The sequence below is a fragment of the Chitinophaga sp. ARDCPP14 genome (assembly GCF_051362515.1).
In the GTDB taxonomy this organism is placed as follows: Bacteria; Bacteroidota; Bacteroidia; order Chitinophagales; family Chitinophagaceae; genus Chitinophaga.
Window position 1 is genome coordinate 115,344 of sequence record NZ_JBKIXB010000010.1, and the last position, 57,671, is coordinate 173,014.

The 57,671-nt window shown below is 47.7% G+C and carries 39 protein-coding genes (1 of these 39 only partly in view); 15 read left to right on the forward strand and 24 right to left on the reverse strand.

Annotation, left to right across the window (positions count from 1 at the left end; translation table 11 throughout):
- Together rfbC and rfbD are read left to right on the forward strand one after the other, a co-directional pair.
- On the forward strand, positions 1–317 hold the 3' portion of the coding sequence (rfbC, locus tag ACLHR0_RS24595; protein WP_436490180.1) for a dTDP-4-dehydrorhamnose 3,5-epimerase. 244 nt of this gene lie to the left of the window's left edge; the window shows 317 of its 561 coding nt (coding positions 245–561); its start codon lies beyond the left edge, outside the window; the stop codon is at positions 315–317.
- 9 nt (positions 318–326) lie between these two features.
- Positions 327–1,193, forward strand: a complete 867-nt coding sequence (gene rfbD, locus ACLHR0_RS24600) for a dTDP-4-dehydrorhamnose reductase (RefSeq protein ID WP_436490182.1) — start codon at positions 327–329, stop codon at positions 1,191–1,193.
- A gap of 450 nt (positions 1,194–1,643) precedes the next feature.
- Here rfbD and ACLHR0_RS24605 read toward each other — a convergent pair whose 3' ends face one another.
- The gene (locus ACLHR0_RS24605; RefSeq protein WP_429051394.1) at positions 1,644–2,339 is read right to left on the reverse strand and encodes a TapB family protein; all 696 of its coding nucleotides are present in this window, start codon (positions 2,337–2,339) and stop codon (positions 1,644–1,646) included.
- A gap of 160 nt (positions 2,340–2,499) precedes the next feature.
- Here ACLHR0_RS24605 and tyrS point away from each other — a divergent pair, with 160 nt between their 5' ends.
- On the forward strand, positions 2,500–3,780 hold the full coding sequence (gene tyrS / locus ACLHR0_RS24610; protein ID WP_436490184.1) for a tyrosine--tRNA ligase: 1,281 nt from the start codon (positions 2,500–2,502) through the stop codon (positions 3,778–3,780).
- A 102-nt stretch (positions 3,781–3,882) separates the two neighbouring features.
- Here tyrS and ACLHR0_RS24615 read toward each other — a convergent pair whose 3' ends face one another.
- Together ACLHR0_RS24615 and ACLHR0_RS24620 are read right to left on the reverse strand one after the other, a co-directional pair.
- Positions 3,883–5,169: an amidohydrolase family protein gene (locus ACLHR0_RS24615; protein ID WP_436490186.1), complete on the reverse strand. Its 1,287-nt coding sequence runs from the start codon at positions 5,167–5,169 to the stop codon at positions 3,883–3,885.
- Positions 5,170–5,209: 40 nt separating this feature from the next.
- Positions 5,210–8,257 (reverse strand): amidohydrolase family protein, encoded by a 3,048-nt coding sequence (locus tag ACLHR0_RS24620; RefSeq protein ID WP_436490188.1) that lies wholly within the window; start codon positions 8,255–8,257, stop codon positions 5,210–5,212.
- A 189-nt stretch (positions 8,258–8,446) separates the two neighbouring features.
- On the opposite strand from ACLHR0_RS24620, the gene ACLHR0_RS24625 reads away from it, so the two are divergent.
- The 4 genes from ACLHR0_RS24625 to ACLHR0_RS24640 all read left to right on the forward strand — a co-directional run bounded on the left by ACLHR0_RS24625 (position 8,447) and on the right by ACLHR0_RS24640 (position 12,326).
- Positions 8,447–8,890 carry a hypothetical protein gene (locus tag ACLHR0_RS24625; RefSeq protein ID WP_429051402.1) on the forward strand — a complete coding sequence of 148 codons (444 nt, stop codon included), beginning with the start codon at positions 8,447–8,449 and terminating at the stop codon, positions 8,888–8,890.
- Between the two features lie 63 nt (positions 8,891–8,953).
- Positions 8,954–10,288: a glycerate kinase type-2 family protein gene (locus ACLHR0_RS24630; RefSeq protein WP_436490190.1), complete on the forward strand. Its 1,335-nt coding sequence runs from the start codon at positions 8,954–8,956 to the stop codon at positions 10,286–10,288.
- Positions 10,289–10,372: 84 nt separating this feature from the next.
- The gene (uxuA, locus tag ACLHR0_RS24635) at positions 10,373–11,548 is read left to right on the forward strand and encodes a mannonate dehydratase (protein WP_429051406.1); all 1,176 of its coding nucleotides are present in this window, start codon (positions 10,373–10,375) and stop codon (positions 11,546–11,548) included.
- Between the two features lie 304 nt (positions 11,549–11,852).
- Positions 11,853–12,326 carry a MarR family winged helix-turn-helix transcriptional regulator gene (locus ACLHR0_RS24640; RefSeq protein ID WP_133256173.1) on the forward strand — a complete coding sequence of 158 codons (474 nt, stop codon included), beginning with the start codon at positions 11,853–11,855 and terminating at the stop codon, positions 12,324–12,326.
- 7 nt (positions 12,327–12,333) lie between these two features.
- Here ACLHR0_RS24640 and ACLHR0_RS24645 read toward each other — a convergent pair whose 3' ends face one another.
- The gene (locus ACLHR0_RS24645) at positions 12,334–13,293 is read right to left on the reverse strand and encodes a FecR family protein (RefSeq protein ID WP_436490191.1); all 960 of its coding nucleotides are present in this window, start codon (positions 13,291–13,293) and stop codon (positions 12,334–12,336) included.
- A 167-nt stretch (positions 13,294–13,460) separates the two neighbouring features.
- On the opposite strand from ACLHR0_RS24645, the gene ACLHR0_RS24650 reads away from it, so the two are divergent.
- On the forward strand, positions 13,461–14,759 hold the full coding sequence (locus tag ACLHR0_RS24650; RefSeq protein ID WP_436490193.1) for a tetratricopeptide repeat protein: 1,299 nt from the start codon (positions 13,461–13,463) through the stop codon (positions 14,757–14,759).
- Here ACLHR0_RS24650 and ACLHR0_RS24655 read toward each other — a convergent pair whose 3' ends face one another.
- The 5 genes from ACLHR0_RS24655 to ACLHR0_RS24675 all read right to left on the reverse strand — a co-directional run bounded on the left by ACLHR0_RS24655 (position 14,760) and on the right by ACLHR0_RS24675 (position 22,422).
- Positions 14,760–14,996 carry a hypothetical protein gene (locus tag ACLHR0_RS24655; protein WP_079470877.1) on the reverse strand — a complete coding sequence of 79 codons (237 nt, stop codon included), beginning with the start codon at positions 14,994–14,996 and terminating at the stop codon, positions 14,760–14,762.
- 101 nt (positions 14,997–15,097) lie between these two features.
- Positions 15,098–16,255 (reverse strand): alginate lyase family protein, encoded by a 1,158-nt coding sequence (locus tag ACLHR0_RS24660; RefSeq protein WP_436490195.1) that lies wholly within the window; start codon positions 16,253–16,255, stop codon positions 15,098–15,100.
- A 4-nt stretch (positions 16,256–16,259) separates the two neighbouring features.
- Positions 16,260–18,059, reverse strand: a complete 1,800-nt coding sequence (locus tag ACLHR0_RS24665) for a glycoside hydrolase family 36 protein (RefSeq protein WP_436490197.1) — start codon at positions 18,057–18,059, stop codon at positions 16,260–16,262.
- 8 nt (positions 18,060–18,067) lie between these two features.
- Positions 18,068–19,903, reverse strand: a complete 1,836-nt coding sequence (locus tag ACLHR0_RS24670; RefSeq protein WP_436490199.1) for an alpha-L-fucosidase — start codon at positions 19,901–19,903, stop codon at positions 18,068–18,070.
- Positions 19,900–22,422, reverse strand: coding sequence for a glycoside hydrolase family 95 protein (locus ACLHR0_RS24675; RefSeq protein ID WP_436490201.1), 2,523 nt, complete (start codon positions 22,420–22,422; stop codon positions 19,900–19,902). Before ACLHR0_RS24675 ends, ACLHR0_RS24670 begins: the two co-directional genes overlap by 4 nt.
- Positions 22,423–22,995: 573 nt before the next feature.
- Between ACLHR0_RS24675 and ACLHR0_RS24680 the strand changes: the two genes are divergently transcribed.
- Together ACLHR0_RS24680 and ACLHR0_RS24685 are read left to right on the forward strand one after the other, a co-directional pair.
- A complete protein-coding gene (locus tag ACLHR0_RS24680) occupies positions 22,996–23,877 on the forward strand; it encodes a helix-turn-helix domain-containing protein (RefSeq protein ID WP_436490203.1) in 882 nt (293 codons plus the stop codon).
- Between the two features lie 225 nt (positions 23,878–24,102).
- Entirely contained in the window at positions 24,103–24,768 is a 666-nt protein-coding gene (locus ACLHR0_RS24685) for a siderophore-interacting protein (protein ID WP_436490204.1), read from the forward strand.
- An 11-nt stretch (positions 24,769–24,779) separates the two neighbouring features.
- Here the strand turns inward: ACLHR0_RS24685 and ACLHR0_RS24690 are convergent, their stop codons facing one another.
- The 5 genes from ACLHR0_RS24690 to ACLHR0_RS24710 all read right to left on the reverse strand — a co-directional run bounded on the left by ACLHR0_RS24690 (position 24,780) and on the right by ACLHR0_RS24710 (position 32,956).
- The gene (locus ACLHR0_RS24690) at positions 24,780–25,382 is read right to left on the reverse strand and encodes a response regulator transcription factor (protein WP_436490206.1); all 603 of its coding nucleotides are present in this window, start codon (positions 25,380–25,382) and stop codon (positions 24,780–24,782) included.
- 342 nt (positions 25,383–25,724) lie between these two features.
- Positions 25,725–27,185: a sulfatase family protein gene (locus ACLHR0_RS24695; RefSeq protein ID WP_436490208.1), complete on the reverse strand. Its 1,461-nt coding sequence runs from the start codon at positions 27,183–27,185 to the stop codon at positions 25,725–25,727.
- A 414-nt stretch (positions 27,186–27,599) separates the two neighbouring features.
- Positions 27,600–28,943: an alpha-L-fucosidase gene (locus ACLHR0_RS24700; RefSeq protein ID WP_420990598.1), complete on the reverse strand. Its 1,344-nt coding sequence runs from the start codon at positions 28,941–28,943 to the stop codon at positions 27,600–27,602.
- A gap of 34 nt (positions 28,944–28,977) precedes the next feature.
- Positions 28,978–31,137 carry an alpha-galactosidase gene (locus tag ACLHR0_RS24705; RefSeq protein ID WP_436490210.1) on the reverse strand — a complete coding sequence of 720 codons (2,160 nt, stop codon included), beginning with the start codon at positions 31,135–31,137 and terminating at the stop codon, positions 28,978–28,980.
- Between the two features lie 22 nt (positions 31,138–31,159).
- Positions 31,160–32,956: an alpha-L-fucosidase gene (locus ACLHR0_RS24710; protein ID WP_436490212.1), complete on the reverse strand. Its 1,797-nt coding sequence runs from the start codon at positions 32,954–32,956 to the stop codon at positions 31,160–31,162.
- A 662-nt stretch (positions 32,957–33,618) separates the two neighbouring features.
- On the opposite strand from ACLHR0_RS24710, the gene ACLHR0_RS24715 reads away from it, so the two are divergent.
- From ACLHR0_RS24715 to ACLHR0_RS24730, 4 genes are all read left to right on the forward strand, one after another.
- On the forward strand, positions 33,619–34,191 hold the full coding sequence (locus tag ACLHR0_RS24715) for a TetR/AcrR family transcriptional regulator (RefSeq protein ID WP_370912572.1): 573 nt from the start codon (positions 33,619–33,621) through the stop codon (positions 34,189–34,191).
- Between the two features lie 40 nt (positions 34,192–34,231).
- A complete protein-coding gene (locus ACLHR0_RS24720; protein ID WP_370912573.1) occupies positions 34,232–34,672 on the forward strand; it encodes a universal stress protein in 441 nt (146 codons plus the stop codon).
- A 192-nt stretch (positions 34,673–34,864) separates the two neighbouring features.
- Positions 34,865–37,444 carry a phosphatidylglycerol lysyltransferase domain-containing protein gene (locus ACLHR0_RS24725; protein WP_436490215.1) on the forward strand — a complete coding sequence of 860 codons (2,580 nt, stop codon included), beginning with the start codon at positions 34,865–34,867 and terminating at the stop codon, positions 37,442–37,444.
- Positions 37,445–37,500: 56 nt separating this feature from the next.
- Entirely contained in the window at positions 37,501–38,211 is a 711-nt protein-coding gene (locus tag ACLHR0_RS24730; protein ID WP_429062817.1) for an AcvB/VirJ family lysyl-phosphatidylglycerol hydrolase, read from the forward strand.
- Here ACLHR0_RS24730 and ACLHR0_RS24735 read toward each other — a convergent pair.
- The 4 genes from ACLHR0_RS24735 to ACLHR0_RS24750 all read right to left on the reverse strand — a co-directional run bounded on the left by ACLHR0_RS24735 (position 38,201) and on the right by ACLHR0_RS24750 (position 46,399).
- On the reverse strand, positions 38,201–38,896 hold the full coding sequence (locus ACLHR0_RS24735) for a LytR/AlgR family response regulator transcription factor (RefSeq protein WP_436490217.1): 696 nt from the start codon (positions 38,894–38,896) through the stop codon (positions 38,201–38,203). The genes ACLHR0_RS24730 and ACLHR0_RS24735 overlap by 11 nt on opposite strands.
- Positions 38,897–39,833: 937 nt before the next feature.
- Entirely contained in the window at positions 39,834–41,204 is a 1,371-nt protein-coding gene (locus tag ACLHR0_RS24740) for a TlpA family protein disulfide reductase (RefSeq protein WP_436490219.1), read from the reverse strand.
- Positions 41,205–41,401: 197 nt separating this feature from the next.
- Entirely contained in the window at positions 41,402–43,585 is a 2,184-nt protein-coding gene (locus ACLHR0_RS24745; RefSeq protein WP_436490221.1) for a DUF5916 domain-containing protein, read from the reverse strand.
- 201 nt (positions 43,586–43,786) lie between these two features.
- Positions 43,787–46,399, reverse strand: coding sequence for a family 20 glycosylhydrolase (locus ACLHR0_RS24750; RefSeq protein WP_436490223.1), 2,613 nt, complete (start codon positions 46,397–46,399; stop codon positions 43,787–43,789).
- Between the two features lie 467 nt (positions 46,400–46,866).
- Between ACLHR0_RS24750 and ACLHR0_RS24755 the strand changes: the two genes are divergently transcribed.
- Positions 46,867–48,450 carry an FMN-binding glutamate synthase family protein gene (locus ACLHR0_RS24755; RefSeq protein WP_429051443.1) on the forward strand — a complete coding sequence of 528 codons (1,584 nt, stop codon included), beginning with the start codon at positions 46,867–46,869 and terminating at the stop codon, positions 48,448–48,450.
- 93 nt (positions 48,451–48,543) lie between these two features.
- Here the strand turns inward: ACLHR0_RS24755 and ACLHR0_RS24760 are convergent, their stop codons facing one another.
- The 6 genes from ACLHR0_RS24760 to ACLHR0_RS24785 all read right to left on the reverse strand — a co-directional run bounded on the left by ACLHR0_RS24760 (position 48,544) and on the right by ACLHR0_RS24785 (position 57,069).
- On the reverse strand, positions 48,544–49,320 hold the full coding sequence (locus ACLHR0_RS24760; RefSeq protein ID WP_436490226.1) for an amidohydrolase family protein: 777 nt from the start codon (positions 49,318–49,320) through the stop codon (positions 48,544–48,546).
- Positions 49,321–49,436: 116 nt separating this feature from the next.
- Positions 49,437–50,162 (reverse strand): 6-phosphogluconolactonase, encoded by a 726-nt coding sequence (gene pgl / locus ACLHR0_RS24765; RefSeq protein ID WP_429051447.1) that lies wholly within the window; start codon positions 50,160–50,162, stop codon positions 49,437–49,439.
- 45 nt (positions 50,163–50,207) lie between these two features.
- Positions 50,208–51,713 carry a glucose-6-phosphate dehydrogenase gene (gene zwf, locus ACLHR0_RS24770; RefSeq protein ID WP_436490228.1) on the reverse strand — a complete coding sequence of 502 codons (1,506 nt, stop codon included), beginning with the start codon at positions 51,711–51,713 and terminating at the stop codon, positions 50,208–50,210.
- 25 nt (positions 51,714–51,738) lie between these two features.
- Positions 51,739–53,157, reverse strand: coding sequence for an NADP-dependent phosphogluconate dehydrogenase (gndA, locus tag ACLHR0_RS24775; RefSeq protein WP_370912585.1), 1,419 nt, complete (start codon positions 53,155–53,157; stop codon positions 51,739–51,741).
- A 147-nt stretch (positions 53,158–53,304) separates the two neighbouring features.
- Positions 53,305–55,884 (reverse strand): phosphoenolpyruvate carboxylase, encoded by a 2,580-nt coding sequence (locus ACLHR0_RS24780; RefSeq protein ID WP_436490230.1) that lies wholly within the window; start codon positions 55,882–55,884, stop codon positions 53,305–53,307.
- Between the two features lie 345 nt (positions 55,885–56,229).
- Positions 56,230–57,069, reverse strand: coding sequence for an energy transducer TonB (locus tag ACLHR0_RS24785; protein WP_436490232.1), 840 nt, complete (start codon positions 57,067–57,069; stop codon positions 56,230–56,232).
- Positions 57,070–57,671: the final 602 nt, after the last annotated feature.

The window sequence follows — 57,671 nt, forward strand, 5'->3', positions numbered from 1 at the left end:
ATGCGGTGGTAGACATCCGCAAAGGCTCCCCCACTTACGGCAAATCTTTTGCAATTGAGTTAAGCGCCAGCAATAAACTGCAACTACTGGTGCCTAAAGGATTTGCGCATGGTTACGCAGTGATCAGTGAAACGGCAGAAGTAATGTATAAATGCGATAACTTCTACCATAAAGGCAGTGAAGGCGGCATCATCTACAATGACCCCGCCCTGGGCATCGACTGGGGTATCAACCTGAATGACGCGGTAGTTTCAGACAAAGACCTGATCCTGCCCACGCTTGCAGATATTCAACATAATTTTATTTTTAACAGCTGATCATTTGCCATGAAGAATATTCTTGTTACCGGCGGAAACGGACAACTAGGACAAGCCCTGCAAAAAGTAGCAGGCGATTATCCGCAATTCAACCTGTTATATACCGACTACCAGGACCTTGATATCACGGACGCGGATGCCCTGGCCGCTTATTTTGCTGCCCAACAGATCGATGCCTGTATTAACTGCGCTGCCTATACAGCAGTAGATAAAGCTGAAGAAGATGAAGACAAGGCATTCCTCCTGAATTTCCAGGCGGTACTGAGCCTGGCGGAAATATGCGCCCAATATAATGCCCAGCTGCTGCATATCTCCACGGATTATGTATTCAGCGGAAAACAGAATCTACCTTACACAGAAAGCGACGATACTGATCCTGAAAGCATTTACGGCGCCTCTAAAGTGCGCGGGGAAGCGGCGGCTGCCGGTTATAATCCCGACACCATTATACTCCGTACTTCCTGGCTCTACTCCGAATTCGCAGTTAACTTCGTTAAAAGAATGAAACAACTGATGCAGGAAAAACAGGAACTGAATGTTGTTTTTGATCAAACCGGCACCCCTACTTACGCAGGCGACCTGGCTAAAGCAATCCTGGACATCTTACAGTATAAATCAGCCAATCCGGATGCAGCCATCGGCGGCGTATATCATTACAGCAACGAAGGCGTAACCAGTTGGTTCGATTTTGCAGTAACCATTAAAGAAATGACGAACGCTACAACCGCCATATACCCGGTTACTTCCGACAAGTATAAAACGGCCGCTAAACGCCCGGCCTACAGCGTATTAAACAAGGAAAAAATTAAAAGCACTTTTGGGATTACTATTCCTTATTGGAGAGATAGTTTGGCCCAATGCCTGAAAAATATATAACCAGCGCGGAGGTTGTCTTTCTCAGGATTACACTGATTATGTTGATTACGCTGATTTTATTTTTTTGGATTTTAAAATGATTGGGGAGATATATGACGGGGATTGCTTGAGGATTGACTCGGGGATACTTCATTGATACCCAACAGATACTTAGCATATGCTTAATACATGCAGATAACCCGGAAGTGACGTGGAGGTGACGTGGACTTGATGCCAGGACCTTTTACCACAGGGCTTTATAGAGGAAAAGATACAGGACGTTTATGCGAGCGCTACCATATAAATGAAACGGCGTTCTTACATACTGGTGAAAATGGGTGAGCAGTATTTAAGACAGGAATTAGCATCTGACCGGTGTATTAATCTTCAAAAATCCCTCCAAAATCACAAAAAGCTAATCAGTAAAATCAGCGTAATCCTGAGAAAGACAACCTTCGCGTTAAAGCATTTTTATTTCTTCAGCGCCGTGATCATAGTTCCTCCCATGTCCTTCCCATCCTTACTGGAAGAAGTTTTCACCGGTCCGAAGTCAGGGGCAAACCATTCGATAGCACTGAATTTCATCGGAATTCCCTGCCCCATCATTTTCATCTGGAAATTAATATCATAAGCTATTTTGAAACAATCCCAGCTGCCTGCCGGTGTAGTTACTTTTTCTTTTCCCAATACTTTCCGGTTGCTGATTACATAACTGATCCCCATTTCCATGCCTTTCACATTACCGTTCATTTCAAAGGTGCCACCCGGTAAGTCTTGTCCGGCGTGCATTCCGGATGGATAATCCAGAAAAGAAGCATTGGTTTTGCCTTCCATCTTCATGTCTTTCATCTGCGGCATTACAGGAACGCTCATCTTCATATCAATGGCTACCCCGTTTCCGCTGCATTTAAAATGCCCGGTACCGGAAGTTACCTCCTTATTACTTTTGTCATAAAAGGTATTGGTAAAATCAGACACCGTTCCAGTCTCATCTTTGTGCACGTTCGTGATTTTGTAAATAGTTTTGCCACTGGCCACGCCTTTCGCATCCAGGATGGTCATCTCAATTTCCGCATTGTTGAGCAGGTAATAGTATCCTTTGCAATCCTGCGACAGTGCCGGTACCGTAAATATCAGCGCCAATAAAAGAAAGAGTGCTTTTTTCATAATATTTTATTTGGGGGTAAGAAATCTCAGACCGCGGCAGGTGCAAACAGCAGGTCTTCTTTATAAATTTACACCGATATTTGTTATACCAGCCCGGAATCCTTAAAATGGGCGAATCCTGCGAATTTTATGTAGGTTTGCAAAAATTGTTATTAAAATCATGAATCTGATAGAAGAGCTGCGCTGGCGGGGTATGCTACAGGATATGATGCCTGGCACGGAAGAGCAACTGAATAAAGAAATGACCACTGCTTATATTGGTTTTGATCCTACAGCAGAGTCGTTACACATCGGCAGCCTGGTACCCATCCTGTTACTGGTGCATCTGCAAAAGGCAGGACATAAGCCCCTGGCGCTGGTGGGCGGCGCTACCGGAATGGTAGGCGACCCCTCCTTTAAAGCGGAAGAACGGAAAATGCTGGACCTGGATACCCTGCAGAAAAATGTAGCCGGTATCAAAGCCCAGCTGGAACGCTTCCTCGACTTCAATGCTGCCAAACCCAATGCGGCTGAAATGGTGAATAACTTCGACTGGTTCCAACATATTTCCTTTCTCGATTTTATTCGCGATACCGGCAAGCACATCACCGTTAACTATATGATGGCCAAAGATTCCGTTAAGAAAAGAATCGAAGGCGACAACGGGATGTCATTCACTGAATTTACCTATCAGCTGATACAGGGTTACGATTTCTATCATTTGTATACTGCCAAAAACTGCAAATTGCAGATGGGTGGCTCAGATCAGTGGGGTAATATTGTTACCGGTACAGAATTGATCCGCCGTAAGGCACGGGGGGAAGCTTTTGCATTTACCTGTCCCCTGATCAAAAAAGCAGATGGTACCAAATTCGGTAAAACAGAACAAGGCACCGTATGGCTTGATCCTAAACGTACTTCTCCCTACTCCTTCTACCAGTTCTGGCTCAGAACAACCGATGTGGATGCAGAAAGTTATATCAAAATATTCACCTTCCTGGAACAACCGGAAGTGGACGCTTTGATAGAAGAACACAGAAAAGATCCGGGACAGCGGTTGTTACAGAAACGTCTTGCTAAAGAAGTAACCGTATTTATTCACGGGGAAGAAAACTATAATTTCGCGGTAGAAGCGGCGTCTATCCTGTATAATAAAAACACTGCCGAATTACTGGTGTCCCTTTCTGAATCCGATCTGATAGAAGTGATGGATGGTGTTCCGCAATACGAAGTACCAAGAGCCGACCTGGAAGCCGGTAAGGATATTGTAAGCCTGCTTGCTGAAACAGGCATTTTCCCCAGCAAAAGCGAAGCCCGTAAAACAGTACAGGGCGGGGGCGTAAGTGTAAATAAAATAAAAGTACCCGGCATTGATATGATTGTAAATACATCTTCATTGCTGAGAGATAAATATATTTTATTGCAGAAAGGCAAAAGCTATTTCCTGGTAAAGGCGGTGTAATTCTCCGGTTATACCTGGTAAGAAATATTTAAAAAGAAGAGGGAAGAAAAAGCAATTGTCCGCTTTCTCTTCCCTCTTCTTCTTTCAAAAAACCATCTGCTACTATTTCAACCCATACTTCTTTTCATATTTCTCATACAACTGCTTCTGTTTATTATCCAGGTTTATTTCCCTTCCCTGGATAAATGCCCGCGTTATCACGCTCGACTTCATATCCAGGATATCGCCGGTACTTATGGCAATATTTGCATCCTTGCCGGTTTCCAGTGAGCCGGTAGTTTTGTCGATCCCCAGGATTTTAGCGGCATTGAGCGTAATCGCCGACAGGGCCTCTTCTTTTGTTAAACCATAGGTGCTGGCGGTACCTGCTTCAAAACCCAGGTTACGCTGCTGCCAGAAGCCTTCGTTGCTCAGGCAAAACAGTACGCCGGCTTTCTGCAGTTGTGCAGCGGTTTTGTAAGGCTGATCCACATCGTCGTCCTGCATCACCGGCAAAGCATGCGGCTGTGCCAGTACTACCGGGATATTATTTTGTTTCAGGATGTCTGCAATGAGCCAGGAATCAGCCCCGCCAACAATCACCACATCGAGCTGGAACTCTTTGGCAAAGTCGATCGCTACCAGCATTTCCTTTACCAGGTCGCAGTGGATAAACAGTTTCTGCTCCCGGTTAAACAGCTTGCGCATCGACTCAAACTTCAGATTGGTAGCGGTGTGTTTGCCTTCCTTCTGATAAGCCTTTGCCTCGCGGAAAAATGTTCTTACCGTTTCTATTTGTTCCAGGGCTGCTTTCAGCCGGTCGTTGGGAACAGCCCCACGGCCTCCGCCCAGCGGCGCCAGCGGTGGCATAAAAAAGTGCAGGGCATTATCCGTTTTGTAAGCGGCATCTTCCCAGTTCCAGGCATCCAGCTGTACTACAGAAGAAACACCGCTGACAATACCTCCTTCCGGTGTTACCTGAGCCAGCAGGATGCCATTGGAACGCAGGGTGTTGATTACTTTGGAATCGGCATTATACGCAATGATGGAGCGTACGGAGGGGTTTATTTCTCCTACTTCACGCACATCGATGGTAGCCCGCACGCTTTCAAATTCCACCAGCCCCAGGTTGGATTCGGGCGCAATAATACCAGGGTATACATGCTGTCCTTTCATATCCAGAACCATAGCATCGCTGCTGGCAGCGGGGATATTACTACCTACTGCGGTAATTTTTCCATGGCTGAATGCAATGGTGCCATTTTCAATCACCTGCCCGTTGCCTACGTGAATAGTGGCATTGGTAAGGTATACAGGCTTGTTTTGCGGGCCTGCCGGAGATATCGTTTCCTGTGCCCGGACAGTATACATTCCCAGGGTAAGGCTTAATAAAATTAATTGTCTTTTCATCGCTTGTAGCATTTAGCGGTGCTTAAAAATTTCTAACAGATCAATAACCAATAGCTTGCTGATGTCCGCCCTGCAAATCTTCGCAGTGGTAGATTTCCTCCGGCGTCAGCGAAGCTTTACGGGTAGGCGTACCTTTTTTCTTTTCTGCCAGCAATAACTGGGTAAGCCGGTTACGCTCCGTTGCAATGCGCTTACGCAGCTGCAGATCGTTGTCGCGGTCAAATTCCACGATACCATCCACGATGGTCTTTTCGGCTTTGGCATAAATGCTTAGCGGATTATCGCTCCACAATACCACATCGGCATCTTTACCCACTTTGATGCTGCCCATGTGGTTGTCTACATGCAGCAGTTTAGCGGGGTTGATAGTCACCAGCTTAATGGCTTCTTCTTCCGTCATACCACCGTATTTGATGCTCTTGGCGGCTTCCTGGTTCAGGCGGCGCGCCATTTCCGCATCATCGGAGTTAATAGCGGTAAGCACTCCGGCGCCCTGCATGATGGCAGCGTTGTAAGGAATGGCGTCCTGTACTTCCATTTTATAAGCCCACCAATCGGCGAAAGTGCCTGCGCCTGCGCCATGTGCTTTCATTTTATCGGCTACTTTATATCCTTCCAGGATATGTGTGAACGTATTCACTTTGAAGTGAAAACTATCTGCTACGTGCATCAGCATATTGATTTCGCTCTGCACATAGGAGTGACAGGTAATAAAACGCTTCTGATGCAATATTTCCACAAGGGCGTCCAGTTCCAGGTCGCGGCGCTTGCCGGCGCCTTGTTTTTCATAGTCGAGCGCACGGGTAAATGCATCTGTATAAATTTGCTCTACGCCCATTCTTGTTTGCGGGAAACGTACGGTATTACGGTCGCCCCAGTTGGATTGCTTCACGTTCTCTCCCAATGCAAATTTGATGAAAGGATCCCAGTTGGTCACTTTCAGTGCTTCTGCATTTTGCCCCCAACGGAGTTTAATCAGCTGCGACTGCCCGCCGATGGCGTTGGCACTGCCATGCAATAAATGAGAAGCGGTTACGCCGCCGCTCAGCTGACGGTAGATATTCACATCATCGGGGTTGAGTACATCTGCAATCCTTACTTCAGAAGTAACTGACTGCGACGATTCGTTCACTCCCTTACTGATGGCAATATGCGAGTGTTCGTCGATGATGCCGGCACTCAGGTGTTTGCCGGTACCATCAATTACGCGGGCATTGCCGGCAGCCAGGTTTTTACCCACCTGTGCAATTTTGCCGTTGCGGATTAAAACATCTGTATTTTCCAGTTTCCCTTCTTTTTCGCTGGTCCACACAGTAGCATTTTTGATAAGCAGGTCCTGCTGCGATGGTAACTTCTCCCAGCCATATCCATTCAACGGATAATACAGTGGCCCAATGGCCAAAGGTGTTTCTTTCTTTACGGAATCTGCTTTTTCCGGGGCGGCCTTTACAAATACAGCATTCCATTTTACAAGATTTCCGCTGGTATCGGCGCCGGTGCCGTTCCAGCTGTTATCGCCGATGATACCGCTAAGACGTACATTGCTTTTACTGTTCTTTGCCAGTGTCAGCGACAGGGATACCAGTTTGCCGTTTACATCGATACGGCCGGGAAGGGTATCTTTCTGCAACACAGACAGTAACGGTGCAACAGCGGTACCTCTTACTTCCACGGAGTAGCTGCCGCCGGGGATAAGATTTACGGTATAGATGCCGCGTATATCATTCCAGCCGTCGGCCTTGATGGTATAACGGTTACCTTGTACCCAGTTCTGGTACAGGATGGTTTTTTCGTTGAAAACGGGACCGGAGGTAATGAGGAAATTGGCCAGTTTACCTGGTTCCAGGCTGCCCACTTTATCATAAGCCTTTATAAGTGTGGCCGGGGTTTTGGTCAGGGCTTCCAGGGCTTTCTGTTCGCTGAGGCCATAGCTGATGGCTTTCCGCACGTTGGCCAGAAATTGCTTTACATCTTTCAGGTCGGCAGCAGTTAGACAGAAGGGAATATTTGCTTTCTCAAAAGCAGCAGGCTCCGTAGGCGCCATTTCCCAGTGTTTCATTTCGGCCAGTGATACATAGCGTGCATCTGCGGGATCCTCCATATCGATGGCGCCCGGGAAGTTCAGCGGCAATGCGAACGTGGCTTTGGTGGCGGCCATTTCACTGATACGCTGGTATTCATTGCCACCGGCTTTAATAATATACTGTACCCCGAACTCGTCTCCTATCTTATCTGCGCGGAGCGCATCCCATTTATCGGTCACTTCAAACAGCTGAGGCAGCTGCTGACTGGCATTCCAGGCTTCCAGGCTGAGATTGACTCCTTCCCTGGCGGGCTGGGATTTATACCACTGGGCATCCAGGAACGTTTGTCGCAGGAGGGCGATGCAACCCATGAGGGAGTTAGGATAATTTTGCGTAGAGGTGCCTTTATCAAAAGAATAGGCCGCAGCGGCTTTCTCCCGGATAATGACTTTGTTTTCTTTTGCGGTGGCCAGGGTTACCAATGCGGCGGTACCACGGGCGATGCCATCGGGCTGTTGGGTAAGCACGGCGCCAAATCCGGCTTCCCGCAGGGGCGTTGCCTTTTCATCATCTGCAGAAAAAAGATCCACGGCATTTACTTCGCTTCTGATGGCCTGGTTCCAGCCATAGGCCCCTTTGGTGTTAGACAGGAACTGAGGAGGTGCATTCCATGCGGAACCGCCCCGTTTAGGCTCCGACAAACCATAATTGCTGAAGATATCCACAAAGGAAGGATAGATATATTTCCCTTTACAATCCACGATCACTGCATCTTTGGGGATGGCAGCCGATACGCCGGCAGACACTATTTTCCCGTCGCGGATCACCAGTGTGGCATTGTTCAGGGTGGTTTGCGGGTCTTTTACAATGGTGGTATGTGTAAAAGCAAAGCACCCTTCGCGGGGATCGGCGATCCCGTTGACCGGATAGGTTTCCTGTGCGCTGACTGCCTGGCCGGTTGCCAGCAGGGCCAGTAACAGCAGTTTACCGCGGTGCCGCTTCATAGCATAGGTAATACACCGCAACAGCAGGGCTGTCCCGGGTTTCTCAAAAGCTCTTTTCATGTAAATTTTTTATTTTTTCGGTTCAGATTCAGTTGATCCGCTAAATGTAATAAATCATTAAGGCGGGACTAAATAAAACGGCATATTTTTTATGAGTGGTAAGTGGATTTTGGATTCACATGAAAAAGGGATAATTTGAAAAGGGTTTACCGCTTAAGTTTGTTTAAATTCGTATAATACTTGCTGACTATGAAGTTTATTTCTGTTTATACATGGATGTTGCTCACCGTTTTTTTTGCAGCAACTACCTTTACTACCAGTGCCCAGGTAAAAGATAGTGCCAATGCAAAAGGCCGCTGGACAGCGGAAGGAAGAGCCGATAAAATCACGGACAAAATCTCCCATAAAGTAAATCTGAACAAAGACCAGGAAAAAAAGATCCTGGTAATCAATCAGGATATTGTGCGCCGGATGGATGCAGTGAAAAACAATCCTTCCCTCTCCAAAAAGGAGCGCATGACACAGTTTAAAGCCCTGGATACGGAGCGCAGCCAGCGTTTCAAAACCGTATTTACGCCCGCGCAGTATAAAAAGTGGAATGATTGGGAAATGACTAAAAAAGAACACCTGGAACAAAAAATGGAAAAAAAGCGGCAAAAGAAGGAAGCTAAAGACTCCACCCAACCGCAATAAATTTCTTAACTTGAAAGATATTGGCAGTGAGTAGTCTCACTGCTTTTTTTATGCCGCGAAAACATGAACAACACTACTGCCGATATAAAAGATATTTTCCTGCAGGGCGTTGCGGCAGTGCATCCGCAGCAGCTGATCAGGAAAAATGTGCAGGTAATACCTGCCACCCGTGTTATTAATATTTCGGGAGATAGCTACGTCCTCCCGGAGCATGCGGCTGTTTGGATACTGGGGGCAGGCAAAGCTGCCGCCGCGATGGCACAGGAGCTGGAAAACATACTCGCTGCGCATTTCCCGGTAAAGGGAATGGTGGTTACAAAATACGGGCATGCGTTACCATTACAGCAGGTGGAGCTTATGGAGGCCGGTCACCCGGTGCCCGATGAACAGAGTGTAGCCGCTTCCGTTAAACTGCTGGATATGGCTGCCAAGGTGCAGCCGCAGGACCTGGTTATCTTTTTACTTTCAGGCGGCGCCTCCGCATTGCTGGCAGATGTGCCGGCAGGCAGCAGTTTACCTGAAGTACAACAATTGTTTGAAACATTGCTGAAAAGCGGCGCCGACATCCGCGAAATGAACACCGTAAGAAAACATCTTTCCGGTATCAAAGGCGGTCAGCTGGCAAAAAGCATATATCCGGCTACGTTATGCACCCTTGTTCTCAGCGATGTGGTAGGCGATGACCTCAGCGTGATAGGGTCAGGGCCTACAGTGGCCGACCCGTCTACCTTTGCGGATACCATGAATGTACTCCGCAAATATCATCTCCCGGAAAAAATATCCGCGTTCCTCCTTCAACATATTGAAGACGGCCTCGCTGGCAGGATACGTGAAACACCCAAGCCAGGCGATCCATCCCTGCTGCATACACACAACTATCTCACCGGTACCAACCGTGTGGCATTGGAAGCGGCGGCTGCAAAGGCCCGGCAGCTGGGTTATCACCCGGTATTGTTATCTGATACTATAACGGGAGAAGTGCACGCTGTAGCTGCCAGCCTGGTACAAACGGCGCTACAGTACAACGGTCCTTTGCCGGCCTGTTTGCTGGCAGGCGGGGAAACTACCGTCGAGGTAACTGGGAACGGCCTTGGTGGCAGGAATCAGCAACTGGCGCTGGCAGCAGGCATTGCCCTTGCCGGTTATCCATCGCTTACTTTCCTGAGCGGCGGCACCGATGGCAGTGATGGTCCTACTAATGCTGCAGGAGCTATCGTAGATGCATCAACGATAAAAAATGCAGTAAAAATGCAGCTCGATCCAAATAGTTTTTTACAACAGAACGACGCGTGGCACTTCTTCTCAAAAGCAGGCGGGTTAATGATTACAGGCCCTACCCAAACAAATGTGATGGATCTCATGATCATCCTGATCGCCGCAGACGGCCCTAAAATTTGAAATCAAAGTTTGTATATGTGTGGATAGATTATATTTTTGGGGTTTGGAACTAGAAATTCTGGATTTACTAAACGTATTTGCATTATGCTGAGAATGGAACAGACATGGCGGTGGTACGGACCCAATGATCCGGTTAGCTTGTCTGATATTAAACAGGCAGGAGCTACCGGAATTGTAACCGCATTGCACCATGTGCCTAATGGAGTGGTATGGACGAAGGAGGAGATACAAAAGCGGAAAGCCATCATAGAAGCAGCAGGGCTTACCTGGTCTGTTGTGGAGAGCGTGCCGGTACATGAAGATATCAAAACGCAAAGCGGCCGTTTTAAGGATTATATCCACAACTACCAGCAAAGCTTGCGGAACCTGGCAGCATGCGGTATACGTACTGTTACGTACAACTTCATGCCGGTACTCGACTGGACCCGCACCGATCTGGCGTATACCGTAGAAGATGGTTCCAAAGCGCTGCGCTTTGAAAAAGCGGCGTTCATGGCATTCGACCTGTTCATGTTGCAAAGACCAGATGCAGAGAAAGATTACAGCGAGGAAGAAATAGCCCGTGCAAAGGAGCATTTCGACAGCATGACTGCGGCCGACAAAGAGCTGCTGCAAAAAAATATTATTGCCGGATTACCCGGATCTGAAGAAAGCTTTACGCTGCAACAGTTCCAGGCCGCATTGGATAAATATAAAGGCATTGATGCCACCCAGCTGAAACTGCACCTGTTTTATTTCCTTCAGCAAATAGCGCCTGTTGCAGAAGAAGCCGGTATTAAACTGGCTATCCACCCGGATGATCCTCCGTTCCCGATTTTGGGACTGCCGCGGGTGGTAAGCACCGAACAGGATGCCCGCGAACTGCTCATTGCGGCGCCATATGCCTCCAATGGACTGTGCTTTTGCACCGGCTCCTATGGCGTAAGGGCCGACAACGATCTTCCCGGCATGATAGAACGCCTGGGCGATCATATCCACTTCATCCACCTGCGCAGCACACAACGGGATGCATTGGGCAACTTCCACGAAGCCAACCACCTGGAAGGCGACGTAGACATGTTTGCCGTAGTAAAGAACATCCTGCTCACCATGAAACGCCGCAATGTTTCCATTCCTATGCGCCCGGATCATGGCCACCAGATGCTGGATGACCTGCACAAGAAAACAAATCCGGGATACAGCGCTATCGGCCGTTTACGCGGACTGGCAGAACTGCGTGGACTGGAAATGGGTATCGCCGGGGCTTTAGGCTCTGATTGACTGACGTCTACCAGCATCAGGTCTGCACAAAGAGTAAAGGTGGGGATAAGCAATACCATCGTCGGACTGAGATGCTACACCAGGGCAGAAAGCGTATTTGAACATATACCGTAATGGCTGATTACGTGTACAAATAACACTACTCTGAAAATATATTAAAGACCCGCCTTACCGGTGGGTCTTACTTTTTTTAGCACCGGCTAAGCACAAATTTTAAAAGCAGCGCGCAAAAAATCACTGCTTTTTTGTAGCATTGCATCAGGACAAGATTTTATCAACTGTACACTTTTACCAAACCTACAATATGATGAGCGCAACTATAGATGCGAGATATGAGGCATGCCTGGCCAAAAGACCTGACAGCCTCGCCCGCCTGATCAATTTGTTCAAAAAAGATATAGACCTGCGTATTACACAAAAACTACTGGAGCGCGGATACAAGAATTTTAAACTGGGCGATATGGTACTCCTGGTACACATCGATGCGCAGGGCACCATTAACAACGACCTGGCCAGGAAAGCGCGCATCAGTAAACAAGCCATGAGCAAAGTGGTAAAGAACCTGGAAGCAGATAACTACATCGGTACCCGCAAACACGATACCGACAACCGCGCCAGCATTATTTTCCTGACAGAGAAAGGAAAAGAGTTTATGATTAACGCCTACGAAGCGGTAGATGAAGTACAGGACCTGTATGCTGGTATTATAGGCGAAGAAGCTTTTACACAGCTGAAAACGATCCTTAAACAATTAACAGCGGGCTTAAACCTGAGCTGACCATTCTTTATTTCAACGTTATGTAATACCGGTTGGCACTGTCTTTCACCAAAGGTACCTTTAACATCTTTTGCAGTAATTCCAGTGTTTCTTCTGCAGATTTATTTTCAAAGTCAACAGTCAGGCTGCGTTTATTCACGCCTGCTGCGGATGGTGGCACCCGTATATCAAGGTGGAAGTAGCTGTTCACCGCATCAATGATTTCTTCCAGGGGAATATTCCGGAACTTCAGGCGGCCTGTTTTCCAGGCGAGCAACGACTGGCTTTTGACTGTTTTGAACTGCAGCGGCTGGTGCTGTTCCCGCTTTGCCTGCATATTTGCGGTGAGGTATACTTTGTTGCCCTGATCCTGCACCAGGGTTACCTTTCCCTTTATCACCAGTACTTTGAAGAGGTTATTGGTTTTATGCACTGCAAATACGGCCTTCAGCGTATACAGATCAGTGTGCTCATCCAGCTGCATCCGGGTGCGGGTTGGCAATGCCACATCAAACCAGGCATCGCCGGCAAGCATATGTAATTCCGGCGTTACATCAAGCTCTTTAGCATAGCTGAACGACGCGCCGTTGCCGGCAATCACGGTACAGCCCGGGGCAAGCAATAGGCTATCGGTATGGCCGGTATTGTTAACGTACCCCAATTGCTTAGCCGGAGCTGGCCAGCAATAGTAAACAATCACCGCTGTGACGAGCAGCATCACCGCAGCAGCCACCAGCCATTTACGGTTAAAGGCGCGTACCGGGGAGCGTTTGGATAAAGCGGGTGAAGATGACGGAACCGCGCTTTCCACATCATGGGGAACAGGTATCCCCTCTGCAAGCCAGGCGGTTAAGCGGCTTTCCACGTAAGCAGCCTGCTCAGGTCCCTCGCGGCATAAACCGGCCACATGTTCCTGTAAAAACGGATCCTGTGGAGCATGTATATATCTTGATATCAGATCATCGATATCCTGTTCCGGTTGATACATAGTGATTGGAATACACGTGGCTATAGCTGGTATGTTTGGCAAGATACTTAACTTCCCTGCAAGTTCCATCGCGCAGGCATTACATTTGTACAGACAGAATAAATAATTAGGTCACTTCCGCAAGGTTTAATATTTTTAGCACAGAGGAACCGGCAAAAACGATATGTATGTCACCTGAACAATTAATAAATAACGACCAGGAATATATTGAGGGATTGCTTCACCATACACCAGCAGTAATTGAAAATATTTATCAGCGCTTTGCTTCCAAAGAAAAGCGGTTCATCCTGCAAAAGAGCGGTCACGTAAAAGATGCGGCGCATATTTTTGAAGAGGCCCTGATGGACATTTATTACTTCGCCCGCCGTCACCCGCTGAAAGTCTCCGACTTTGAGCCCTTTCTGCAACTGCTGTGCAAGCGTATCTGGGAACAGGAACTGGAAAGAAGAGGACAACGGATTCCCGGCCTGGAAGCAGAGGAGCTCTCTACCATGAGCAGAGACGATATCCAGGATGTGGAAGATGTGCTGAAAGAAGGAGAAAAAAGAAGACTCGCCTATCACTATTACCTCGCCCTCTCGGACGACTGCAAAGAATTACTCCGCTGGTCACTCACAGATGGCTGCCTCCAGGAAGATATTGCCGCAGAAACCAACATCCCTATTAGTGAACTGCCTGGCAGACGAGCCGATTGTTTCCGCAGCCTGTTCAGGGATATCGACATAAAACTAAAAGCCAACAGCCTTTCAGAAAAAGACCTGCTGGAAACAGACCGTTTCCTCAGCGGGCAAATGAGTGAGGCAGAGCGCAAAGCTTTCTCCGAACGACTTCAAACCGACCCCCTGCTTACACAACAGGTAAAACGCTTTGATGCTGTCCGGCAACTGCTGGGCCAGAAAATCTGTAACGACGCCAACCGGGATGAGTTGCAACATTTGCTGTTTACCCACCGCAACGCCTGGTACACGCTGAAAGACAGTTCGCCCATACCCATCCGCAATTATGTAATCCTTACTGCATTGATAGCAGCAGGACTGGCTATCCTGCTGTATGTAAGCCCCTGGAGAAAAAATATCTACCGGCAATTCGCTTCCACTGAAATGCAGATTCCGGATATCGACAGCCTGCGGCTTCCGGAAGAAGCGATCGAACAGTTCAATCGCGGCCATTTCAACGAAGCTGTATTGCTATTGAATAAAGCACTGGCAGCCAACCCGGGCAACCTATACGCCCGCTATTACCGCGGCGTAGCCCTGATCGACCAAAACCAGATGGAAAGCGCACGACAGGACCTCACTACTGTTTTTAACAACAGCAGCGAACTCCGGTACGAAGCAGCCTTTTATATGGCGTTGAGCTACCTGCGGGAAGGACGTAAGCAGCAATGCCTCGAATGGTTATTAAAAATCCCATCCGGCGCGCCGAATTACCTCAAAGTGCAGAAACTGATAGAAGAATTAAAATAATTAACTCAGGTATTGTCCCTTACTGTAGTGGATAATATTTTCTACTTCTCCCTTAATTAACTCATAAACAGGCGCCTTACCTGTTTTGATCTGTACCAGTTGTTGTAATACCAGGAAATAGATCTCTCCGCGGTTACAGCCATCAATCTGGGCTTTTAAAATGTCATGTTTTACCTCTTCACAACCGGTGGCATCCAGTTTCTGGTAAATAACATACAAGTCATCCATCCAACTCATTTCTCTAAAGTTTAAACATAGTGTATAGTCTCCTAAAGTTAAGGATTTATATTAAGAAAATAAAACATCTGAATCTTAAATAATTGTAAATTCTAAAGCGCTCATAACCAGATCAGAGGATTCCTCACGGGAAGGTTTCTAAGCACTTCTTCCTCCTCCGGATCCTGGTTAAGCGACAGCCATAGCCGGTAGTATTCCGGCCGCTGAAAAGCAGCCGCACCGAAAATGAGGAAGGGCTGCGCCACCGGCCAGCTGTTCCAGTACATCACATCATGTGCATAAGGCCAGCTGTTTTTATTATTTACATATGGATAAAGGAAAGCGATTCCTCTCTCCATATTTTTACTACTGTCGGCTGTAAAGCGCCACAGATCATTATCCGGCGTACTCAGCAACTGGCAGATGGTGCTCATGGCATCCAGGTTAAACAGCGAGTAGCCGTAAGGTTTAGTACGTTTCAATTCCAGTGGAAAACTGCCGTCAGCAGCCATCTGGTGAGGCAGCAATACCGTTTTATAACGATTGCTGCAAAATTCCAACAGCTCTTTATCATCCACAAAACGCGCAAAAGCGGCCACCTGCATCACCCAGCACGTGCCGTGATTATTGGCAGCATTCATTTCATCCTTCCCAAAAGGATGTGTGGTCAGCCATTGCAGGTATTCACTGAACCAGCTTTTAAACGCTGTAAGATCCGCCGGCGGAATGGCGCCGGCTTTCTCCATAACACTTAAAGCCTGCACCACTTCCATCAAATGGATCGTATCAATAATGCCGATACCCCTGCCGGTTACCTTTCCTTTGATGGCCTGCGCATACAGCAGCGAAGGATTCATCCGGGTAGCCGCTGTTTCAAACCAGGCCTTCGCATGCAGCAATGCCTGCTGTAGATAAGTGTTGTCTTTGGTGGCAATATATCCTGCCGCCAGTGCGCCCATCACCCGGCTGAAACGGATCATGGCCAGCCGGTGCGCTACAAAATTTTCAGGGTTGGTTTGGCCATCCCGCTGGATATAAGCTCCGTTTGGATTTGCCGGATCGGGCCACCAGTAATCCCCTTCTGAATAAAAGTCATGTATGCCTCCGGCGCTGCGGTCGCAACGGAAGGCGGTAATCGTTTGTGGTGGCTGCTGCATGGCCCATGCGGCCCGTTTGATCACCGCCACCCGTGTATCTTTAAGCAGCTGCTGCTGATAGGGTGATTGCGCCTGCATTATGCAGGAAATACTGATGAATAAAGCTGCCAGGAACGTACGCATGGAATTATTTTTTTGGTGTTAATAGTAATACCCGGCCGTCATGTCCTGCCAGCTCCATCACAAAAGAACCGGTGTGTAAACCTAAACCAGCGCCTGTCCAGTAATCTGATATTTGGTATGGCTGATCAAGTTTCACCGTTATTTTTTTTGAAGATGACTGCCAGTTGAGCAAAATCACCTGTTTGCCTGCCGCGGTAGTAACCCTTCCTATTTCAAAATCAGTGCCTTCAAAAGCTGCTGCCTTTGCGGTGGGAGGCAATGCCTTCTTCAAAACGTTGAGCCGTTCCCGTGATATCTTCGTTAAGTCATCGCCACTTAGTAACATACCACCGGTAGCGTACAGCAAAGCTGCATGGAAATTAAATTCGTTGTCAGGCATGTTGCCGGTGAGTACCAGGCAATCAGGATCGTTCCACCATAAACGGCCATTTTGCCAGGCACGGTAAAGGTTTTCACGACCGGAACGCTCAAATACCGGCCAGGTACGTTTAATATCCATTGAGCTGCGGCTGCCATGCACCAATCCTAATGATGGCCACAGCGGATGATTACAGCCAAGTATAAAAGCATCCCTGCTGCCTTTGAGAATGGCTTCCATGCCACGCCGGTATGCTTCTACCCTTGTAGCTTTAGCATCATAAAATTTGCCGCCATGAATAGCGCCCCAGAAATTAGCATCCAGTTTAAAATAAGTAACGCCCCAGTCGTTGCGCATGGTCCGGAATAGTTGCTCCAGGTGTTGCTGCACCGCAGGGTTTGTGCCATCCAGCACAAACCAGGGCTTCATCCGCCAGCCCCCAAATGTAACCAGGTCGCTGCGCAAAGGTGCACCAGACGCGTCTTTCACCAGCCAGTCCTTATGATTTTTATAAATAGTGGAGTTGCTGTCGCAAATAAACGGCGCTACCCAAATAGCCGGCTCAAAGCCTTTTTCCCGGATGGCTTTCAGCACCTGTTGCACATTACCGCCAAAAGAATTACCCGACTCCAGCCAGTCGCCCATATGCGGCTGATAACCGTCGTCTACCTGTATATATTTTAGCGCCGGAATGTTACTTTTTATGTAATCAAGGTTATCGTAAATATTCTGTGCGGTTACCTTCGGACCGAAACAATACCAGGAGCACCACCCGGTTGGTGGCTGCTTAAACTCAAGCCGTGGATGATGCTCCTGGATCCTGCCGGCGAAACGGTCCAGCAAAGCGTTGCCATCCTTACCCGTGATCACCATTAATTCCTCCAGCTTAAAATCAGCTCCGGGAGCAAGTTCCAGGTTCTCCAGGTCGGTTACTGTTTTGATGGTATCCGCAGAAATATAAAATTTGCCCACAAAACGCCTGCTGGAAGTATATCCCAATAATATCTGTTCCTCATTTGCAGGGTACAAACGCAGCAGGTTGTATACTGCCAGGTAACCCTCCGGTTGCGGAATTTTATAATGCCCGGCATCCGTATAATTCCCTAATGTTTCAGGATGAGCAAGCGTACCGGCTGTTTGCGTCAGCATCTGGAAACCCTCCGCATAAAAGGGCGTGGTGGGCAACAATATCTTACCTGTCGCACCGGTAATCACTTCCTTCAATCGCACCGCGGTACTACCGGTGTTGACTATACGTATTTCACAGTGATCATTTTTCCAGTTGCGGACTACTTTAATATAATCCGGCGCTATACTGCCATTGGCAGCATACACTACAGCTGCACTGCCTTTCAGCGCCTGTACAAATGCTGCGGGGGTTCCTGCCATGGCGGTGAGGGCACACCACAGTAAACCGGCAGTTAAAAGCCAACTATTTTTTTTCATCGTGGATATTATTTTGGTGGCATCGTGAGTTCAAATAGTTTCATCAATTCTTTTCCCGTTATCCCGTTTGCCTTAATTGTTATGTCATATTCGCCTGCCGGCAGATAAATATCTTTCAGTGACTTTACGGTTGTTTTAACCGGTTGCACAGTTTCCTTTATAACATGATCGCCTATACGCAGTATGAAACTGCCACCGGCATCTGCACCATACTTAATACTAAGCCTGTACGCTGCATCGTGTACGGTACGCACCTTCCAGCTGATGTACTGCGCAGTGTCTTTCCAGTTATGTACGTCATAATTATTCTTCTTTCCGTCGCTGTACTGCCAGCCGTTGCCATGCAGGGTGGCATCAAACGCCCTGAGTACATTCGTAATGTTATAAGTATCCAATACTCTTACGCTATCTGTTTTAAGCTGGTCTGTTTCAAGTACAATAACGCTGTTAATGCTATCGGGCGCGTGTGCAGGCAATGCAATCAGCCAATCTTTGGACTGCTGCCGCTTTAACGGCAGCGGCTTTTTACTTTTGTCGCCCAGCAGGTACGCCTTGCGGATATTGCTTTCCAGTCCGCCTACATATAAGGTAGATTGCCAATTAAAAACGTGCAGGTATAATTTGTTGTCCTTCCGCGTGCTTTCACCCCAGGGCTGCACCGTTAGTGGACTTGCAGTAGTGCCGTAAATGCTTTCGCCGTATTGTTGCATCCACGCTCCAATGGTATGCAGTATTACCGTATCACGCGGGTCAATGCTGCCGTTGCCTTCCGGGCCGATGTTCATGAGCAGGTTGCCGCCTTTGCCGGCCGCTTTGGCCAGCAGCCGGATAAAAAAGCCCGGCGGCTTATGACTGCTGTCGTACTTCGAATATCCGTACGACTCGTTGGTGGTGGGAATGGCTTCCCAATCGCCGGTTACCGGGTAAAACTCCGCGGGCCGGTCGGCCGTGTTCACGTAATCGCCGAAAGAAACGCCGGGAGCGCGTGCCAGCCTGCCATTCACTACTACCTTATTATCTGCCGCCCGGATCGCCTGCAGTATACGGATGTTTTCACTGAGCGGTAGCTTATGCGGCGTATCAAACCAAAGAATATCCGGATGATATCTTTTCAACAACTCTAATATTTGCGGGATTGCTTTTTCATTCACATACCTCACCGCCTTAGGCAGTAATTCCGGATGTGCATTATACCAGGTGACGCCACCATACAGGTTCTTATCTCCCCCGGGATTTTTATAATCCCAGTCGTTACCCGGTGCATCGGGATGCTCCCAGTCGAACGCATGGGAGTAATAAAAGCCGAACCGGATACCATATTTCTTACAGGCGACCGACAATGCCGCCAAAGGATCCTGCTGAATGTGATAGTTGCCGATAGCAGTGGGATACATGGCCACGCCATCATGATGCTTGGCGGTGATGACCAGGTATTTCATGCCCGCCGCTTTAATCATACGTACCCAGGCGTCGGCATCAAAATTTCCCGGGTTAAATGATTGAATGAGCTTATCCGCATATTCCTTCCGGCTGATCTTCTCCTTCCGCATCAGGTGCTCGGCGTAGCCCTCCACCTTCTTTCCATTCCATTCGCCGCCGGCGGTAGAATAAACGCCCCAGTGGATAAAGCATCCGAATTTAGCATCCCGCCACCAGGCAATGCGGGCATTGTGGTTTTTCATGGATGCTTTCCACCAGCCATTCAGCGCGCCGTTGACTGCTATGCTGTCGCGCGCTGCGGCCTGCTGGCTCAGGATGCCATCATCATCGCCTTTCACCTGCGCAACAGTTACTGCTGTTATAACGCTAAAGGCTATACTTAATATGCACCTGCGATAGTTCATAAGATATCATAAATTTTACCAGGTGCAGTTGAAAAATCATACTCAAAAACTTTTTCCAACTGCAACACTGGTAATTTCGTTGCGTCTTTTACAATAGTGTTCCCCCGGATCTGCAACTGGTAGAATGGATTTATGTTGTTACCAACCGCCACCTTTACCGGTTGTCCGTTCACTTTAACGGCAACGCGCGTACGAATACGGCAGTTACCACCCAATGCTGAACGGATAACGGCATGCGTGAGCTGCCCATTTTTCCATTCCATATCTACTTCAAAACCACCTCTTGCTTTTAATCCTTTCACACTGCCGGAAGGCCACGCATCGGGCAATGCGGGGAGCAGGTACAGTGCGCCATCATGACTTTGCAGCAGCATTTCCGTAATCCCGGAAGTTACCCCGAAATTGCCGTCGATCTGAAACGGAGGATGCGCATCAAACAGGTTGGGATAAGACCCGCCGCTGTTGTCGGCTACGCTCACTGTTTGACCGCCCGCCAGAAATAACTGCTTATTCAACATGGTATACGCGTGATTGCCATCTTCCAGGCGTGCCCACCAGTTTATCTTCCATGATTTAGACCAGCCGGTTCCGCCATCCCCCCGCAGCAGCAAACTGCGTGTAGCCGCCGCCGATAGTACGGTATCCCTTCGGGGCGAAATGAAATTGCCCGGGAATAAGCCATACAGGTGGGATACGTGGCGGTGAGCATCTTTTGGATCGTCCCAGTCTTTGTACCACTCCTGCAATTGTCCATACTGACCGGTATGGAAAGGATACATTTCCTTCATGGTTTGTTTGATACGGGCTACCAGGGCTGCATCCTGTTGCAACACTACTGCTGCCCGGATCGTATTATTAAACAGGTCGTGAATAATGGAAAGATCCATGGTGGTAGCAATGCTCACAGAACCTTCCCGCTTGCCGTTTACCATAAAGTTATTCTCCGGCGTGGTAGAAGGGCTTGTGATCCATTGTCCCTCTTTATTTTTCACCAGCCAGTCGAGCATAAATAATGCAGCGCCTTTCAGATCGGGATATACCTGTTGCAGCATTTTCTTATCGCCGGTAAACTGGTAGTGTTCCCACAGGTGGCGGCTCAGCCAGGCTCCGCCCATTGGCCATATTGCCCATTTGGGGTTACCGCTGGGATCGGAAAAATCAATACCACCGGCCGGATTGGTCATACCCCATATATCCGAGTTATGATGCGCCGTCCATCCTTTTGCACCATAATTTATGGCGGCGGTTACACGCCCGTGTTGCGCCAGCTGACCAATAAATTCAAATAAAGGCGCACCGCAATCCGATAAGTTGGCGGTTTCGGACGGCCAGTAATTCATTTCCGTATTAATATTGATAGTATAGTTGGAGCCCCAGGGCGGTTGCATTTCCTTATTCCACAGTCCCTGCAGATTCATAGCCGGACCGCCTTTACGGGATCCGGATATCATCAGGTAGCGGCCGTATTGATACAGCAGCGTAGTTAATTGCGGATCGCGGTTGCCACCGGCGAGCGTATATACTTTCAGCCTTTCATCTGTTGGCAGCAATGCGGAAGTGTCGCTTCCGAGGTTGAGCGATACCCGGCTGAACAACGACGTATAGTCGTTTATGTGACCAGTCAGTAATTGCAGATAATTGCCTGTTTTTTGTAGAGGCGCCACAGCTGCCGCATGCGGATCTTTCCCGTTGGGTAATCCATCTTTAAAACTAGTGCCAACAGATACCAGGAGTACTGCTTCCGTTGCGCCGGAAATGTGTATGCCGGCAGTATCTGTATTTACGTGTCCTCCGTTTACGCGCGCATCAAGATGTACTTCATAATTGATTCCTTTATTGCCATAAACAATCTGTTTTGGCTCATAAGCCCTTGCCGCCACATATTCGGGGCATCTGCCCTTCATGACCAGGTAATGCGGGTTAACCACGCTGTTCGTATGCGGCATCGGGTTGGCAAAACGGGTGCTGAAGCTAAGCTGCCCGGCTTTACTGGCCGTATAGCGTATTACCAGCAATTGCTTCGGATAACTGCAAAACACTTCCCTCGTATAGTCGACGCCGTTAGCTGTATAACTAACGCGTGCTACCCCGTTGTTCAGGTTCAGTTCACGTTTATATTGTATGGCCTCCTGTGGTATATCGTTGTTTATAAAAAGACTTCCCAGTGTGAGATAGCGGGCGCTGTAGGTACCCATCATCTTGCGGGCCACCTGATCTGCTTCCATATATTTTTCTTCTGCCAGCAGCTGGCGGATGACGGGCAGCAGTTCTTTGGCGGCCGGGTTATTGCCATCACGTGGAACGCCGGACCAGAGATAACCTTCATTGAGTTGCAGTTCTTCCTGCTGTACGCCGCCAAAGATCATGGCACCCATGCGGCCGTTTCCTACAGGGAGTGCCTCTACCCATTGTTTGGCCGGTTGCCGGTACCAGAGTTTTAACAGGGAATCTGCCGGTGTTGCGGCGCCGGTGTTTCCGGCCAATAACATCAGCGAAGCTGCTAACAGATACTTTATCATCAATATATTATTTTTCAAGTTGAGTCATGCTGTTTCCATTCCCTTGCTTACGGCTGCCACTACCTTACCATCGTTCATACCAGCCTGGACCTCCATAGTAATTCTGATCCGGCTATGATGGCAAGGCAGGTGGCCATTCCTCTGATTAACATTTGCTTTTAATTTTTTTTGGCGAATCTGTTTTAAGGAAATGTTTGCTGCAGGCTTTCTTTTTTTAGAAAGGGGAATGTATATCAGTTACCTGACATTCGTTCTTTCATCATGGAATTAATCTCTTTCAGCAAACGTTTGCAAAACATCCTTAGTTGACCTTAACCGGTGTTTTCACTACTTCTACGGGTATTTTAAAAACTATGCTTTGCTAATATAATCCGAAACTATGCAATCGGTTGCAAATAAATGTATGCAATTTTACCCATTTCAGGTATCTTTTTAAGGCAGCGTAAAAAAGAGGGAATAACCGGTTATGAGATGAGGAGACCGTGGAAGGTTCCTGTCTTGCAAACGCAAAAAAAGAAAATTATACAATAAATGTTTTGTTCGATCGTCTGGTAATAAAGTGAGGATGTTGTTATGAAAAAAGGAAAACAATCCATCATTGCATCATACCGGCTGGAAGAGCTTCTGGTTGTTCCGGGGTTGATGATAGATGTTCATCATAAACAGGCCGTGGAACCGGCCCACCACCCCAATGCTGATTTAACGGCGGCCCACCGGCACGAGTTTTACACATTGGTGATAACAGGCAGGCAGCGAAGCCGGCACATGGTAGATTTCAGGCTGATAGACATGCCACCGGAGAGCATGTTTTTATTAACACCGTGGCAGGTGCACCTGTCGATGGATGGAGAACAGGTGCAGGATGTGTACCTGATCTCCTTCACGCGTGATTTTTTACCTGTTGGCTTTGCTGCTTTGCCTTTATGTGTGGAGCATCCGGTAACACCCGACAACGCTGCTTACCAGGAAATATGGCATTTGTGTACACAGATGCTGCGGGAATTCAATACGCGTAAGGCGCTGCAGGAGCAGGTGTTGCAACATTACCTAGCAGTATTGCTGACGCAGTTTATGCGGTATCTTCCGGAAAACACCCAAAGCTCTCCTTTACAATCAACATTATTAAACCGTTACCGGGAACTGATGGAGCAACACCTGCTGAGCTGGAACAGCGCCGGGGAATACGCGCGGGCGCTGTATGTTACCACAGATCATTTAAACGAGGTAGTAAAACAGGAAACAGGGCAAACGGCTTCCGCGTTGCTGGCTGCCAGACGTATACTGGAAGCCAAGCGGATGTTGCTGCATTCCACGCATGGCATCAAGGAAATAGCCTGGTACCTGCAATTCAATGAGGTCACTTATTTCAACCGTTTTTTCAAACAGCATACCGGTCAAACGCCGGTGGCCTTCCGGATCTCAAGCCGGGAAAAGTATAACTATAACCCGGAATAGTATAATAACAGAGAAGTGTGGGTCCGGTAGTTTTGCTGAAACAATTTTTGAGTTATGAAACCACTAGTAATTTTTACGAACGACACTAAGCATCTGAAAATAAAGAGTAACCCTTAAAGAGGCACTGCAGCCGTTCTCCGCCAGGCTCTGGTAATATCAGCCCCTTTATTCTGCAACTTACCCGCCGCAAGCCGGTGCGTTTTAATCATCAAACACATTTAATAAATGCCTTCAATTAAAGAAAGGGCGACCAGTTTACTGATGTCGCGCATAGGGAAAACTGCGCACGTAATAAGCGTAGCACGTATAGGAAATTTTTTATTAGAGATAGATTTGCAACTGTCGCAGGCCCTGCCAGAACGCAGCACCCAGCATCTCAAATGTGAGGTGGCTCCATATGCGTATCGCGATTACACTGTTGCATGCTGGGACACTGCTGCACAAACCGCCACCCTTATAGTGGATTGCGGACATGAGGGAGCCGGCAGCTCCTGGGCGCTGGAACTGCAACCTGGTGATGAAGTAAATTATGCCGGGCCCGGTGGTGGTCAGCATCAGCCCTCCGGCATGCAACACCTGGTGTGCATAGGTGACGCCAGCGCCGCAGGGCACTTTCATTCTTTATACCTGCGTAAAACCAACCAACAACAATTTCATTGCTTCCTGCAATTGGAAGATCCGCTTACCCGGCAGATATTACAAATGCCGGTACAGCCGCTTTCCAATAACGGTCATTATTTCACCGATTTACATGAATGGTTATACCATTATGATTTCCCGGTGGCAAATACAACTTATTATGTGGCAGGTAATCAACAGGTGGTGATACAGGTACGCAAATTATTACGTCAGCAAGGCAAACAGGTAAAGGCACAGGGTTTCTGGGGCTAAACGCTATGGCATCAGACCAGGTGTTCTTTCATTGCCTTTACAATAGCGTTGGAGCGGGATTTTACATCGAGCTTGCGATAAATATTCATGATATGGGAACGGACCGTTCCCACACTGATATGGCACCCTTCTGCTATCTGCTTATAGGTGTCGCCATTTACCAGGCAACGTAAAATCTCCTTCTCCCGCGGCGATAATCCGTAGGGGTCCTGATAAACCTGTTTCTCCTTGCGGAAAAAGGCCAGTACTTTGTTAACCGCCACTAAGTTCGACTGCAAAGCCGTCTCATATATCTGAGAAATAAACTCTGTCAGGGAGACCGGGGGTACATGATCGATTTTAAACGCTTCAGTTGCTGCCGGCACCTGTATTAATCCCTGTTCCGTTTCGTTCAGGGTAAGCAATAGCACATTTATATCAGGGTAAGCTGCTTTTACTATGCTGGCGGCTTCTATTGCGGTCAATCCGGGTATCTCTATATCCATAAAAACCAGGTTGCAGATATCTTTTGCTAATTGTTGTAACGTTTCCGATGATTCGCTGTACAATCCTGAAACCTCTAAAACACGCGTTCCTCCCAGGTTAGCAGAATTAATAGGCCGCACTTTTTTCATAATATTCCTTTTGGGTTATGTATATTCATATGAAATATTCCATTAATAACTGCAGGTTTTCCGGAAGCTGGTATGGTTGATAAATTATAAATGGAAAGAATCACACGGTTCCCATACCCGTCGCAAATTTGAAACAATTACATGCAGTAGTCAATCGGATACATATATGGTTTTTCAATAAATATTAATATACAATTCATTTTATATTAGCAATAAAATGAAAATATAACGTGGTATCTGACAGTTTATTAAAGGATTAACCTGGATACAATTACTTACTAATCAACTACTTAAAAGTCAGGACTTCTATCATTTAAAACAAATTATACTTTGGTATATATATTATGGTTGTACTTTTCCTGCGGGTCTCCGCTCAGTTCCCTTAGCCCCGGTAAGGTCGTCGCCAAGCGTCGACCGGTACTTTTCTGCTATCGCCTGCAGGGATTTCACCACCTCCGGAAACTGCTGTTGCACATCCAATGTTTCACCCGGGTCACACCGCATGTCATACAATGCCATAGGGACGTCTACTTCCGGCTGCGCACCGGGAAAACCATCATATCCCGGCAGGTTTAATTTATACGTTCTGCTTCTATGCGGGAGCATCAGTTTCCACGGCCCTTTCCTGATGGCCTCCAAACTATTCACCTGGTAATATACGGCCAGCTCATCCCGCGGGTTTGCTTCCGGCTCATTAAATAATAATGACTTCATATCCACTCCGTCAATTTTCCGGACTGGCAATGCAGCCCCGCATAAATTGGCCACTGTAGGAAGCAGATCAATGGTAGCAGCCATTTTGTTGCAAACAGTACCGGCAGGAATCTTCCCCGGCCAGCGCATGATACACGGTACCCTCGTGCCACCTTCCCAGGAAGTACCTTTACCTTCGCGCAGGCCACCGGTATTTCCGGCATGGTTACCATAAGATAACCAGGGACCATTATCGCTGGTAAAAATCACCAGGGTGTTATCAGACAAACCATTCTCCTCCAACGTTTTTAATACCTGGCCAACAGACCAATCTATTTCTGCTATCACATCTCCAAAAAGCCCATCCTTACTTTTTCCTTTATACTTCTCTGACACCGCAATAGGCACATGTGGCATACTGTGCGCCAGGTAAAGAAAAAATGGTTGCTGCCGGTTATTCTTTATAAAACGGCAGGCCCTTTCTGTATAAAGCGTAGTGAGTTGCGACTGATCTTCCAGTGTTTTAATATATCTGAGTGGCTTATTACCTTCTATCAGCGGCAGTGGCGGATACTTTCTCCGCGGATGCGTAGAGGTATCGGAATAAGGCTTTCCATCATAATGTACCGGCCACATATCATTGGAATAAGGCAGTCCGAGGTACTCATCAAAACCATGCTGTAAAGGCAACCATGGTTCCCTGCTTCCCAGGTGCCACTTACCTACCATCCCGGTGCGGTAACCCCGTGCTTTTAAAACAGATGCAATGGTTTGTTCGGCGGTGTCCAGCGCAATAGGCGATGCCGGCGACAAAGCGCCATTAATGCCTACCCTGTTAGGATAACAGCCGGTCAGCAATCCTGCCCTCGATGCAGAACAAACTGCCTGCGCTGCATAAAAATAAGTGAAACGCATGCCCTGAGCGGCCATACGGTTGATATTGGGAGTGTGCCAGGGAGTACCGGCAAAACATTCAAGGTCACCATAACCCATGTCATCCATGAAGATGATCACAATATTCGGCTTTTTTGCCACCGGCGGCAGTTCCCTAAAGCTGAATGATACAGCCGCCAATATGAATGTGCTCAGGCAAAAAAAAGCTCTTTTCATCCGGGACGTTTAACAATAAATAATGGTGAGTATAAAAATATACATCTTCCGCGGATTTCCTAGAAAAATTTGTCTTAGCGAGTTTTGTCTTGAGCGCTGATTACGCTGATTATAATGATTTAGGGGATTGACCTTTGGGATTTTATTATGATTAGGGGAGATAGAAGCGATTGATCTTTTGGATTTTTATAAGATTAGAGAATATATAAGCGATTTGTTATCATAAGATGTATTAAAGATTAAGGGAGATATAAGCGAATAGATCCGCCTATATCTCCCTTAATCATAACAAAAATAACAATAAAAATCTCAAAAGATCAATCGCTTCTATCTCCCCTAATCATAATAAAATCCCAAAGGTCAATCCCCTAAATCATTATAATCAGCGTAATCAGCGCTCAAGACAAAACTCGCTCATTGCAAAATCAGTTCTATCACCGGGATCTCCACGTCAGGTTTGCGCACCGGTAGTTCCAGGGCAAGGTCGCCTTTGTCGGTGCCACGCATTTTCACTTCGGAGCCATCGTTTAGTAGCTGCGCGTATTTTACTTTGCCTTTCATGCCCGGCAGTTCGAAACGCTGTAATGGGTAGTCGAGCAAATGCACATACAAACGTTTGGTGGTTGGATTGTAAGTCAGCAAACTGTTATCAGGGCGCTTGAACTCCGCTGGTGCTTCGGTGCAGCCGTAAATGGAACGGCCATTCACCTGCATCCACTCACCCATTCCTTTCAGCCTGTCCTGTGCGCGGGCATCAAAAGTACCGCGGGAGGTAGGTCCTACGTTTAGCAACAGGTTACCGCCCTTACTCACCGATTCAATCAGCAACACCAGTAACTGCTTGTTATCTTTCCAGGAAGTTTCATCACGGTAATATCCCCACGAACCGGAAAAAGTCTGGCAAGTTTCCCAATGAATGCGCTTGCCATTACGGGTAGGCCATTCGGATACTTTGTATTGCTCCGGTGTGGCAAAATCGCCGCCGTCTTCATATTCTCCAAGGTCCAGGCGGTCGTTGATGATAATGCCTGGTTGCAGCTTGCGGATCATTTTAATAAGATCCAGCGAATTCCAGTCGTTATGATCTTTTCCATGTTCACCCGGAAAAGAAAAGTCGGTCCAGAGGATGTCAATTTTACCGTAGTTGGTCATAAGTTCCTTTACCTGGTTCTTCAGGTAAGTACGGTATTTTTCCATATCGCGGCCCTTATTCAGCTGCTCATAATCCTTCGGATCGGAAGGACGCTGCGGGTGCACACGGTCGATGGTATAATCCGGATGATGCCAGTCGATCAGCGAATAATAAAACCCTACTTTTAATCCTTCTGCCCGGAAAGCGTCTACCCATTCCTTGATCAGATCCCTTTTAGCTGCCGTGTTAGGCGCTTTGTAATCGGTGTATTTAGAATCAAATAAACAGAAGCCTTCATGGTGCTTGGTGGTGATCACTGCATACTTCATACCTGCCGCTTTCGCCTGCCGCGCCCATTCGCGTGGATTGTAGAGGTCCGGGTTATAGAGGTCGAAATATTTCTGGTAGGCACTGTCGGTAATATGCTCGTTACTTTTTACCCATTCGTGCCGGGAAGGCATGGAATACAGTCCCCAGTGAATAAACATGCCGAAGCGGTCGTTCACCCACCAGGCCAGCCGTTGTTCTTTCTGTGCATCTGTTTCGTTGAATATTTTCTTTTCCTGTGCGTTAACTGCCGACAGGAATACCAGGAAAGTGAGAATACAAAGTGATAGTTTCTTCATAACTAATAAATTATACATTCGGTTTGATACAAGGTTACTCGGCTACCAGCCAGGTGTAGCCATTTGCGGGGATGGTTACTTTCACATGAGCGCGGTAACTACGGTCAAGGGTATACGTTTTTAGCGGTCCTTCTTTTTCCCGGATACGCACGCTTTGTTTGAGCCCGCTGTAATACAGCGGCAGCGCCACTTCACGGGTAATGGCCTGTTGTGTTGGATTGTACAGCATCGCCAGGGCCTTTTGCGGCAATTGGGCGCTTATATGCATAATCCCGTCCCAGTCGCGGCCATCAGCCCTGCGCAGGTGAATGATATCCGTATTGAGAATGTCGCGGTACTTTTTATACCAGTTGACCATGTTCTTTACCACTGCTTTGGTGCTATCGGTGTCGTATAAACGCGGACCACGGTAGCAGGCCTGTACTCCGGCGCCGTAATACTGTGCCATCAGCTGGTCGTAGGCGTCCAGGTGATCTTTCAGCGGTTCAAGGGTAGCAGCTGCACCGCCGCCCTGGTATTCGCTGAGCGGTACAAAGCCCCAGCTCATAGAAGGGGTTTTCTCCCAGGTGCCATCAAAAATATTCTGCCTGTTCAGGATCAGTTGTTCTGCGCGTGGCAGGGAAAAATTTACTTCGCGGTAGCCCAATGCTATTTTGTTGGTACCATCCAGGAAGTACCAATCGGGGGCATTTACATACACCCCTTTTTCGTTGAGCCAGTGATAAAGCCCTTTCTGTAACTGCATTTGCTTCCACTGGGAATCTTCCAGCCCGGTGTGGCCGGGATGCGTTGTGGAGGCGCAAACATCTCCGGGGTAAGGACCATCATTTTCAAAAATATCGAAGCCGGTAGCGCTGATAAAACTTTTAATCTTCTGCAGATAACTCAGACCCCATTTGCTGCCCATACAGGGAGCATTCCCAAAAAATGCACCGCCTGTTTTACCGGTTGCCGGGTTAATCACATCATCTTCCTCACTGATACGCCTGCTCGAAAACAGGGAGTAACCGCCCAGCAGCACCTTTTTACTATGTGCATAATCCGCCAGCGCTTTGAATTTAGCGATGTTGGCAGCGCCTGTATCTTCCATATTCAAACCACTGCCAAAGCTGAGGATCACGCCTTCATAGCCGGTTGCGGCGCATTGGTCAATGATCGCTTTTACTTTCACGGGGTCGGTACTTACCAGGTGCATGAAAATAGGATTTTCGGTGGTCCACGGTGCGATGGTGCGGTAAAATCTTCTCTTAGCCAATCCATTTCTTTCGCGGTCGTATCCGTCAAACAACAGTTCGTAGGTACGGATCGATTCAAAATGTTCACCGGCGGCTAAGGTGATGCCTACCGGCACACTTGGGTATACTTCCAGTACGCAGGGCGTTTGCAGGTCGTAGTTTACCTGGGAAGTGTAGGTGCTGTCGGCTTTCCAGTGGGTGGTCTGATCGCTGAGATTTGCCTTCATGGCATTATTGAAAGCGTAATTACTTTCGATATAAATTCCGTGCGGTACCTGCATTTTATTCACGCTGCCTACTACCGCAGATTCCTCTTCCGGCGTTGCCAGTATTTCATTCACTACCTGTTGCAGCTTTATGGGTTGTCCGCTCTTGTTGGTTATTTCCAGCCATTTCGAGAGGAGCGGGATCCCGTCAAAAATATCGTAGTGCACTTTAACGCTGATGCCTTTCAGTTCAGGCGCCTGCGCCTCATACGAGAAGGTAAGCTCTTTGCCGGAGGGCTGCTTTGGATTGCTGCACCAGCCTTTTGCCTGCCATTTTAAATAGGGAGAGATGGCGGTTACCTGGTGGCCACTGTAAATAAAATCTGTTGACCCGGCTTTCAGGTTATCCAGCCACGCAGGAAGCAGATATGCCTGTTGCTTTTGGCCCCGGGCGCCGCCAATCATATAGTCGTGCCCGTTAATAGTAAGCCTGGCTTCGGGCTTAATGGCACGCAGCAGCTGTTCACCGCTGACCAGGTTACGGTAATCGGTGCAGATTACGTTAGGGGCTATACGAAAACTCCGGCTCAGCAAACCATTGCTGAGTGTAATTTCCTTTTCCTTTTCCGTTACCGTGGCGATATACGACTGGTGGCTGATGAGCCAGTCGGGCGCAGGGGCTTTCACCTGTGCGATCGCTATACCGGAATAAAGACTGGTAACCAGTCCAAACAGGAGGTGTGTTCTTTTCATGTTCTTGTTCTCTGATAAATTATTATTTCACTGGCTGCAGGATCACTTTCCGCAACCAGCATAATTCATTTTTATTTCCGGAAACCGGTTTCACTGTCAGGTTTTGTTTGCCCGCCTTATCAATATGTATAATGCCAACTGCGTGTTGAATAAAGTTCATGGGTTTGTGGCTGTCGTAGCTGCCGGTTACCAGTGTGAGGAAGGGCAGTTGTTGCCCGCCAAGGGTTACCAGTCCCTGCTGCGAGGCGCTTCCCGGTTCGCAGGCGTAATCCAGTATAATTTTATAGTCGCCTGCGTCCTGTACTTCCAGTGGAAATACAATCGCGTCATCGGGAGTTACCATACCGGTGATACAGTTATCATGTTTCCAGTCGCCGAAGTAATGGGAATACGTAAAGAGTTTGCTTTTGGCAGCGCCGTTGAAAACGGCCCATACAGCGGGTATTTCCGCCTGCGCATATTCGCTGCTCACGGTTTGTGTGCGCAGCTGTGATAAATCTGTTTGCTGCCCGGTATACACCACTTCAATCACGGTACTTCGGGTATCCGGCAATGTTACCGGCAGCTGGATAACGGTTTCTTCCGGCAGCTGTTTCCACGCAAGCTGGTCTTTAGTACCCAGGATTTTTACCGATTTAATTTTTGCTGTGAGTCCGGGTACCCGTAACTGCCTGTTGGCTGGCATTTGCCAGATATGCAGGAATAACTTTCCTGGTTTACTGGTGGTTACGCCCCAGGGCTGTGCCGGGATCAGTCCCCAGATGGTGCCATAAATGCTTTCTCCATAGGTTTGCAGCCATTTACCGGTGGCTTTCAGGTATGCTATGGAATAGGCAGGCCATTGGCCATTGCCGTCGGGACCAACATTCAGCATCAGGTTTCCTCCTTTGGAGGCTACATTGCCCAGGAGCCGGATGATTTCCGTTGGTGATTTAAAGTTCAGGTCGTGCCGGATATAGCCCCAGGAGTCGTTGTGGGTATAAATAGATTCCCAGGCGCCCGGGATGGGAACCGGGGGTACTTCAGAATCGCCAAAATCGCGGTAGTCGCCAAGATCATGTCCTACGCGGCTGCTGAACAGGCAGCCTGGCTGCAATAGCCGGAGACTGTCGATCATCTGTTTGGTTTGTGCTGCGGTTAAGCCGCCGGGCATATCAAACCAAACGAGGCCAAGCGGACCGTAGTTGGTTAACAGTTCCTTCAGCTGCGGGATTGATTTGGTGTGGTAGTATTGCTGGTAATCTTTCTCTTTATTTTTAAAATCCCAGTTATTTCCGCCGCCGTTAGGTTCGTGCCAGTCGAGGAACTGGGAGTAATAAAATCCGAAGTGTATGCCTTTTGTGCGGCAGGCGTCGGAGAGCGCCTTCATCGGATCTTTTTTATAGGGAGAAGCGTCAACGATATCAAAGTCAGTTACTTTGGAATCGTACATGCTGAAGCCTTCGTGGTGTTTGGCGGTGATCACCATATACTTAATCCCCGACTGCCTGGCTGTTTCTGCCCATTCTTCTGCGTTAAACCCGGTGGGGTTGAATGTTTGTGCTACTTTGGCATATTCAGCAGCCGGGGCTTTTGCGCGGTTCATGATCCATTCGCCGCTGCCGTAGTAGCTGCTGTCGTTCCAGCGGCCACCGAGTTTAGAATAAAGTCCCCAGTGAATGAACAGCCCGAACTTAGCTTCGCTGAACCATTTCAGCCCGGGATGGAGCTTATTGGCTACGGCATCTTTGTTCCACATATCCGGCATGTCCTGGGCATTCCCTTTTAGCGAAGTGAGCAGGCACAGGAATAGTAATAACGTTGGAATCCGGTGGAACATATAGCTAAGTTTAGTAGTACAATCCGTAAAAAATATACATATCCTGCGGTATATGCAAATGCGTGGAAAATGGTATCAGGGAAAGGGAAAATGCTACAATCAGCGGAGGGAGGCGGGCGCTTCGCGTCATTAACCAACGGTTAACGATTATTCCGGATAGTAATATCTAATTTCGGGTTCGACAAGTTACAATCCACTAAGCAAATTGGTAACTTTCCAAATTCAGCAATCATCTTATTTAGCTTAATAGCAGGCTATAAATGTGTTATCAGCATCTGACGCAATGCCGCAGGTGCCATGTGAATGTTTTTTTTAAACCCTTGCTGTGGTCATCAGCAAGGGTTTCTTTTTTGCCCTTTCTCCCCGTTATTTCAATTCTTGTTTAGGTTTAATTAACGCTCTGCACACCCAGTCCGGCTAATATTGTTTTATCGTTATGTTCAGTCTGATAACTGAAATGCATACAACTAACAAATATCTCAGCAGTACCTGTTGGCCTTTTCAGGCCGACGGGGATTTTCCTGTGTTAAACAATCACCCACCGGTCTGACGATCAATGGGTTTTTGATTTAATCATCATCTAGCTACAGCGCCTCTGCGGTTTCCACTGCGGAGGCTTTTTTGATCTTGAAAATGAATATTTATTCGCTTATCTTTGTAATGTGAAACTGAAAGATGATAAAAAAGTAGCCCAGATTTTTCAATCGGCCCTCAAGCTGGTGGCCAAAAAGGGATTATCCGGCATTACCATGGGCGACATCTCCAGGGAGGCCGGCATTGCCACCGGCACCCTGTATGTTTACTTCAAAGGGAAAGATGAACTGATCAACGCCTTATTTGCTGCCTGCCGGGAAAACTCGGTACAGGTATCTTTTAAAGGCTATAACCCGCAGCTCCCCTTCAAACCAGGGTTCAAAAATATATGGTTGAATATCCTGCGCTATAAGCTGCAGCACTTTGAAGAAGTGATTTTCATGGAGCAATGCTATCACTCCCCTTTTATTACTGCCGGTACGCGAGAAAAAGCGCAACAGCTGTCGGCCCCCTTCTACGCATTGATGGAAAGAGGCCAGAAAGAACAACTTATCAAGCAAACAGATATTGGACTTTTGCTCACCTTTATGATGGGCGCTATGAATGAACTGGTAAAACAAACGCATTACAGCAGCATTACCCTTAACAGAAGCCGGATCAACAGTACGTTCGACCTATGTTGGGATGCCCTGAAAGCATAATGATAAATGAATAAATATTCACAAATTAATCCACCTGCATATGTCAGACATCATGATCGCAGTAGACCTGAGCAGCTTTTCAGAAAGCCTGATCAGGACCGGCCTTGAACTGGCCGATAAAATGAATGCTTCCGTTACCCTCTTTTCCGTGGTAGAAATAGGCATTGGCATCGGCCTGCCGGAAGGCGGCCCCGTGTTTACCGACGATATTCCGGCCCGTATCCGTGAAGTGGAGGAAAGACTGGAGGCTTACAAACAGCTTTACCCGGATAAGCAGAACATCAGCATTGTAGTAGGTACCGGCAACCCTAAAAATGAAACCCTGGTACAGGCACATGACAGCAATGCCACTATGCTGGTGGTAGGCACTCATGGCCGGACCGGCCTGGATCATATGCTGCTGGGCAGCAATGCGGAATATATAATCCGCCATTCCCGCATTCCCGTACTGGTAGTTCCCTATAACCTGGAGGAACACTAAAACAACACTCAACAATTCATACAACCGCAACTCCCGGCAAAACAGCCGGGAGTTGCTTTATATCCTGCAACAACCCCAACACCTGGCAGATTAAAATAGCCTTAAACTCCCCGTAGCCTAAAAGATTCGTTTAAAAGTTGGTATACCTTTGTGGTCATTGCGAACAACAGACCTAACGAAACCCACGAACCTTTGAAAAAGAAATTTTTTACTGCAGCGTTTTTACGTAAGCTCCACCTCAAAGAGCTACTGGCCGTGTTATTCATATTACTGGCTATTTATTTCTTCCGGTCACAGCGTCATGAATTATACTCCCTGATCCCTGCTATTGAAAAGGCCCAGAGAGGTTGGGTGGTGCTGGGAGTAGTAGTAACTATCGCCTATATTTTATTACAGGCAGGCATGTATGTATTCAGTTTCCGAGCGGTAGGCGCCAAACTGGATGCAGGCCGGAGTACCGAATTATTCCTGAAGCGCAATCTTCTATCCGTATTTCTCCCGGCAGGCGGTATCAGCTCACTGGCCTATCTGCCACAGAGCTTACGCCGCACCGGCTTGCATAAGCAACAAATCCACCAGGCCTCCGGCATCTATGGATTTGTAGGCATCCTGTCTGTTTTCCTGGTGGGTATTCCGGTTGTTGCTTATGCGATGTTTCATGCCGCCACCATGAAAGATGCTTTGTGGGGACTCATCGCCATTTGTGCGCTGCTGCTCGGCGTAGTATGGCTGGTACGTTCCATGCAATTGAAAGGCAAAGCCTACCAGTGGCTGGTGAAATATTTTCCGGGAGCAGCCCGGCAGGCAGATGAAATATTTACCTTTCAATTGTCGGTACCCTCTTTCATGAATACGGTACTCGCCTCGGCGCTGATAGAAATAGCGGGCATAGGGCATCTTTACCTGAGCATGCTGGCAGTGGGTGTTACCCCGTCGCTGGAAGCGGCCTGCGTAGGCTATATTGTAGCCACTATTTTCCTAATTATTTCCCCTTTTCTCCGCGGATTGGGCGCCATCGAACTATCGCTGGCTTATATCCTCAGCAATTATGGATTCAGTACACTGGAGGCACTGGAAATCACTTTATTATTCCGGCTGTTTGAGTTCTGGCTGCCGTTGGTTGCGGGCATGATCGCCTTTGCCCTGAAAGGCAGGGAATTGGTATTACGGCTACTCCCACCTATCCTGATCTTCCTGTTGGGTATGGTGAACATCTTTTCGGTGCTTACTCCTCCCCTGGCTAACCGTATTCATTTGCTGCGGGCTTATATTCCCGGAACGTCTATTCACGCTACTAACTTACTGGTGGTGTTCCTGGGCCTGGTGTTGCTGGTAACGGCCACCTTTTTGTTCCGGGGTCTGCGCAGCGCGTGGATTGTGGCGCTGGCAGTTTCCCTGTTGTCGGTATTTGGTCATATCGGAAAGGCGCTGGATTATGAAGAAGCTTCACTGGCGCTGGTTACTAGTGTGATATTACTTATCACTTCGCGGCAATACCGGGTAAAAAGTAATCCCCAGCTGGTAAATATCGGCGTGGTAACGGCATTGGCTACACTGTTTGTCGTCCTCATTTTTGGTACCGTTGGTTTTTATTTTTTAGATGTAAGACATTTCGGGATCGATTTCACCTGGCAGCAATCTATCCGCCATGCTTTCCATTGTTTTATGTTGCTGGAAGATGACGGACTGCAACCCGTTACCCGGTTCGGGAAAGAATTTATGTCGGCGATCCGTGTATTAGGCGTAAGTGCATGGGCCTTCCTGTTTTATACGATTATACGGCCTTACCTGCATGTTACCCAGCAAACGAATACCAGCCTGGAGAAAGCACGGTTTTACCTGAGCCAGTACGGCGACTCCCCGATGGATTATTTCAAAATAGGCCAGGACAAACTGTTGTTTATGTCTGAGCAATATGAAGGCTTTATCGCTTACCGGATAGCGGGCAGCTTTGCTATTGTACTGGAAGAACCGGTGTGCAGCGAAGATAATAAGCTGCTGGTTTTGGAAGAATTTGAACAACAATGCCGTAAGATGGGCCTCCGGCCTGCTTTCTACCGGGTGGATGAAGATAGTACCTACTATTTCAGTCATCTTAAAAAGAAAAAAATGCTGATAGGCCAGGAAGCGATTATGGATATCAGGGACTTCACGCTGAGCGGCAAAGACAAAAAATCACTGCGTAACGGTTTGAACAGCCTCGCCAATAAAGGTTATGTAACTACCTTCCATGCCGCGCCTCAAACGACTGCTATGCTGCAGGATTTAAAAGCGGTGAGCGATGAATGGCTTCACCAGTATGAAGTAAAGGAACTCACTTTTTCGCAGGGCTTATTTGATGAAGACGTGATCCGTAACCAGGATATCATTACCGTAACCGATGCAGAAGGGAAAGTAGCGGCGTTCCTCAATATTATTCCTGACTATGCCCCCGGGGAATGCACTTATGACCTGATCCGCAAACGTGCCGACGCGCCGGGCGGAGTGATGGATGCGCTGATCATTGCGTTGATCCAGGATGCGCAGCAAAAAGAGTTGCACTACCTGAACCTGGGAATGGTACCGATGTCCGGCATTATCCAACCGGAAAATACTGCGGAAAAAATGGTGAAGTATGCATACGAGAAGCTGCGGTTTTTCCGTCACTACCAGGGGTTGCGTGAGTTTAAAGAAAAATATGCCACCGAATGGACTAACAAATACCTGGTATATGGACATGATTTCGATTTGATACAATTACCTTCTGCCCTCAGTAAAGTAATGCAGCCCTGAGGCCGGCGAACAATAGCGGAACGGATTTTGTTTTACAGGAGGCGTTAATCTGGTATATGAGTAAGTTATTCCATGCAGCCATGCTGCTCAGCTTTTGTCTATTTTTCACAACGTTTCCGTCAAACGCACAAAGCGGGATTAATAACCTGCCGGTGGTTATTAAAGCGCCTCCCGCAGGCAATACTGCACCATTGATTGTGTATATAACCGGTGACGGTGGCATGAAGAAATTTTCCGCAAATGTAATTGAATCATTTCATCAGCAGAACTACCCGGTAGTAGCATTGAATGCATTAAAATATTTCTGGAGTAAAAAATCGCCACAGCAGGCGGCAAAGGATATAGCATCATTGATTACGTATTATCAGTCGCAGTGGGGCGGGAACCACGGGGTAGTGCTGGTCGGATATTCGCTGGGGGCAGATGTACTGCCGTTCATTTACACCGGTTTACCACCGGAAGTGGCGGCACAAGTAAAGCACCTGGTATTTTTGTCGCCATCTCTTTATACCGATCTCGAAGTGCATCTTTCTGATATGCTGGGTAGATCCGGCAATAAGGGAATGAGTGTTCCCGGGGAGATCAACAAAATTACCAACAAACCTTTGCTATTGGTATTTGGTGCAGAGGAAAAAGACTTCAACCTGTCAGCCCTGAATGTCCGGTATGAAAAAATGATCCTGCCCGGCGGGCATGCTTATGATGAAGATGCGGGCGGCGTGGCGGGTAAGATACTGGCGGCGCTGCATACAGGCGCTACTCCATAGGCAGCTGGTATCTTTTAGCCAGTTCCTTTCTTACTTCTTTTGTCAGGGTAATCCTGGCGTCCCCAATCATTACATGATCGTCTGCCAGTGCTGTGATATGGCGGAATCCTATCACGAACCAGTGATGCACCCGCATAAAAGCATTTGCCGGCAGCTGTGAAATGATCCAGTCGAGTTTTTCGGTGGTCACCATTTTCTGATCGCGGAGATGAAGCATGATATGATCATCCATTACTTCTACATATTGCAGATCATCATAAAATACTTTCTCAAAACTGTGCTGTGTTTTCAGCGTGAAATAATCCGCTGAATATTTGGTGGGGCTGGTAATTGCGTCCATTTCTATGGTCTTATAAATTTTAGAGAACACATTATTTAACGTTTCGGCAGTAAAGGGCAGTTGCAGGAGTGCTGCCGGGAGGAAATCGAATCCTCCGGGTGGCGTATCGTTATACGTCATCATTAAAACGGGCAATATGCCTGTTATGGTCATTGGAAGGGAAAGCGGATCATCATATTCTCCTGCTATCAGTACATGAATGGTTTGTGTTTCCAGCCAAAAACGTGCTTCCGCCATCGTTTGGCTTCTGCAAACCAGGTAAACATAGGGAATAGCAGACAAATAATTCTCCAGCTCTTCAAATCCCTCCGGGTTATTACCCAAAATAATACAGTTTAGTACCATAGAGCTGATTTGTTCAAATATGGGTACGTAAATTTACTCCAGTCAGTTGCCACGGAAAGAGAGGATTTAAGTAGGGCAGGTGACTGAACAGAAACCCGCGTATAATCTAAAATCTAATCTAAACCGCGTTATGAAAAAAACTATTCTTCACAGTAAATTCTTATTAAAAAGCTGACAATAATTTCAGTCGTAAAATTGAAGCTATTCCGGGTAGCAATAGTTAATCGAATGTTAAGGATTTTGGAAAAAGAAGGTGGACAGATCAAGCTACTGTCCAGAAAGACAATACTTTCCCTGTCCACCAGTTAAGGAAGATTACATAAAAGATCCTGGAACAGCTGCCTTACAGCTGTGCAACAGATCTAAGGCCCTGAAAGGGCAGCGCGGGCGCAGGGAGAGCTAACAGGGAGGCCGGTTAACTGGTCAGTGCGCGGACCATGTTCACCAAATAAGGAAGCATAAAAGAAACATCGTACTCACGGCGATCAGGTTTTTTGAGAACCTGACGTTGAAGCCGCCTTTTTCTGAGTAGAAGTAACTTTCTTTGTACCGGTCGTACTCAATGGGAGCACCTAACTCCTTCATCATTTTGAGGAATTCATAGAGTGTTCTTTCGGAAATACGAAGCCGCTTGGCTAACTGAGCGGGCTTACCGGTCCCTTTGATCCTAATGAGGTAATCAATGGTCTGTAGTCTGTCAAAATAACGCTTTGGCATGTGGCATAGAGGGGTCTTAACGGTTATTTACTGAATATACGATTTGTGTCTTTATTAAACCAGCATTATCATATATATATTTAAACGTAAATATTAACAATCTGGTTTAAATGGGTTTTCGAAATTTTAGCTGCGGAACAATGGCGCTGATGCGGATAAGCTGCGTACTTTTACTAAACGTTGCTACCTTGGTTTTATTGGCTATTACCCTGAAAAAAACTCACTGCAATAATGCTTCATAGATAATGTTGGTAAGCGCTGTACCGCGGTCTACTGCGGGATCCGGAGGCTTTATAGCATATACTTTTCCATTCTTTCCAACAATGATAAACGAAGGATATTTACTGATGTTGTATTGCGTAAGTACGTCGCGGTGCTGTTCATCCAGCTGCCATATCCATCCCGGCAAACCCCTTACAGCATTGCCATCGCAGCAGATGTTCACAAACGTAACGCTATCATCAAAGCAATTTTTTATTTCTGTAAGTGCAGGCAGCAGCGGATCTTTCCCACTGTAGAAATGCAGCAGTACTACCTTTCCGCTGAATTGCCTCAGGCTCACCAGGTTTCCCTGCGCATCGGGAAAACTGAATACCGGCGCTGTCACACCTCTGCTGATACCCTTCCTCGAACGACCGTAAAGCTTTGCGATGGCCTGCTTACATGCTTCATCCTGCACCAGCTCCAGGTAATCACGCACACACCATTCCTGTTCTTCCGGCGAATTGCCGGCAGCAAAACCCAACATCAGCGAATGCGCCAGCAACCTGTCGCGTAACCGGCCACTGTAATGCGTTTTAAGCCATTCATAGATCGCCCTGTTATTACATTCATAACGATGCTGAATAAAATAATCTGCTTCCGCTTTTTGCAACAGATAATTCAAATAACGTATAGACGTCACCGTTGTATCTGAAAGAATGATCTCCGGTAATGCAGGCAATATATTATCCTTATAAAAAAGCACTTGTCTTTCTTCCAGCGTACTATCCGGCGCTACGGCCACTTTCCATACAGTACTCACCAGCCCCGCGGCGGCTTCCGCTAATACATGCGATCTTACCAGCGCCCACGTGGCAGTATTTATGCTGTCGCGGTAAACCGCCAGTACCTTGTCTGCCGCCTGCAACCGCTGCCGCCACGCCGCTGCCAGCCGGAACGCATCAGGCAATACAGGAAGCTGCACGGCAGACTGCTCCCGCTTAGCAGTATAAACAGCCCTGTTCAACACTGCACCGCTGCCGCCAAACCGGATGCTGTCGTCCTGCATCACCATCTGCAGGCTATCCCCGCCGCGGATCATCCCATAAAAATTATATCCACTACCCGCATCTGCATAAAAAAATATTACCCTTCCTGCCGGAACGGATATACGGAAATAAAAAGAATCAGATTTTAGCAAAGTATCCTGCGTAACTGCCGGGGAAATTCCCGGATCATACCAGTAAGATAACGACACCTTTTGCACAGGATGGTCCACTACCCTGCCCGTAATCACCGCGGCGGATTGTTGTGCTGCAGCTGTTCCTGCCAGCATCAAAAAAATACAGCTGATACGCAGCAGCTGCATCATCATAGGAGGACGGTTCATAATTAGATTTTAAATGGTGAAAATCCCCGTAGTAAAAACTACAGGGAGATAATATTCACAACGATAGTAAATGAAAACTTTATATATATCTTAACGGGCATACCCGTTCTATTACGCCGAACTTGTGGTGCAATGATAACGGGTATAAAACGGTAAAGTGTTAATCGAATCTTAACTGTTAATACGAAAACGGATTTTTAGAGATTAAACCAATACACCAGCTTCAGCACCAAAGCACGGTTTCTCACATAAAATGGCTCCGGGAGATAATTGTCGGTATACACTATAAAAAGATCGGATGCAGGCCGGTAGCGCCATTGGAAGCGGGTATTCAGGTTCATATTCTTCTGCTGGCCATTGTATTGCATAAACCCGGTAAAGAAAAGGGTGTTTGTCATTGTAACATCCAACCGCGGGCCTACCAGCCAGAAAGAATTATTGCCCCAGGGCTTTGGCAGGTTGATATTGTTATAGTTAGCGCTTAATGCAATGCTCACATACGGCTGGAAGCGATATCCCAGTTCCGTATTGGTCATTAACCGGCTGCCATCTGCATAATAACCTCCATAGCGGGCCGATAACGAATAGGTAAACAAACTCTGTGGCTTTGACACGTAATCAGCGCCCACAGTGTTCCAGTTATGCTGACTCCCGTTCACCAGGCTATCTTTACCGGTATTGGTAGGGTCAAAAGGCTGCAGCAGTTTGATATAAGTGTTGGACGCCCAGATATTGAGCGTGTTTCGCTTCCGGAACACAATGCCATAGTTTAGCATGGTTTCGTTATCAGTACGGCGCATATGCGCTTCGTCAAAAAACCAGGTACTGGTTACCTGCGGCCCATGACTCAACACCGCACCCGATAAGGGAAAGAACAGGCGGGTAACCTGCGGCGCCACTTTTATATATCCCTGGCGGGGCACATATCCCACCTCCGCATTGTAATTACGTCCCACATACTCATGCTGCCACCCAATGTTCCATTGCTTGCTGGTATACTGCAGATTAGCGGCATGCGCCACATCATGACCGGTTTTATTGGGGGTATACGACTTCAGCAACATGGCCTTGCCCGTCCAGAAATTGTTGGAGGAAGCCAGGTTATACTCCAGCCCCATGTTCCGGTTATACCGGTTGTAAATTGGCTTATCCGTTACTTTAGCCGGATCATAGTTTACCGACTCCTTATTGATAAAAATAAAACCCAGGTTGGAGCGGGAAAACACCCGGCGCTGTAAAGCCGCCACCGTAAAGTTTTGGGCCGGCAACCCGGTTTCCTCCTGCTTCCCGGTTTGCATATTCATTACCCCTAAGCGCCAGTCTTTATTCAGTTTACCACTCAGCCTGGCGCCAAAACGGATTGGCACGCCACCAAGACCAATACGCCTCGAGAAAAAAGGACGGATCGTGGAATACCCGAAATTTGAAAACTGGTCTCCGTTTTCGAGAAAGAACTGCCGCTTCTCCGGGTAAAACAATTCAAAACGATCCAGGTTGGTCACCTGTTTATCCACATCTACCTGCGAGAAATCCGGGTTCACTGTGAGGTCGAGGTTCAGCGAGGAAGTAACCGCTACTTTGGCATCTAAACCTGCATCCCGCCGGTATTTGGTGGGAGTAGCCTTATCATAATCCTTTAACATGCCTCCCAGCAGGTAAGGAATCAGCGACACATTTGCGCCCGCAGCAGGTGGAGCAGCATCCCATACCAGGTTGCCTGTATACGCCAGCGAGGCAGTGGGAAACTGCCGTGGCACCGGCGCCCATGCCGATTTCTCTGTTGTTTTCAGATCGTTCCTACTGAAGTTAATACCCCACCGGGTAATTCCTTTTTTATACCGGATGGTTTTAAACGGTATCGCAGCTTCAAAAACCCATTTATCCGGGTAGTTCTTTACTACCGATGTCCACTTATTATCCCAGCTCAGGTCCACCTTTCCGCCATCATACATCAAACCGTCCCATTGCGCACCGGCTGCATTGGCGCCGAATGAAAAGCCGTTGGTCTGATCATCAAACGGGTCCATGAATAAAAGGAAGTTATCATTCTTCAGAAAAGCAAAATCGCGTCTCAATGATTCCACCATATAAGGCCCGTCGCCTGTCGTGTAGTTTTCTACTATGAGGTAAAGGTTCTTGTCGTCGTAGGTCATCCGCACATCTGTACGCAACCGGGCTGCACTGGTATCCATTGGCAGCACCATGTGAAAACCGGTGGCAATATCCGCCTCCAGCCACGCTGCTTCATCTGCTACACCATCTATCTTAACAGGCGACACCGCTTTGCGGATCTGCAATTGATAAGCATCATTTTTCTTTTGTGCAAACACAGCGCATCCAACAATACAACAGCTAATAATAAGTGGAATTATGCGAAACATCAGGTTGATATGGGTTTAACGAACAAAATACAAAAATTGCAAAAGGAGAAGCAAGAAAATGGATGAAGGGTAAATGCAGCGGATTTAACTTGTCCTGCCGTTATCTTTTTTGAAAGATGATTTCCGGATAATAACCCGTAAATAAAAACGGTAAGCAACAGGAAGATCCCGTTGCTCACCGTCTTTCTTTCTTCCGGAAAATTATAATTTATTATTCTTCATCTGCGTATCGGCTACCGGCACTTTTACGGTAGTAGTCCTGCTGCTGCGGCCTTTAGGGCTGAATACCTTCAGCTTCACCGTTTTACCGCCTGCAGCTACCGGGGTAGTATACACCGGGCTCTTCAACGTAGGCTCGTCGCCGTTAGTAGTATACCGGATCACTAAACCCGGCATCTGGATGTTTGCACTCAGCACGCCATTTTCTACTTTCGCGCCCGCGGTTGGGATGCGCCAGTTGAAACCCCCTTCATAATAATCCAGGCGCGGCATTTCACGCTTACCCATTACATTGCTGAATACACTCCATGCCTGTGCATACAATGCATCGGCTTTAGCGGAATCCTTTTCGGTAGCCCACTCCGGATCCTGCGCCCACGCACGTTCTGCAAGCCCAAGTAGTTTTGGCAACATCATATATTCCATACGGTCAGAGCTGGTTACCGTTTCACTCCACAGCAATCCCTGGATACCTGGGATATTGGAAGCACCAAAACCTGTTAACCGGTCCTTACCTACAAACAACTCCGGTGTAACCGGGTTGCCCCTGCCATCTACTTTTGAGTTCTTGTAGTAGTCGAACGGAATAAAATAAAACGGCTTATCCACGTCTACAAATCCACCCCAGTAAAATCCGGGTTCATCAAAAGATTTCATGTAAGCCATATCAAAATAAAAATTGCTTACACCAGACAGGATGACTTTATACCCGGCATTTGCCAGGCGGTAGGATAAATCTTCCTGTCCGCCGCCGATCACGTTGTTCCATACATTCAGCTGGAAATGATCGTTTACAAAATCGGGGTTAGGAATGCTCTGTGATTCGCCACCGACCGTTGTTTTACGCATCCCGGCTTCTTCCCATCCTGCTACAGATAATCCACGGGCCTTCAGCAGCTCATTCACCTTGCGGTAGTAATAATACCAGAGATCATTTACATCTTTCAGTGATTTATCCTGCTGCATCAACGCGATACAGGCAGGCGATTTTTCAAATACGCCGCCTGGCACTTCATCGCCGCCCATATGCACTGATTCCAGCGGAGCGCCGGCTTCTTTATACATCGACTGGATTTCTTCCACCACTTTATCGAGGAAGTGGTAAGTAGAAGGCAGCGCTACGTTCATCACGTTGTCGTTCCAATACTGAACAGAGTGGTATTCAGATTTATCCTGCAAATCGGTCAGCAGGTATTCATTGGCTTCCTGGTCGCGACCAGCCGCTTTCAGGCGGTAGTAGCGGGATTCCATGGCTTTCACCGCAGCGCGGGCATGGCCGGGGCTTTCTATTTCAGGTAAAACGCGTATATGCCTTGCCGTTGCATAGCGGAGGATTTCTATAAAATCGTTGCGTGAGAAATAACCACTACCTGCAGTGTTGGTGGTATCGGGACCGGAGCCATAAGACGGCGGCAGCATATTTTTCCAGTCGCTGCTATGGCCGCGCTTAGCGCCTACGGAAGTAAGTTCCGGCAGGGAAGGGATTTCCAGGCGCCAGCCTTCATCATCGCTGAAATGAAAGTGCAACACGTTTAATTTATACAGCGCCATCAGGTCGATGATGCGTAGCATATCGCGCTTGTTATGAAAGTTACGGGCCACATCTATCATGAAAGCGCGGTAACCAAAGCGTGGCTCATCTGTAACCTCCACACCCGGTATGGTAATGGCTTTCTGATTGCCGGCAAACGCCGTTGGCGGAACCAGTGTTTTTAAAGATTGGATAGCATAGAAGGCGCCTGCTTCAGTGCCGGCAGTAATGGTAATTCCTTCCGGCGCCACTTTCAAACGGTAACCTTCCGGAGCGGTGATAGCAGCGTCATAAACCAGGCTGATAACTGCCGTTCCTTTTTTTCGTTTACCCAGCAACGTTAGCAACTCTGCATCCAGCATTGCCGCGCTGGCAGACAACTGCGGATCGGCTTTTACTTCCGGGAATGCATCCAGCACCAGGCCTTTACCGGTGGCAGTGTAAGACTTCGGCGTCGGGAACACCAGCGGCAGCTGTGATACGGGAATATCCTTTACTGCAGCATTCTGTTTAAATATATCCGTTGGCGTTACTACTGCAGTTTTATCACCGGGATAACGCATCAATTGCTTTGCGGTAGTAGAAGGGCGGATACTATAATCCTTGATTGAGAAGCCTTTTTCCGGCTGTTCGTCCCATACCAGGTACAACCCGGTGGGCGCATCCGTAAAATTCACGGCCCAGGCATCGCCGGTAATAGCGAGTTTCAGGGAGTCGCCGGGAGCGATACCGGTAAAACCATCCGCCGGTGTAAACCGGTACAGGTCACCGTTAATATGCTCCACTTTCACATGCCCCGGTAATTCCCCGGGAGCAACCATCCTGATAAAATTGAAATACAACTGCCATCCTTTGGCAGGAAACGGCTTAACGGCCGTATTCACAAAGGTGAAGGCCGACTGGAAATTATCGCGGCCCTGGTAATGGTTTTCTACCACTTCCCAGCTGGTTTTCAGCCGGGCAGCATCATAGGGGGTGGCTTGTTGCGCCCGGACAGCCGCTACAGTACTAAATAAGAACAGGAAAGTTGCTACCAACTTACCAGGATGAATGTATCTTTTCATTTGGTGGATTGATTGAAGATTGGCTTATTTTGAAAGATAATAAATAAATTTAAAAACTGCGCGGATTTTAGCGAAGGTTGTCTTTCTCAGGATTACGCTGATTACATTGATTTTTGGGATTTTGTTTTTTTTGATTTTGTTTTTGATTTTGTTTTTGATTTTAAAAGATTTGGGAAGACAGCAGCGGATATTTTGTTTTTGTCGTTCCTTACCTTTTTTAAAAAATATAAGAAAATTAAATCCTAAAACGTATATCTCCGCTGCCGTCTCCCAAAATCCTTTATAAAATCAAAAAAACAAAATCCCCAAAATCAATGTAATCAGCGTAATCCTGAGAAAGACAACCTTCGCGAAGATTTAACAAATTTATCTGCTATACGTTAAGTAGATTTATAAGAACAATAGCGAAGGAAGTATTCGGCAATCTCCTGTGGTTAGGAGCATCAAAAAATCAAAAATTACAGTCTATGGTCAAAGCATTTATTGGATTTTCAGGTGTTAGTTTAGGTGTTATCGTTGTTTTGGGTTTATTTTTCCCGTGGGTTTTCTGGTTACTGGTGCTGGTATTGCCCATTATTGTGATGGGTGTCCTTGACTTGTTGCAAACCAAACACGCCATCATCCGCAATTACCCGGTAGTGGGGCGGATGCGTTACTGGATGGAGGCATTACGGCCAAAAATTTACCAGTATTTTGTGGAAAGCGATATTGATGGCAGCCCGATTAACCGGGTAGACCGCTCTACTATTTACCAGCGCGCCAAGCGGGAACTGGACTCCCAGCCATTTGGTACCCAGTTTAATGTATACGCGGAAGGATATGAATGGATGGCCCATTCTATTCAGCCGCAAAATTTTGATCACCTGGAGAAGGACCCGCGTGTAATCTTTGGCGGGAAAGACTGTAAACAGCCTTATTCCGGCAGCATCCTCAACGTAAGCGCCATGAGCTATGGATCGCTCAGTAACAACGCTGTACAGGCTTTAAATGGCGGCGCCAAAATAGGGAACTTCGCGCATAACACCGGCGAAGGAGGTATCAGTGAAGCACATCTCAAACAAGGTGGCGATATCATATGGCAAATAGGTACCGGCTATTTCGGTTGCCGCGACGATGACGGCAATTTCTCCGATAGTTTGTTTGCAGAAAAAAGTGCGCTGTCACAAGTCAAAATGATAGAACTGAAAATTTCGCAGGGCGCCAAACCGGGCCATGGTGGCATATTACCGGCTGCTAAAAACACGCCCGAAATTGCAGCCATCCGTCACGTGAAACCACATACCACCGTATTTTCTCCCCCTTACCATAAAGCATTTAACAGTCCGCGCGAAATGATGCTGTTTATCCAGCGCCTGCGTGATCTCAGCAAGGGTAAACCGGTTGGATTCAAACTGTGCATCGGCCAGCAACGGGAATTCTACGCCATCTGCAAGGCCATGATAGAAACCGATATCTATCCCGATTTCATTACTGTAGATGGTGGTGAAGGCGGTACAGGTGCCGCGCCACCGGAATTTTCCAACTCGGTGGGCATGCCGCTGATGGATGGACTTTCCTTTGTACACGATACCCTTACCGGATTCAATATCCGTCATCATATGAAAATCATTGCCTCCGGCAAAATACTCACCGGCTATCACATGCTGCGGGCCATGGCCCTGGGCGCCGATACCTGCAACAGTGCCCGTGCCATGATGATGGCGCTTGGATGTATTCAGGCGTTGGTATGCAACACCAATAAATGCCCTACCGGCGTGGCTACACAGGACAAATGGTTATCTGCCGGCCTGGTGGTAGACGACAAGAAACACCGCGTAGCCAACTATCACCGCGATACCATTGAAAGCGCCATAGAACTCGCTGGGGCAGCCGGTTTAAAAGATCCGCATCATATTACCAGGCGGCATATTTTCCGCCGGGTATTTATGAACCAGGTAAAAACTTTTGAAGACATATACCCAAGTGCAGCTCCGGGTACATTGTTAAACGGACTAATGCCCGAACATCTGAAAAAAGAAATGGAAACCGTGGGAATTGATACGTGGATATAGTATAAAAAGATTCCGGCTTTTATTCCCTGTGGAATAAAAGCCGGAATCTTTTTATCTCTCAAAATATTTTTAAAAATATAATCCCCAACATCATCATAATCCTGAGCCAGACAAAATCCGCGGCTGGTAAAGCGCGAGGGCGTTTTCCCTGCATATTTTGGCGGCAATATCTGCCGGGAAATTCTGGAGGATCAGTTGCAGATCGGAGGCGGCAAATGGCCGTGGCGCCCGTGTAGAAGGCAAATCGGTGCCGAATAATAAAGCACTGGCATTAATAGCTGTAATCTGGCGCATGGCGGTTAACACATCAAAATCACAACGACTGAAACCCGTTGCTTTTACCCTCGCTCCTTTTTCTACCAATGGCAATAAATATTTGAACCCGGCTTTTGATAACCCCAGGTGATCAATAACCACGGCAGGCAGTTTATGCAACGTAGTGGATAATCCGGGCAGTTGCCGGGAATCCACATACAGCTCCACATGCCATTTCACGAGTTCATACACACGTAACGCCAGCCGTTCGAGGTGTTTCACACTCTCGGAACCGCCGCGCTGCACATTAAATCTTACGGCGCGTACACCTGCTTCATGCAGGGCTATAATTTCTTCGTCGCTGGTACCGGCAGGTATCTGCGTTACGCCTACATAACCGGGGCCCAGCTGCTTCAATGCTTCCAGCAGGTATCCCTGATCAAATCCCTGGAAAGAGCCGGACACCACTGCGCCGCCGCCTACGTTCAGCGACGCTACCTGTTGCTGGTAGTCGGCTACTGAAAATTCCGACGGCAAAAAGCCTTCGTTTGGCTGCAAAGGGAACCGGTGATCAATGATATGCAGGTGTGCGTCGAATATGGGCTTATCAAACATAATCTCATCGTTGTTACAATACACAAGCTACAGAAAATAGCTGAAAGCAGAAAGCAGAAGGCCCGGAGGGATCTCTTAATCCGCCCGGGCCTTTACCGCAATTGCTTTATGTTTTGTTAAATTTCCATTGCGCCGGCAGCGGCTTCGTCCACAAACCAATGCAGCTCGCCTTCTTCCGGCCTGATGAGCTGGGAAGGATATTTCTCCGCATCGAAAGTGCCTTCAATCACACTTTTCAGCGTAATGGCTTTATTGGCGCCAGTGGTGAGAAACAATACACAGGCAGCCTTATTCACCACCGGTGCAGTTAAGGTAATGCGGTACATGTCCTGTGCTTCCAGGAAAAATGATTTTACCCAGGCTTTCTTTTCGTGCACAATGGGTAATCCGGGGAACAACGACAGCGTGTGTCCATCATCTCCCATGCCCAGCAGCACCAGGTCGAACGTGGTATCATCTTTTCCGAAATACGATTTCAGGATCTTTTCATATTCGGCAGCCGATTCTTCCGGGCCGATATCGGTACGCATTACATGGATATTATCGGGGTTTACACTTACTTTATCCAGTAATGATTCAAATGCCATGCGGGCATTATTGCGTTCATCTTCAAAAGGCACATCTCTTTCATCTCCCCAGAAAAAATGTATTTTCTCCCAGGGTATTACCATGTTGTAAGGAGCTTTTGCCAGCAGGCTGTATAGCTGCTTTGGCGTATTACCACCGGACAGTACAAATGTAAACCGTTCCTGTGTTTGCAATACTTCCAGTATGTAGTTGCTGATCCATGCAGCTACATTTTCACTCAGCTGGGCAGGATCTTTTGCGATATGTAGTTCCATAAGACAAAAAAGTTACGGACCATTTTCACAAATGGTCCGTAGTTATTATTTAGTAGGTAAATTAATCCAGGTATGACCGTCGCGGGCAACGAGTGCATCTGCATCGTCGGGGCCCCATGAATCGGGTGCATAGTTCGGGAAGTCCTGCGGCGTGCGGTTTTCCCATGTTTCCAGGATGGGCATGATCACTTTCCAGGCAGCATCTACCTGGTCGCCGCGCATGAACAGGGTAGCATCTCCTTCCATTACATCCAGCAGCAGCGTTTCATATGCTTCCGGTGCATGCTCGCCATTGGCAGCATCATAGTTAAAGGTCATGTCTACCGGGTCCAGCGTCATGGTTTGACCGGGACGTTTTGCCTGGAAGCGGATCCGTATATCCATTTCCGGTTGAATGCTGATGGTGAGCCTGTTAGGGCGCCATGTTTGCGCAGCTTCTATCGGGAAGGAATAAGGGGGTGCTTCCTTAAAGGTGATGATAATATTGGTAGCTTTCTGGTGGAGATATTTACCCGTCCGCACATAGATCGGAACGCCCTGCCAGCGCCAGTTGTCGATATAAAATTTAACGGCCGCATAAGTATCAATATTGGATTTGGGATCCACACCTTTTTCCTCGCGGTAGCCGGCTACTTTGTTGCCTTTCATCCAGCCGGCAGAATACTGTCCGCGTACGGCATGTTCATGCACTTTACCCGGTGTGATACGGCGGATCGCGTTAAGTACATCCACTTTCTTGTTTCGCACTTCATTGGCATCAAAAGATACCGGCGCTTCCATGGCCAGGATACACATGATCTGCAGGATATGGTTCTGCACCATATCGCGCAATGCGCCTGCCCTTTCGTAGTAACCGCCACGACCTTCCAGTCCCACGCTTTCAGCAGCAGTGATCTGGATATTGTCGATGTAATTGCGGTTCCACACCGGTTCAAACAATGCGTTTGCGAAGCGGAAAGCCAGGATATTCTGAATGGTTTCTTTACCGAGATAGTGATCGATACGATAGATCTGCTCTTCTGTAAATTTCTTTGCCAGCAGTTCATTCAGTTCATGCGCGCTTTGCAGGTCATGCCCGAATGGTTTTTCTACTACAATGCGGGTACAGTGTTTATCGGAGCAAAGATTCAGCTCACCCAAACGGGTGGCTATGTTCGGCACCAGCTGTGGCGCTACGGCCAGGTAAAAGATAACGGTAGGATGTACGCTCCACTCTTCTTCCTTCTGCGTTACAAAATCGGTGATCTTGCTGTAAGATGCAGGATCTTCTGCATCCATCTGCAGGTAAGTAACATGATTACTGAAATCTTTCCAGTGACCATTCTGCTCGCCCTTCCGACGGGAAAACTTACTGATCCCTTCCAGCAGGTGTTTGTTATAGTCTTCGTTGCTGTATGGGCTGCGGCCTAAGCCTGCAATGGCAAATTGCTCAGGCATCCACTCATCTAAAAAGAGATTATATAACGCAGGCGTTAGTTTCCGGTAGTTTAAATCGCCACTGCCTCCGAATATGAACAGGATGGATGCAGGCGGGCGTTTATGGATCTGCATATGTTTAATTAAAGATGAACATTTTTTAGTGTTGCTGCCACTCTGTGTGGAAAGTACCTGGCATATCAATACGCTGGTAGGTGTGCGCGCCGAAATAGTCGCGCTGCGCCTGAATCAGGTTGGTAGCCATACGGCCGGTACGGAACGCATCGAAATAAGACAAAGCAGACATGAATCCGCCCACAGGAATACCTGCGGAGGCGGCCTGCGCAATTACGCTGCGGGTGTTGCTTTCTACCGATTGTACGAGATAAGCTACGCCTTCATCCAGCAGGATGTTGGCCAGGTCAGCATTTTTCTGGTAAGCTTGTGTAAATATTTCCAGCAGGGAAGAACGGATGATACAACCACCTCTCCATACTTTCACCACTTCCGGTAACGGGATCTCCATTTTCAGATCACCGGAGGCTTCTCTCAGCATAGCCAATCCCTGTGCATAGCTCAGGATGGTGGCAAAGTAGAGGGCATCGTGTACCTGTTTGATCCACATTTCAGCGTCGGCATGAATGGTATTTTCAGGTGCTTTATAGATCGCTTCAGCTTCCAGGCGCTGCTCTTTGTAACCGGAAAGGGTACGCATCGCCACGGCGGTATCAATAACCGGAACGGCTACCGGCAATTCCATTGCATCCTGTGAAGTCCATTTACCGGTTCCCTTGGAGCCAGCCTTATCGGAGATCACGTCTACCAGGCGTTTGTCAGATTTATCGTCGTTCTGCAGGAAGATATCCGCGGTAATTTCTACCAGGAATGATTGTAAAGCGCCCTGGTTCCAGCTTTTGAATACTTCGTGCAATTGATCATTGTTGAGGCCAGCGCCCTTTTGCAACAGGGTATAGCTTTCACTGATCAGTTGCATGATGGCATATTCAATACCATTGTGTACCATTTTCACATAATGGCCGGCGCCTTCTTTACCCAGGTAAGCCACACAAGGCGTCCCTTTTACTTTGGCGGAAATCGCCTCCAGCATGGGTTGTACCTTTGCATAGGCGTCGAGGTCGCCACCGGGCATAATGCTTGGACCACTACGCGCGCCCTGCTCACCACCGGAAACGCCGATACCCATAAAATGGATACCCTTTTCGCGGAGTTGTTTCACACGGCGTAAAGTGTCCGTATAGTGGGAGTTGCCACCATCTATTACTACGTCGCCCTGCTCCAGCAGCGGCAACAGGGATGCTATCACGTCATCTACCGGCTGACCGGCGGGTACCAACATCATTAATTTGCGGGGACGTTCCAGCAACTGTACCATAGTGGCCAGCTCTGCAACACCTTTAACGGTAGTACCGGGGGTAGCGGCTGCTTCCAGTGCGCTGTTCTTGGCAGCGTCTTTATCAAAGCCGATAACGGAAAAGCCATGATCTGCCATGTTGAGTAACAGGTTTCTACCCATTACGCCGAGACCGATCATTCCAAAGTCATATAAGCTGTTTGCCATATATAGAGAAGTTACTTAAGGAGGTGTAAAAGTAGGGAAGAATTACGAAATACAAATTACGAATTACGGAGTTATATGGAGACAGCCGCTGATGTTGTTCACCGCCACTATTTCCACATAACTCCGTAGCCGGATGATGAATAATTTTTATGCTGAGTTTCTGCCAGCATTGATAATACCAAAAGAGCAACGCATGATGAGCTTTTCGTAGGTTTCCCTGCCATGTCCGTTGTCGGGATGTGCGTCCAGCTCCCGGATGCGCGTAAGCGCATATTGCTGGGTAGTAAGCAAAGGCAACACAATCCGTTCGCGCATCTGGATAGACAGCAAATCGATCGGGCTGCCGGCCATCAGTTCGGATTCATTAGTGAGCAGCAGCAGGTATTTCTTCGTCAGCTCAAATTCATTATAGATCATCTGCCATACTTCACCGTATTGCGGATGCTTGGCCAGGTAAGCGGTGAGCGGGAAATAACTCTTCTTCATCGCCATTACACAGTTATCGAGCAGGGTCCTGAAAAACAGGGAGTGTACATATAATGCCTGGACCTCTTCCCATTTACCTTGCTTTTCCAGCTGTTCCAGCGCACTGCCCACGCCGTAATAGCCGGGCACATTCTGTTTCAGCTGGCTCCAGGCACCTACATAAGGCACTGCTCTCAGGTCATTAAGATTGAGTTTGGCAGAAGCATTACGTTTGCTGGGACGGCTGCCGATATTCGCCTCTGCATAGTAACGCAGCGGGCTGGCATGATCGAGATAAGCCAGGAAATGAGGATGTGTTTTTAATGTATTGTAAGATTTATATCCTTCGTCCGCCAGTAGCTGCAGCAAATCTTCTTCTGATTTACTCAGCGTTACTTCCCGGGAAGAAAATAGTTCATTGCTGATGCCGGCGTGTATCAGCTGTTCCATATTGAACTGTGCTGCATCCACGGTGCCGAAATTGGAGCTGATGGTTTGCCCCTGAATGGTTTGCTGTATTTCTTTATTGGCAATGTTCCTGCCCATTGAAGCATAGAACTGGTGCGTTTTTCCACCGCCACGGGCCGGAGGACCTCCCCTGCCGTCAAAGAACACCACGTTGATACCGTATTCTTTGGAGATAGTAGTGAGTTCTTCTTTGGCTTTATAGATGCTCCAGTTGGCCATGAGATAGCCACCATCTTTGGTGCCATCCGAGAAGCCGAGCATAATCGTTTGTTTGCATTGGCGACGACGCAGATGCTCGCGGTAGTCGGCGTTTTCATACAGCTCTTTCATCACCTGTCCTGCATGGCGCAGGTCATCGATGGTTTCAAACAGCGGCACAATATCTACCGTCATCTCTTCTTTTTTCCAGCCGCTCAGCAGGAACAGCCCGTATACTTCCATTACGTTGAGTACACTGGTACTGTGACTGATAATATAACGGTTGCAGCCTTCTTCTCCATTGGCAGCCTGTATTTCCTTAATGGCGGCAATGGTTTCAAGCGTATCCTGGTGCAGGGGATTTTCCAGCGCTTTAGGATCTGCGGCTTCTTTTATATTCAGTAACAGGTTGATCTTTTCTTTATCTCCCAGGGAAGTATAATTATCCGGCAGCGCGGTTGTTCTGGCAGCTATGGCTTCCAGTACGGCTTCATGAATGGAGCTGTCCTGGCGGATATCCAGGGAAGCAAAGAACAACCCGAATATTTCCACTTTGCTGATCAGGTTATCTACAAGATGTACAAACAGCCCGTTCAGATCAGCGATAATGGTATTTCGTATATCCGACAACGTGTCCAGTATTTCCTGGCGGCTAATATCCGCTTTATGCCCGGGAATAAAGAGGTTGCGGGATAATTTTGATTCCAGGGCGGCTACTACATTTTCCACGCCTTTAAAGGTAAGGCGGCGGCGCAGGTTGCGTACTTCCCGGAAGTAACATTTCATGATAGACGCGCGCAGGGCGGCGGCTACTTCCACGGTGGTAGGCGCTTTCACAAACGGGTTCCCGTCACGATCGCCACCGGGCCAGAAGCCCATGCGGATCACGGAGTTATCGCTGCTGATGGCGCCCGGGAACTGCGCCCGGATAGACGACAGGATGCGGCCGGCCGACTGGTAAAATATATTTTCCAGGAACCACACCAGGCTGATGGCTTCATCATACGGGGTGGGTTTTTCTTTTTTGAAGAACGGTGTTTTTCCCAGCTGTTGCAGGTACATATTTACCTGGCTGGTATTTTCGTCGATGAGGGCTTTCGACAGGTCGTTGATAATACCCAGCACCTCGCTGGGATAAAATTGTGTCGGATGCGCCGTCAGCACCAATCTCACCGAAAAATCCTTCAGTTTATCCCTGAGTTTATCCTGGGCTTGTTCCTGGATCACTTCCGACTGCAGATGGCGCAGGGTGCCGGCGCCCTGGAGGTCACGGATATTCCGGAACGCAGCATCTTCCAGTGCGTCAAACAGTACTACCTGTCTTTCAGCGTATTGCACGAAGCGAAACAGCAGGTCCGTTCGCTGTTTTTCTTCCGTATAAGTGGTATACTGGGAAAAAAAGGAGTCCATTATTTCCTCGGGGCTGTTACCTTTGGCGTATCCTTCTTCACAATGAAGCAGGAACAGGGACAGGAAGATACCTGTCTTTTCCACCCGGTGGAAAGGCAAAGAGGTGAAGAGGCTATTATACAGCTGAAACTTGGTCCCAACGAGGTTTTTGAACTGTTGCAGCGAATTATTTACCGGCGCTTCCATACTAATTATCCGTTTATAGTGCTAAAGAAGAAGACTAAGCGGCTGTTAAATTAATAATTATTATGTTAATTTCTTAGATTTTTGATTTTTGTTTGATATAAAGTGATAATGTTTGAATATTATCTAATAAGAAGCGAGAGGATTAAAAGGCAATCCCGGCCGCTATATGCGGGCCGGGACTGGTATCAGGAATCAGAATGCGCAGGTTAAATGGATGTAAGCCGGATAAACAGGAATTGTAAGAATTAAAGAGATAATAATATAGGAAGTCACGCCGTCAAACGATGACAGCACTTTCCGGGTTATTAATAAAGTGTTTATTGAAAAAAATGAGGAAAGGTGAAACTAGTTGCCGCTTAACCGGAAGCTGACCGGGAGGTTAAAATATACCGCCACATACTGACCATTCTGTTTGCCGGGTTTCCACTTGGGCATTTTACTGATCACACGGACCGCTTCTTCTTCCAGGCCTCCGCCTTTCGCTGCGCCTACTGTTTTCACCTGTGAAATAGTGCCGTCGCGGTTTACCACGAACTGGATAAATACGGTGCCTTGTATTTCATTCTCCTGGGCAATGTGCGGATACCGGATATTGTTACCCAGGTATTTCGCTAATGCAGCTTCACCGCCGGGAAATTCAGGCATGATTTCCACGAATGCAACTGGAACATCTGGATTGGCTGCCGGAGGAGCCTTTACTACACCGGAACCGCCGTTGCCACTTGCACCCAGGTCAATGTCCATTCCTCCTTCTACTCCTTCTGAAGTAGTAAATCCTACTACCTGCTTGTTTACATCAGCATTTCTCGGAGGCATTTCATCCGGCGGAACATCTGTGTTAACAATCATCGGTGTAGTTACCCTGATAGAAGCAGCCAATGGCGGCGGTGCGGAGGTTACCGGGGGTGGAGGAATGGTAACCGGGGGTTCCGGTGGCATTTCCAATGCCTGTAATTCAATTTTTTTCTCTGCCAATACAGGCCGGTGTACATTTTCTGCGGCCATCAGCGTGTTGTTCAACACGTAGCCGCCGATCATTACCAGCATAATAGAAGCGGTGCCCATTACTGCGTTGCGAACACGCCTGTCGTAACGACTGCGTAATTCATAGGCCCCATAATCTTTGTTCCTTCCATAGAAGAGAATGTCGAGGAAATCATTCCCCGGGATTTTAGCTGAGTCCATGGTAAATATGTTTCTAATTAGATGTTGCAGTAAAATATTTTCCATAAGGTTTTTGAAAATATATTTTCAGGGAGATGGGTAACGGGGCGGGGTATATATAATAGCGTAAGATACAGGTAGTATTAAAAATAGAAGTCCCGACACGTGTCGGGACTTGCTGGCACTGGGGACCTTACCTGAAAACAAGTGGTTCCTTCATTTTAATTAGGCTTTCCGAAAAAAGTATAGGCTTATACGTTATCACGTATTTTGCCCGGCTGCTTCCGGATAATATCTTTATAACAGTTGGTTTGGAAGCAGTCCTAAATGATCCGATAATGCTTCAGTCCCTGGGGCAGTTGCCGACAAAACCCACCAGTATTGTTTGAGACAACGCCCCTTTTGAACTGAAGTTGATCGTTTAATTTCAATGGATAGTAACCCAATTCTATTCCGTTACCAATACACTATTAAAATCGTGTATCCGTATACGTTATATTATCTTATACAGCTGTTATTGCCGGGCTGCCGGGTAACGGCATCAGGACTGAACAGTTGATGTTTGTTTTCATGTTAAATAAAATGAGAAAGACTGGTTTAAGATTTCAGTTGATAAATGCCAG

Excerpts from the sequence above, each read along its gene's own strand:
- rfbD (WP_436490182.1), top strand. The coding sequence starts at position 327 with ATGAAGAATATTCTTGTTACCGGCGGAAACGGACAACTAGGACAAGCC.
- ACLHR0_RS24605 (WP_429051394.1), bottom strand. The coding sequence starts at position 2,339 with ATGAAAAAAGCACTCTTTCTTTTATTGGCGCTGATATTTACGGTACCG.
- tyrS (WP_436490184.1), top strand. The coding sequence starts at position 2,500 with ATGAATCTGATAGAAGAGCTGCGCTGGCGGGGTATGCTACAGGATATG.
- ACLHR0_RS24615 (WP_436490186.1), bottom strand. The coding sequence starts at position 5,169 with ATGAAAAGACAATTAATTTTATTAAGCCTTACCCTGGGAATGTATACT.
- ACLHR0_RS24620 (WP_436490188.1), bottom strand. The coding sequence starts at position 8,257 with ATGAAAAGAGCTTTTGAGAAACCCGGGACAGCCCTGCTGTTGCGGTGT.
- ACLHR0_RS24625 (WP_429051402.1), top strand. The coding sequence starts at position 8,447 with ATGAAGTTTATTTCTGTTTATACATGGATGTTGCTCACCGTTTTTTTT.
- ACLHR0_RS24630 (WP_436490190.1), top strand. The coding sequence starts at position 8,954 with ATGAACAACACTACTGCCGATATAAAAGATATTTTCCTGCAGGGCGTT.
- uxuA (WP_429051406.1), top strand. The coding sequence starts at position 10,373 with ATGCTGAGAATGGAACAGACATGGCGGTGGTACGGACCCAATGATCCG.
- ACLHR0_RS24640 (WP_133256173.1), top strand. The coding sequence starts at position 11,853 with ATGATGAGCGCAACTATAGATGCGAGATATGAGGCATGCCTGGCCAAA.
- ACLHR0_RS24645 (WP_436490191.1), bottom strand. The coding sequence starts at position 13,293 with ATGTATCAACCGGAACAGGATATCGATGATCTGATATCAAGATATATA.
- ACLHR0_RS24650 (WP_436490193.1), top strand. The coding sequence starts at position 13,461 with ATGTCACCTGAACAATTAATAAATAACGACCAGGAATATATTGAGGGA.
- ACLHR0_RS24655 (WP_079470877.1), bottom strand. The coding sequence starts at position 14,996 with ATGAGTTGGATGGATGACTTGTATGTTATTTACCAGAAACTGGATGCC.
- ACLHR0_RS24660 (WP_436490195.1), bottom strand. The coding sequence starts at position 16,255 with ATGCGTACGTTCCTGGCAGCTTTATTCATCAGTATTTCCTGCATAATG.
- ACLHR0_RS24665 (WP_436490197.1), bottom strand. The coding sequence starts at position 18,059 with ATGAAAAAAAATAGTTGGCTTTTAACTGCCGGTTTACTGTGGTGTGCC.
- ACLHR0_RS24670 (WP_436490199.1), bottom strand. The coding sequence starts at position 19,903 with ATGAACTATCGCAGGTGCATATTAAGTATAGCCTTTAGCGTTATAACA.
- ACLHR0_RS24675 (WP_436490201.1), bottom strand. The coding sequence starts at position 22,422 with ATGATAAAGTATCTGTTAGCAGCTTCGCTGATGTTATTGGCCGGAAAC.
- ACLHR0_RS24680 (WP_436490203.1), top strand. The coding sequence starts at position 22,996 with ATGAAAAAAGGAAAACAATCCATCATTGCATCATACCGGCTGGAAGAG.
- ACLHR0_RS24685 (WP_436490204.1), top strand. The coding sequence starts at position 24,103 with ATGCCTTCAATTAAAGAAAGGGCGACCAGTTTACTGATGTCGCGCATA.
- ACLHR0_RS24690 (WP_436490206.1), bottom strand. The coding sequence starts at position 25,382 with ATGAAAAAAGTGCGGCCTATTAATTCTGCTAACCTGGGAGGAACGCGT.
- ACLHR0_RS24695 (WP_436490208.1), bottom strand. The coding sequence starts at position 27,185 with ATGAAAAGAGCTTTTTTTTGCCTGAGCACATTCATATTGGCGGCTGTA.
- ACLHR0_RS24700 (WP_420990598.1), bottom strand. The coding sequence starts at position 28,943 with ATGAAGAAACTATCACTTTGTATTCTCACTTTCCTGGTATTCCTGTCG.
- ACLHR0_RS24705 (WP_436490210.1), bottom strand. The coding sequence starts at position 31,137 with ATGAAAAGAACACACCTCCTGTTTGGACTGGTTACCAGTCTTTATTCC.
- ACLHR0_RS24710 (WP_436490212.1), bottom strand. The coding sequence starts at position 32,956 with ATGTTCCACCGGATTCCAACGTTATTACTATTCCTGTGCCTGCTCACT.
- ACLHR0_RS24720 (WP_370912573.1), top strand. The coding sequence starts at position 34,232 with ATGTCAGACATCATGATCGCAGTAGACCTGAGCAGCTTTTCAGAAAGC.
- ACLHR0_RS24730 (WP_429062817.1), top strand. The coding sequence starts at position 37,501 with ATGAGTAAGTTATTCCATGCAGCCATGCTGCTCAGCTTTTGTCTATTT.
- ACLHR0_RS24735 (WP_436490217.1), bottom strand. The coding sequence starts at position 38,896 with ATGGTACTAAACTGTATTATTTTGGGTAATAACCCGGAGGGATTTGAA.
- ACLHR0_RS24740 (WP_436490219.1), bottom strand. The coding sequence starts at position 41,204 with ATGAACCGTCCTCCTATGATGATGCAGCTGCTGCGTATCAGCTGTATT.
- ACLHR0_RS24745 (WP_436490221.1), bottom strand. The coding sequence starts at position 43,585 with ATGTTTCGCATAATTCCACTTATTATTAGCTGTTGTATTGTTGGATGC.
- ACLHR0_RS24750 (WP_436490223.1), bottom strand. The coding sequence starts at position 46,399 with ATGAAAAGATACATTCATCCTGGTAAGTTGGTAGCAACTTTCCTGTTC.
- ACLHR0_RS24755 (WP_429051443.1), top strand. The coding sequence starts at position 46,867 with ATGGTCAAAGCATTTATTGGATTTTCAGGTGTTAGTTTAGGTGTTATC.
- ACLHR0_RS24760 (WP_436490226.1), bottom strand. The coding sequence starts at position 49,320 with ATGTTTGATAAGCCCATATTCGACGCACACCTGCATATCATTGATCAC.
- pgl (WP_429051447.1), bottom strand. The coding sequence starts at position 50,162 with ATGGAACTACATATCGCAAAAGATCCTGCCCAGCTGAGTGAAAATGTA.
- zwf (WP_436490228.1), bottom strand. The coding sequence starts at position 51,713 with ATGCAGATCCATAAACGCCCGCCTGCATCCATCCTGTTCATATTCGGA.
- gndA (WP_370912585.1), bottom strand. The coding sequence starts at position 53,157 with ATGGCAAACAGCTTATATGACTTTGGAATGATCGGTCTCGGCGTAATG.
- ACLHR0_RS24780 (WP_436490230.1), bottom strand. The coding sequence starts at position 55,884 with ATGGAAGCGCCGGTAAATAATTCGCTGCAACAGTTCAAAAACCTCGTT.
- ACLHR0_RS24785 (WP_436490232.1), bottom strand. The coding sequence starts at position 57,069 with ATGGACTCAGCTAAAATCCCGGGGAATGATTTCCTCGACATTCTCTTC.